This window comes from Exiguobacterium sp. SL-9, assembly GCF_004336985.1.
Lineage (GTDB): Bacteria > Bacillota > Bacilli > Exiguobacteriales > Exiguobacteriaceae > Exiguobacterium.
The window spans coordinates 168914-226584 of record NZ_SJUO01000001.1 but is presented as its reverse complement, the minus strand read 5'-3'; the positions used below and the strand labels follow the sequence as shown (position 1 = coordinate 226584).

At 52.0% G+C, this 57671-nt stretch carries 53 protein-coding genes (1 of these 53 cut by a window edge); 37 read left to right on the top strand and 16 right to left on the bottom strand.

Features of this window, described 5'->3' with window-relative positions; all coding sequences use genetic code 11:
- From EVJ34_RS01180 to nhaC, 5 genes are all read left to right on the top strand, one after another.
- A protein-coding gene (locus EVJ34_RS01180) for a fumarylacetoacetate hydrolase family protein (protein WP_131484503.1) crosses the window boundary here: on the top strand, nt 1–673 show its 3' portion. The gene continues 146 nt to the left of window position 1, outside the view; the window shows 673 of its 819 coding nt (coding positions 147–819); its start codon lies off the left edge, out of view; the stop codon is at nt 671–673.
- A gap of 121 nt (nt 674–794) precedes the next feature.
- The gene (locus tag EVJ34_RS01175) at nt 795–2057 is read left to right on the top strand and encodes a S1C family serine protease (protein WP_131434183.1); all 1263 of its coding nucleotides are present in this window, start codon (nt 795–797) and stop codon (nt 2055–2057) included.
- 55 nt (nt 2058–2112) lie between these two features.
- Entirely contained in the window at nt 2113–2457 is a 345-nt protein-coding gene (locus EVJ34_RS01170; protein ID WP_201739908.1) for a DoxX family protein, read from the top strand.
- A 20-nt stretch (nt 2458–2477) separates the two neighbouring features.
- Nucleotides 2478–3575, top strand: coding sequence for an amidohydrolase (locus tag EVJ34_RS01165; RefSeq protein WP_131484502.1), 1098 nt, complete (start codon nt 2478–2480; stop codon nt 3573–3575).
- A 164-nt stretch (nt 3576–3739) separates the two neighbouring features.
- Nucleotides 3740–5140: a Na+/H+ antiporter NhaC gene (gene nhaC, locus EVJ34_RS01160; protein WP_201739915.1), complete on the top strand. Its 1401-nt coding sequence runs from the start codon at nt 3740–3742 to the stop codon at nt 5138–5140.
- A gap of 17 nt (nt 5141–5157) precedes the next feature.
- Here nhaC and EVJ34_RS01155 read toward each other — a convergent pair whose 3' ends face one another.
- Nucleotides 5158–6348, bottom strand: coding sequence for a hypothetical protein (locus tag EVJ34_RS01155; RefSeq protein WP_131484500.1), 1191 nt, complete (start codon nt 6346–6348; stop codon nt 5158–5160).
- Nucleotides 6349–6427: 79 nt separating this feature from the next.
- Here EVJ34_RS01155 and EVJ34_RS01150 point away from each other — a divergent pair, with 79 nt between their 5' ends.
- On the top strand, nt 6428–7558 hold the full coding sequence (locus tag EVJ34_RS01150) for a mandelate racemase/muconate lactonizing enzyme family protein (RefSeq protein WP_131434191.1): 1131 nt from the start codon (nt 6428–6430) through the stop codon (nt 7556–7558).
- Nucleotides 7545–8216, top strand: a complete 672-nt coding sequence (locus EVJ34_RS01145; protein WP_131484499.1) for a hypothetical protein — start codon at nt 7545–7547, stop codon at nt 8214–8216. The genes EVJ34_RS01150 and EVJ34_RS01145 overlap by 14 nt, the downstream gene beginning before the upstream one ends.
- A gap of 35 nt (nt 8217–8251) precedes the next feature.
- On the opposite strand, the gene EVJ34_RS01140 is transcribed toward EVJ34_RS01145, so the two are convergent.
- Nucleotides 8252–9001 carry a GDSL-type esterase/lipase family protein gene (locus EVJ34_RS01140; RefSeq protein ID WP_131434195.1) on the bottom strand — a complete coding sequence of 250 codons (750 nt, stop codon included), beginning with the start codon at nt 8999–9001 and terminating at the stop codon, nt 8252–8254.
- A gap of 117 nt (nt 9002–9118) precedes the next feature.
- On the opposite strand from EVJ34_RS01140, the gene EVJ34_RS01135 reads away from it, so the two are divergent.
- The 7 genes from EVJ34_RS01135 (at nt 9119) to hfq (ending at nt 15872) form a co-directional block, all read left to right on the top strand.
- Nucleotides 9119–10039, top strand: coding sequence for an ABC transporter ATP-binding protein (locus EVJ34_RS01135; protein WP_131434318.1), 921 nt, complete (start codon nt 9119–9121; stop codon nt 10037–10039).
- Nucleotides 10032–11030 (top strand): ABC transporter permease, encoded by a 999-nt coding sequence (locus tag EVJ34_RS01130; RefSeq protein ID WP_131484498.1) that lies wholly within the window; start codon nt 10032–10034, stop codon nt 11028–11030. Before EVJ34_RS01135 ends, EVJ34_RS01130 begins: the two co-directional genes overlap by 8 nt.
- A gap of 178 nt (nt 11031–11208) precedes the next feature.
- On the top strand, nt 11209–12738 hold the full coding sequence (locus EVJ34_RS01125) for a M4 family metallopeptidase (RefSeq protein WP_131484497.1): 1530 nt from the start codon (nt 11209–11211) through the stop codon (nt 12736–12738).
- Between the two features lie 115 nt (nt 12739–12853).
- Complete coding sequence (locus tag EVJ34_RS01120) at nt 12854–13714, top strand: PPK2 family polyphosphate kinase (protein WP_131484496.1); 861 nt, start codon at nt 12854–12856, stop codon at nt 13712–13714.
- Nucleotides 13715–13827: 113 nt separating this feature from the next.
- Nucleotides 13828–14421 carry an AmiS/UreI family transporter gene (locus EVJ34_RS01115; RefSeq protein WP_131434203.1) on the top strand — a complete coding sequence of 198 codons (594 nt, stop codon included), beginning with the start codon at nt 13828–13830 and terminating at the stop codon, nt 14419–14421.
- A gap of 239 nt (nt 14422–14660) precedes the next feature.
- Nucleotides 14661–15611 carry a tRNA (adenosine(37)-N6)-dimethylallyltransferase MiaA gene (gene miaA, locus EVJ34_RS01110; RefSeq protein WP_131434205.1) on the top strand — a complete coding sequence of 317 codons (951 nt, stop codon included), beginning with the start codon at nt 14661–14663 and terminating at the stop codon, nt 15609–15611.
- 12 nt (nt 15612–15623) lie between these two features.
- Nucleotides 15624–15872: an RNA chaperone Hfq gene (gene hfq, locus EVJ34_RS01105; RefSeq protein WP_021067304.1), complete on the top strand. Its 249-nt coding sequence runs from the start codon at nt 15624–15626 to the stop codon at nt 15870–15872.
- 41 nt (nt 15873–15913) lie between these two features.
- Here hfq and EVJ34_RS01100 read toward each other — a convergent pair whose 3' ends face one another.
- Nucleotides 15914–16426, bottom strand: a complete 513-nt coding sequence (locus EVJ34_RS01100) for a hypothetical protein (protein WP_131484495.1) — start codon at nt 16424–16426, stop codon at nt 15914–15916.
- Between the two features lie 156 nt (nt 16427–16582).
- Between EVJ34_RS01100 and EVJ34_RS01095 the strand changes: the two genes are divergently transcribed.
- From EVJ34_RS01095 to EVJ34_RS01070, 6 genes are all read left to right on the top strand, one after another.
- Nucleotides 16583–17761, top strand: coding sequence for a DNA-binding protein (locus tag EVJ34_RS01095; RefSeq protein ID WP_131484494.1), 1179 nt, complete (start codon nt 16583–16585; stop codon nt 17759–17761).
- A 15-nt stretch (nt 17762–17776) separates the two neighbouring features.
- Complete coding sequence (locus EVJ34_RS01090; RefSeq protein ID WP_131434212.1) at nt 17777–18706, top strand: CobW family GTP-binding protein; 930 nt, start codon at nt 17777–17779, stop codon at nt 18704–18706.
- Nucleotides 18706–19488: a 5'-3' exonuclease gene (locus tag EVJ34_RS01085; protein ID WP_131434214.1), complete on the top strand. Its 783-nt coding sequence runs from the start codon at nt 18706–18708 to the stop codon at nt 19486–19488. Before EVJ34_RS01090 ends, EVJ34_RS01085 begins: the two co-directional genes overlap by 1 nt.
- Nucleotides 19469–19858 (top strand): reverse transcriptase-like protein, encoded by a 390-nt coding sequence (locus tag EVJ34_RS01080; protein ID WP_131434216.1) that lies wholly within the window; start codon nt 19469–19471, stop codon nt 19856–19858. The genes EVJ34_RS01085 and EVJ34_RS01080 overlap by 20 nt, the downstream gene beginning before the upstream one ends.
- A gap of 106 nt (nt 19859–19964) precedes the next feature.
- Nucleotides 19965–21365, top strand: a complete 1401-nt coding sequence (fumC, locus tag EVJ34_RS01075; RefSeq protein ID WP_131484493.1) for a class II fumarate hydratase — start codon at nt 19965–19967, stop codon at nt 21363–21365.
- Nucleotides 21366–21533: 168 nt separating this feature from the next.
- On the top strand, nt 21534–23024 hold the full coding sequence (locus EVJ34_RS01070) for a GGDEF domain-containing protein (protein WP_131434219.1): 1491 nt from the start codon (nt 21534–21536) through the stop codon (nt 23022–23024).
- A 13-nt stretch (nt 23025–23037) separates the two neighbouring features.
- Here EVJ34_RS01070 and EVJ34_RS01065 read toward each other — a convergent pair whose 3' ends face one another.
- Both EVJ34_RS01065 and EVJ34_RS01060 read right to left on the bottom strand, forming a co-directional pair.
- The gene (locus tag EVJ34_RS01065) at nt 23038–23520 is read right to left on the bottom strand and encodes a dihydrofolate reductase (RefSeq protein ID WP_131484492.1); all 483 of its coding nucleotides are present in this window, start codon (nt 23518–23520) and stop codon (nt 23038–23040) included.
- Complete coding sequence (locus tag EVJ34_RS01060) at nt 23517–24311, bottom strand: thymidylate synthase (RefSeq protein ID WP_131434223.1); 795 nt, start codon at nt 24309–24311, stop codon at nt 23517–23519. The genes EVJ34_RS01065 and EVJ34_RS01060 overlap by 4 nt, the downstream gene beginning before the upstream one ends.
- A gap of 305 nt (nt 24312–24616) precedes the next feature.
- On the opposite strand from EVJ34_RS01060, the gene EVJ34_RS01055 reads away from it, so the two are divergent.
- The 5 genes from EVJ34_RS01055 to EVJ34_RS01035 all read left to right on the top strand — a co-directional run bounded on the left by EVJ34_RS01055 (nt 24617) and on the right by EVJ34_RS01035 (nt 28505).
- A complete protein-coding gene (locus EVJ34_RS01055; protein WP_131484491.1) occupies nt 24617–24898 on the top strand; it encodes a hypothetical protein in 282 nt (93 codons plus the stop codon).
- 105 nt (nt 24899–25003) lie between these two features.
- Entirely contained in the window at nt 25004–25924 is a 921-nt protein-coding gene (locus EVJ34_RS01050) for an NAD(P)-dependent alcohol dehydrogenase (RefSeq protein ID WP_131434227.1), read from the top strand.
- 108 nt (nt 25925–26032) lie between these two features.
- Nucleotides 26033–26557, top strand: coding sequence for a type 1 glutamine amidotransferase domain-containing protein (locus EVJ34_RS01045; protein WP_114165640.1), 525 nt, complete (start codon nt 26033–26035; stop codon nt 26555–26557).
- 26 nt (nt 26558–26583) lie between these two features.
- Nucleotides 26584–27318 carry a Bax inhibitor-1/YccA family protein gene (locus EVJ34_RS01040; RefSeq protein ID WP_131434228.1) on the top strand — a complete coding sequence of 245 codons (735 nt, stop codon included), beginning with the start codon at nt 26584–26586 and terminating at the stop codon, nt 27316–27318.
- A gap of 77 nt (nt 27319–27395) precedes the next feature.
- Nucleotides 27396–28505 carry an NAD(P)/FAD-dependent oxidoreductase gene (locus tag EVJ34_RS01035; protein WP_131484490.1) on the top strand — a complete coding sequence of 370 codons (1110 nt, stop codon included), beginning with the start codon at nt 27396–27398 and terminating at the stop codon, nt 28503–28505.
- A 42-nt stretch (nt 28506–28547) separates the two neighbouring features.
- Here the strand turns inward: EVJ34_RS01035 and EVJ34_RS01030 are convergent, their stop codons facing one another.
- Nucleotides 28548–29111, bottom strand: coding sequence for a TetR/AcrR family transcriptional regulator (locus EVJ34_RS01030; protein ID WP_131434231.1), 564 nt, complete (start codon nt 29109–29111; stop codon nt 28548–28550).
- Between the two features lie 121 nt (nt 29112–29232).
- On the opposite strand from EVJ34_RS01030, the gene EVJ34_RS01025 reads away from it, so the two are divergent.
- The 6 genes from EVJ34_RS01025 to EVJ34_RS01000 all read left to right on the top strand — a co-directional run bounded on the left by EVJ34_RS01025 (nt 29233) and on the right by EVJ34_RS01000 (nt 38914).
- The gene (locus EVJ34_RS01025; RefSeq protein WP_131484489.1) at nt 29233–30105 is read left to right on the top strand and encodes an ABC transporter ATP-binding protein; all 873 of its coding nucleotides are present in this window, start codon (nt 29233–29235) and stop codon (nt 30103–30105) included.
- Nucleotides 30106–30903, top strand: a complete 798-nt coding sequence (locus tag EVJ34_RS01020) for an ABC transporter permease subunit (protein WP_131484488.1) — start codon at nt 30106–30108, stop codon at nt 30901–30903. It abuts the gene before it with no gap.
- Between the two features lie 66 nt (nt 30904–30969).
- Nucleotides 30970–31782 (top strand): aldo/keto reductase, encoded by an 813-nt coding sequence (locus tag EVJ34_RS01015; protein ID WP_131484487.1) that lies wholly within the window; start codon nt 30970–30972, stop codon nt 31780–31782.
- A 217-nt stretch (nt 31783–31999) separates the two neighbouring features.
- Nucleotides 32000–32749, top strand: a complete 750-nt coding sequence (locus EVJ34_RS01010) for a TspO/MBR family protein (RefSeq protein WP_131434239.1) — start codon at nt 32000–32002, stop codon at nt 32747–32749.
- A gap of 277 nt (nt 32750–33026) precedes the next feature.
- Nucleotides 33027–37466 carry a glutamate synthase large subunit gene (gene gltB / locus EVJ34_RS01005; protein WP_131484486.1) on the top strand — a complete coding sequence of 1480 codons (4440 nt, stop codon included), beginning with the start codon at nt 33027–33029 and terminating at the stop codon, nt 37464–37466.
- Nucleotides 37463–38914 (top strand): glutamate synthase subunit beta, encoded by a 1452-nt coding sequence (locus EVJ34_RS01000; RefSeq protein ID WP_131434243.1) that lies wholly within the window; start codon nt 37463–37465, stop codon nt 38912–38914. Before gltB ends, EVJ34_RS01000 begins: the two co-directional genes overlap by 4 nt.
- Nucleotides 38915–39064: 150 nt before the next feature.
- Here EVJ34_RS01000 and EVJ34_RS00995 read toward each other — a convergent pair whose 3' ends face one another.
- From EVJ34_RS00995 to EVJ34_RS00985, 3 genes are all read right to left on the bottom strand, one after another.
- The gene (locus EVJ34_RS00995) at nt 39065–40384 is read right to left on the bottom strand and encodes a Na+/H+ antiporter family protein (protein WP_131434245.1); all 1320 of its coding nucleotides are present in this window, start codon (nt 40382–40384) and stop codon (nt 39065–39067) included.
- Between the two features lie 145 nt (nt 40385–40529).
- A complete protein-coding gene (locus EVJ34_RS00990; protein WP_021067327.1) occupies nt 40530–41243 on the bottom strand; it encodes a YebC/PmpR family DNA-binding transcriptional regulator in 714 nt (237 codons plus the stop codon).
- 79 nt (nt 41244–41322) lie between these two features.
- Nucleotides 41323–41769, bottom strand: a complete 447-nt coding sequence (locus EVJ34_RS00985) for a MarR family winged helix-turn-helix transcriptional regulator (RefSeq protein WP_034777458.1) — start codon at nt 41767–41769, stop codon at nt 41323–41325.
- 387 nt (nt 41770–42156) lie between these two features.
- On the opposite strand from EVJ34_RS00985, the gene adhE reads away from it, so the two are divergent.
- A complete protein-coding gene (gene adhE, locus EVJ34_RS00980; RefSeq protein ID WP_131434247.1) occupies nt 42157–44748 on the top strand; it encodes a bifunctional acetaldehyde-CoA/alcohol dehydrogenase in 2592 nt (863 codons plus the stop codon).
- Between the two features lie 393 nt (nt 44749–45141).
- On the opposite strand, the gene EVJ34_RS00975 is transcribed toward adhE, so the two are convergent.
- The 6 genes from EVJ34_RS00975 to nikA are packed head-to-tail and all read right to left on the bottom strand — an operon-like array spanning nt 45142 to nt 51172.
- The gene (locus EVJ34_RS00975) at nt 45142–46455 is read right to left on the bottom strand and encodes an MATE family efflux transporter (protein ID WP_131484485.1); all 1314 of its coding nucleotides are present in this window, start codon (nt 46453–46455) and stop codon (nt 45142–45144) included.
- Nucleotides 46442–47212: an ABC transporter ATP-binding protein gene (locus tag EVJ34_RS00970; RefSeq protein WP_131434251.1), complete on the bottom strand. Its 771-nt coding sequence runs from the start codon at nt 47210–47212 to the stop codon at nt 46442–46444. The genes EVJ34_RS00975 and EVJ34_RS00970 overlap by 14 nt, the downstream gene beginning before the upstream one ends.
- Nucleotides 47196–47966, bottom strand: a complete 771-nt coding sequence (locus tag EVJ34_RS00965; RefSeq protein WP_161568878.1) for an ABC transporter ATP-binding protein — start codon at nt 47964–47966, stop codon at nt 47196–47198. The genes EVJ34_RS00970 and EVJ34_RS00965 overlap by 17 nt, the downstream gene beginning before the upstream one ends.
- A 17-nt stretch (nt 47967–47983) precedes the next feature.
- Complete coding sequence (locus EVJ34_RS00960) at nt 47984–48763, bottom strand: ABC transporter permease (protein ID WP_131434255.1); 780 nt, start codon at nt 48761–48763, stop codon at nt 47984–47986.
- The gene (locus EVJ34_RS00955) at nt 48760–49701 is read right to left on the bottom strand and encodes an ABC transporter permease (protein WP_131434257.1); all 942 of its coding nucleotides are present in this window, start codon (nt 49699–49701) and stop codon (nt 48760–48762) included. The genes EVJ34_RS00960 and EVJ34_RS00955 overlap by 4 nt, the downstream gene beginning before the upstream one ends.
- 1 nt (nt 49702) lies before the next feature.
- Entirely contained in the window at nt 49703–51172 is a 1470-nt protein-coding gene (nikA, locus tag EVJ34_RS00950; protein ID WP_236636608.1) for a nickel ABC transporter substrate-binding protein, read from the bottom strand.
- 263 nt (nt 51173–51435) lie between these two features.
- Between nikA and EVJ34_RS00945 the strand changes: the two genes are divergently transcribed.
- The 5 genes from EVJ34_RS00945 to EVJ34_RS00925 all read left to right on the top strand — a co-directional run bounded on the left by EVJ34_RS00945 (nt 51436) and on the right by EVJ34_RS00925 (nt 56727).
- On the top strand, nt 51436–52347 hold the full coding sequence (locus EVJ34_RS00945; RefSeq protein WP_131484482.1) for an alpha/beta hydrolase: 912 nt from the start codon (nt 51436–51438) through the stop codon (nt 52345–52347).
- Between the two features lie 139 nt (nt 52348–52486).
- On the top strand, nt 52487–53233 hold the full coding sequence (locus EVJ34_RS00940) for a DeoR/GlpR family DNA-binding transcription regulator (RefSeq protein ID WP_131434263.1): 747 nt from the start codon (nt 52487–52489) through the stop codon (nt 53231–53233).
- Nucleotides 53230–54159 (top strand): 1-phosphofructokinase, encoded by a 930-nt coding sequence (pfkB, locus tag EVJ34_RS00935; RefSeq protein WP_131484481.1) that lies wholly within the window; start codon nt 53230–53232, stop codon nt 54157–54159. The genes EVJ34_RS00940 and pfkB overlap by 4 nt, the downstream gene beginning before the upstream one ends.
- Nucleotides 54156–56063, top strand: coding sequence for a PTS fructose transporter subunit IIABC (locus EVJ34_RS00930; RefSeq protein WP_131484480.1), 1908 nt, complete (start codon nt 54156–54158; stop codon nt 56061–56063). The genes pfkB and EVJ34_RS00930 overlap by 4 nt, the downstream gene beginning before the upstream one ends.
- Before the next feature lie 142 nt (nt 56064–56205).
- Nucleotides 56206–56727 carry a GNAT family N-acetyltransferase gene (locus tag EVJ34_RS00925; protein WP_131434268.1) on the top strand — a complete coding sequence of 174 codons (522 nt, stop codon included), beginning with the start codon at nt 56206–56208 and terminating at the stop codon, nt 56725–56727.
- A gap of 80 nt (nt 56728–56807) precedes the next feature.
- Here the strand turns inward: EVJ34_RS00925 and EVJ34_RS00920 are convergent, their stop codons facing one another.
- Nucleotides 56808–57443 (bottom strand): peroxiredoxin-like family protein, encoded by a 636-nt coding sequence (locus tag EVJ34_RS00920; protein ID WP_131484479.1) that lies wholly within the window; start codon nt 57441–57443, stop codon nt 56808–56810.
- Nucleotides 57444–57671: the final 228 nt, after the last annotated feature.

Sequence of the window (57671 nt, the reverse complement as noted above, 5' to 3'; positions counted from 1 at the left end):
CGTCGCGCCCCGGTCAACACTGAACGACGTCACGCTCGTCGCACCATACCGACCGCTTAAAAACGTCATCTGTATCGGAAAGAACTATGAAAAACATGTGAAAGAAATGGATACGGCGGGAGCAGGGAAACTCGTCATCTTCACGAAAGCACCGACTTCGGTCGTCGGGCCAGGGGCTGTCATCGAACGTCATCCTGAATTGACCGATCAACTCGATTATGAAGGCGAACTCGCCGTCATCATCGGAAAGTCGGGCCGGGACATCGATCACGTTGACGCTCACATTTTCGGTTATACGATTCTGAACGACATCACGGCCCGGGACGTCCAAAAACAGCACGTCCAATTTTTCCGCGGTAAATCGTTCGACACGTTCTGTCCGCTCGGACCGTATATCGTCACACCGGATGAACTTGAGTTCCCACTCACGATTCAAACGGTCGTGAACGGCGAGACACGTCAATCCGGCTCGACGGCGGATATGATTCGCCCAATCGAAGAGTTGATTCGGACATTGTCAAAAGGGATGACACTTGAAGCAGGTGATATCATCGCGACCGGCACACCGGCTGGGGTCGGCCACGGCATGAAGCCGCCTGTCTATCTACAATCAGGAGACACGGTCGAGGTAAGCATCACGGGGCTCGGGACGCTAAAAAACGTCATCGTTTGACCCAATTGACGCAAATTGTGAAGAATCTTGTAATCGATGCTTCATTTCCGCAAATCGATGACTAGGCCTCTTATACTAAGGGTAGAACAAAGAGGAAACATCATATGGGAGATGATTACACATGGAACACAATGATCGTCCAACAGAATCAAATGAATCGAATCAACGCGAGGATTGGCTCGATACCGAGCTCGGCTCGTCGGAACAGCGACAACAACCGTCGCGCGCAGAGCAACCAGCCCGACCATCGTTCGTCGGGCGGATGTTCCCTGGGTTTGTCGGCGGTGTCATCGGCGCCGTGTTGACCGGCGCGATCGCTTTCCCGTTCATCGATCAAATGCCGACGAATGTGTCGGATACGAACGTGACGTCGGAAGGATCACCGGTCCAAACGACATCGACGAAGGCCGATAACTCAGTCACTGATGCCGTCGCAACTGCACAGCCGGCTGTCGTGACAGTGAATAATTTCGCGTCAAACGGTTTTTCAAGTGAAGCTGTCGAGGCCGGGGTCGGCTCGGGCGTCATCTATAAGAAAGACGGCGACTCGGCTTATATCGTTACAAACCATCACGTCGTCAACGGGGCCGATCGTTTGACCGTGACGTTCAATGACGGGTCAACGGCAGACGCCAAACTCATGGGTAGCGATGCCACGTACGACTTGGCCGTGCTCGAAGTCGACGCGGACAAAGTGTCGTCTGTTATCTCGATTGGTAAGTCTAGCGAGTTGAAACCGGGGCAGACCGTCGTCGCCATCGGTAACCCGCTCGGTCAGTTTGAGAACTCGGTCACACGCGGTGTCGTCTCGTCGACGTCACGTCTCGTACCGGTTGATACGGATGAGAATGGACAAGCCGATTTTAACGCCGAGGTCATCCAGACGGATGCTGCCATCAACCCGGGTAACTCTGGTGGCGCGTTAATCAACGAATCGGGACAGTTGATTGGAATCAACTCGATGAAGATTGCGACTGATTCGGTCGAAGGGGTCGGTTTCTCGATCCCGGTCGATATCGCCTTACCGCTCATCAATCAAATCGAACAGACTGGCGAAGTGAATCATCCATCGCTCGGCGTCTCGCTTCGAGACGTTTCGGAGTTCCCTCCGGGGTACTTGACCGAGCAAATCAAATTGCCGGAGTCGGTGACGGCGGGCACGATCATCGTCGAAGTACAGGCAAACAGTTCGGCCGCACGGGCAGGACTTGAAGCGCGCGATGTCATCGTGAAAATCAACGATCAGGCGGTCTCGTCATTCATTGATCTGCGGAGTGAACTGATTCGCGATACGGACGGAACGGTCACAATCGAATACGTTCGTGACGGCAAGACCGAGACGGTCGATGTCGAGATTCAAAACGCGAATGGAGACGCACTGTAAAGATGGGCACACAGCCCATCTTTTTTGTTATGCTTAGAAAAAAGGAGGGGTTCAGTTGATTCGTAAACTATATGGGATGTTATTTTTAGGGGCAGGTGTCATGCACTTCGTTCAGGAACGGGCGTTCATGTCGATTATTCCGAAGTCGTGGCCGTTTAAACGGTTCATGGTGCAGGCAAGTGGGGTCATCGAGGTCATCTATGGGGTGTTGTTGCTCATGAACAAAGGGACGCGCTTCGTGAAAGGGACGTTACCTGCTTTCTTAATCGCGGTATTCCCAGCCAATATCAATATGGCGCTCAAACCGTCGAAACTTGGCAAAGTGCCACTCCCGAAATGGGTCACGTGGGCTCGATTGCCACTGCAATGGGTCTTAATCAAAGGGGTCAAAAAAATATAAGTACATATGGGGGATCGATCATGACGACGAACGTATTGAACTGGTTTGAGCATTTTCATGCCCATCCGGAAGTGAGCTGGAAAGAAGTAGAGACGACGAAGACGATTGCCGACATCTTGACGTCATGGGATGTTCGGCACGAGACGTTTGTGGACGTGACCGGGGTCATCGCTGAGATTGGGAAAGGAGACGACGTCATCGCCGTTCGGGCCGATATCGATGCGCTTTGGCAACAAGTCGACGGTACGTTTCAAGCGAACCATTCGTGTGGCCATGACGCCAACATCAGCATGGTGCTCGGCGCGCTCGATGAGTTGAGACATGAGACGCTATCGAAGCGGATTCGCTTCATTTTTCAACCGGCGGAAGAGCAAGGGAACGGCTCACTCGCCATGATTCAACACGGGGCATTAAAAGACGTCAGTCAGCTGTACGGCATCCATTTGCGTCCGCTCGAGGAATTGCAGCGCGGACAATATGCCGCTGCGATTCAACACGGAGCCGCATTTTTCTTAAAAGGCAAAGTCAGTGGCGATGACGCCCATGGTGCGCGTCCGCATCAAGGTCAGAACGCGTTAGATGTCATCTTCACGATTCAACAGATGTTAAAAAGCATGTACTTGTCGCCGTTCGAGCCGTATTCGATCAAGTTGACGGGTGTCCAGGCCGGTAGCGACAATTTGAATATCATCCCCGGGAACGCGACGTTCTCACTCGATGTCCGAGCACAACAAAACAAGGAGTTGCTGGCGTTGCGTGACCGGGTCGAGACGATGTTACAACAGATCGCTGTCCTTCACGGGGTCACCATCGACTGGGAGTGGCAAGACTTCACACCAGGTGCTGAAATTGGCGAACGCTCGAGCCGACATGCCGCTGAAGCGATTATCGACCGCTTTGGGGAACATGCGCTTGTCGACCGCATCATCACCTCAGGCAGTGATGATTTTCATTTTTACACTGTCGAACAACCGAGTCTTGATGCGACGATGATTGGGATCGGTGCGAACTTGACGCCTGGGCTCCATCATCCTCACATGACGTTCGACCGTGATGTCTTACCGGAGGCGGCCGCTTTACTCGCTGACACGTTACGACGGGCCGCAAATGATAACTGAATGAATGAACTAGATGGACGTGCTGAACAAGCCCGTTCATTTTTTTATTGCCAACTCTATATGTAAGCGTTATCATCTACTTATTAGCGACAATATAACGACAATTCTGAATTTTTCGCTATCGGGGAGGAAGAGACATGGAACAACAGGGGAACAAAGTAGACATGAAGCTTCGCTGGGCGGTATTACCGCTACTAGTCATGATCGGGGTCATGCTCGTAGCCATCGTTAAATTGGAACAAGGGCCACACATCCCGCTCATCGTTGGGACGGCGGTCGCATCGCTCGTCGCGTGGCGACACGGGTACAAGTGGAAAGAAATCGAGGAGATGATGTACAAAGGGATTCGGCTCGCACTACCGGCTGTCGTCATCATCATCTTAGTCGGTTTAACGATCGGTGCCTGGATCGGGGGAGGCGTCGTCGCGACGATGATTTACTACGGATTGACGATTATTTCACCAGCCTATTTTCTCGTGACGATTTGTATCATCTGCTCGGTCGTCGCGCTCTCGATTGGCAGCTCATGGTCGACGATGGGAACGATCGGTGTCGCCGGGATGGGCATCGGGCTGAGTATGGGGATACCAGCACCGATGGTCGCCGGAGCGGTCATCTCAGGGGCATACTTCGGGGATAAGATGTCCCCGTTGTCGGATACGACGAACCTCGCGGCGGGTTTGACGCACACGAACTTGTTCGAACATATCCGACATATGCTGTACACGACGATTCCAGGACTCGTCATCGCGCTCGGCGCCTATTGGTGGCTCGGAAGACGATTCAGCGAGACGTCGACGGATTCCTCTGAAATCGTCCAGACACTGGGTATCTTACAGGACAGCTTCGTCATCTCGCCGTGGCTACTGTTGATCCCGCTCGCTGTCATCGTTCTCGTCGCGCGAAAAGTACCGGCCATTCCGGCACTCGTCGTTGGAATCACACTCGGCTTTCTCGCGCAAGTCATCGTCCAAGGGGGTTCGCTTGCGGACAGCGTCGGGGCGCTCCAGAGCGGCTATGTAATTAATACTGGTAACGAACTCGTCGACAACTTGTTCAGCCGGGGCGGGCTCGACGCGATGATGTACACCGTCTCAATGACAATCGTCGCCATGACGTTCGGGGGTATTCTAGAGTACTCGGGGATGCTGCAATCGATTATGAATCAAATCGTCAAACTCGCGAAGACGGCCGGTTCGATGATTGCATCAACGATTCTCGCTGGTGTGGCAACGAATGCGACGTGTTCGGAACAATATATCTCAATTGTCGTCCCGTCTCGCATGTTTGCCGGTGCCTACGAAAAGATGGGGCTTCACTCGAAAAACCTATCCCGAGCGCTCGAGGACGGCGGGACGCTGACATCTGTGTTCATCCCGTGGAACACGTGCGGGGTGTTCATTCTCGGGACACTCGGAGTCGGGGCATTCGAATATGCGCCTTACGCGATCTTGAACTTCATCGTTCCGGTCATCTCGATCATCTATGCGTTCACAGGCTTCACGATTGCGCGGATTGCTGTGCAAAGTGTGGAAACACCGCTCGAACAACAAGCGGCACAATGAAAAATTTCCCGGCCTATTCAGGTCGGGAAATTGAATTTATAGACGGCACGCGGTCGTCCTTGGTTGTAACTCATCTCTTCACCAATCACTTCAATCAGTTGCGCATCGTGCAGTTTTTTGATGAGACGTTCCGTCGTTCGTCTCGAGACGGCGAGGTGGTCGGTCAACTCTTTCGCCGTGAATTCGAGACGGCGCTTTGAGAACTGCATAATTTTACCGATGTTGACCGGGCTGATCCCGGCTTGTTTGATCACGTCAAACACCGACGCTTCAGTCACGCGATAAGGGATGTGATCTTCGCGATTGGGGAATGACAACCGTTTTGAATCGTCAACAATTCGAATGCGTTCTTTGCTCGCGGCTGACCGGGCAATTTCAGCATGTTCGTATGCTTGTTGATACTGAGTGCCATAGCCGATGCCGATTCGATATTCTCCTGGTGGGGCGAGCGTACTCGCCTCGAGGGCGTTGTTGACCTCGCCTCGTGTCGTGAGCAACGTGACGCGACCGTCTTCGGTCGATTCGATATGTCCTCCAAGATAGCGGACCACTTTCAAATGGTCGAGTAATGATTTGGCTCCGGTCTCGAAGCGAATGATGGCGAACTGGGCGTCGTCCGCAAGCTGACGTCGAATTCGCTGAATCAACATATCAAGATGGCGCTCGACCGTGGTGCGTGGTTCGATCATCAGTAGACTATGATACCCATCGCGGACGAGTTGACGATGAACTTGTTCGATGCTCGTCACGGCCAGTTTCGCCTCTTTGGCCCGGTGCCCCGCATGAAAAGTGATCACGTCTTCGAAAGCGATATGCGGTTCGATTTTCATCACGGCAGGAGTCGAGGCACGATCCGGGAACGAATCAAGGATTGACGTCAAGCGCTCCGGCTCGACTAAATCGATGGATAAATGATCAAGAGAAATTGAGTGGGTGAGCGTCGCATACAGAAGTGTCGTCAACAGGACCGTCTCATCTTGGACCACGTGATGGGTCGCCACGTCCTGAAGGTAGGGGGCCGCGTAGGTGAACGGAAACGAACCGGAAAAAAAGACACCGTCGAACGAGCCAAGTGTTCGGGCGATCGTCGCCGCTTCGTGCGGATGTTCATACGGATGGTAAACAAACCGGACGTCTTCTGGTGAACCGAGCGAGCGAATCGTCTCCACGAATTCGTACGATCCGACGATGGCGATATGGATGGACATCAAAAACTCCTCCTTGCAATTTAGCGACTATTTAACGACAATATAACTAATGACACGTATGAAGTAAAGGAGAATAAATATGAGAATAGAGAAGATAGAACTATTTGCGATTCGATTGCCGTTAAAAGTACCGTTCATTGTCAGTTATCATCGTTATGACGATATGCCTTCCGTTATCGTGAAACTGACGACCGAATGTGGTCACGTCGGTTACGGCGAGGCCGTTGCTGACGAGCACGTCACAGGTGAGTCGCTCGATAGTACGATTAGCGTCATCCGACATGTGCTCGGACCGCTTTTAATCGGACAAAACCCGATGCATATGGAGCGGCTTCATGACATGATGGATCGTGCCATCCGAGACGTTCCAGCGGCGAAGGCAGCGCTTGATATCGCCTGTCATGACGTCGTCGGGAAAAAACTCGGTCTGCCTGTGTATGAACTGCTCGGTGGTCGATATCATGACGCGTTCCCGGTCACACATGTCTTGAGTATCGGGGAACCTGAAGCGATGGCGGCCGAGGCACGCGAACAAATCGAACAAGGCTATACAGCCGTCAAGATGAAAGTCGGCGTCGATGTCACTTCAGACGTGCGTCGTGTCGAGGCGGTTCGTCGGGCTATCGGAAAGGACATCCCGATTCGGGTCGACGTCAATCAAGGCTGGGTGAATGCCGCCAAGACGCTCCAGGCGATGAAGCAACTCGAGCCATTCCAGATTGACTGGGTCGAGCAACCGGTCAAAGCCGACGATTTCGAAGGGATGGTCGAGGTGAAAGGGAAAATATCGGTCCCGCTCATGATTGACGAAGGCGTAAGAGGCGTACCAGAGATGCGTCGACTGACGATGATGCAAGCCGCCCATAAAGTGAACGTTAAGCTGATGAAATGCGGCGGCATTTATCCGGCGAAAAAACTGGTTCATATGGCCGAAATGTCGGGGATCGAGTGCCAAATTGGATCGATGGTCGAATCGTCGGTCGCCTCGAGTGCAGGCTTCCACGTCGCTTTTTCGAGTAAAATCGTCCAGTCGGTCGAATTGACAGGACCGCTCCGCTTCGCCGAAGATATCGGCAACTTGGCGTACGAACTACCATTCATTCGACTGTCAGAACGAGCAGGACTCGGTATCGACGTTGATGAATCTGTCTTAGCGCGTCTGACGACTGCGACGTATGTCGTCGGAGGGTCCGACCATGTGGCGCGGTGATTGTAACGGCCTCGACATCGAGGTCATGTATTTGGCGCCGACAGATTTACAAGAAATCGAAGCAGTACAACAGGCGGTGATGGACGAGATGAGTGAAGGGAGCCACTATCAGTCTCTGTCGACTGAGGAGTTCGTGAAGCTGTTGACCGACCGGACGCTCATCGGCGCATATTACAAAGGCGCGTTAATCGCGTTCCGCGCGCTTCTGATCCCGCCGCTCGATGACGAGCATCTCGGATATGACATCGGTTATCCGTTTGATGCACTCGACCGCATCTTGTATCAAGAAGTGACGAACGTCCATCCGGACTACCGCGGCTACGGTCTTCAACAGCATCTCGGCAAGATCCTTATGAAAGAACTTGAACATGGTAGCCGATTCGACCTCATCTGTGCGACCGTGGCGCCATTCAACATCCCGAGTCTGAAGGACAAGTTCGCCCTCGGGCTTCGCGTCGGTGCCCTCAAACAAAAGTATGGAGGAAAGTTGCGTTACATCTTTATGAAAGAATTGCACGACGACTGGCGGCCAACCGGTGAAACGACATGGCTCGATATGGGCGATACAGAGCAACAGATCGCCTTGTTGAAGGCGGGTTGGTACGGAACGTCCATGACGCGCGACGGGGAGAACTGGCTCGTCAAATATGAACGATGAAAAATGGCCTGATCGCGACGATCAGGCCATGTTGCTTATTCGAGGATGAACAATACGTCCTCGGCTAACTTCTCATATGTCCGGTCGCTCGGATGGAACTGGTCGGTCGCAAGGTCACGTGAGACGTCAGAGACGTAAGCGAACGGATCGATCACATCGATGCGTTGCGCGTTTCCGAACGTCGCGGCCGAGGCGTTCCAATCGAGAATCAATTGATTGAACGCCTCACCGTTCTCGTTCTCTTGGAACGGGTTATAGAGGGCGATATAAACGATTTGCGCCGTATCGTTCAATCCGCGAACTTGTTCGAAGATGTCATTCAAGTTCGTCTTCGCATCGGTTACAACTTGTTCGATATCGACCGATTCGAAGTTGTCGACGTTTTCCCCACGGTTGAACAAGTCGTTGCCACCGATCGTGAGCGTGATGTAGCGGGCGTTCTCAATCGTGCGTCGTACTTCCGGCTGTTCGAGTTGCGCCAATAAGTCTTCCGTCCGGGCGCCGGAGACGGCCAAATTCTGCGTCCGGATGTCATTCTCTTCGAGCGCTTCGCCGACCGGTTGAACGTAGCCTGCGCCTGACGTCGATCCGACCCCACGCGTCAACGAATCTCCGAGTGCGACGTACACGTCACCAACCGGTTCAGGTCTCGTGTCTTCACTAATCGAGAGTGTCCGTTCCGGTGGATTGACGATATCTTGATAACCGATCCATAAGCCGTACAAGGCGATGCCTGTCAAGAAGACAGAACCGATTAAAAACGAGTACCATTTCCCATTCTTCATGTAATTCCCTCACTTTCTATGAGACTATCATATCAAATAAGTACGAACCTGCCCTATGTGAATGTTCGAATAGGACAGATGCGGTTGAGTCCGATAGAATGTAGGAGAGGTGAGATGATGCAACCAACATTGAAAATAGACCATTTGACAAAAGTAATCGGTAAGAAAACAATCATCGATGACATCTCGTTCGATGTGTTCCCTGGTGAAGTATTCGGATTTTTAGGTCCGAACGGGGCCGGCAAGACAACGACGATCCGAATGATTGTCGGTTTGATCAAGCCAACGAATGGGACCGTCTCGATTTGTGGGTTCAGTGTCGAACGACAATTCGTTCAGGCGATGAATCAAATCGGGGCTATCGTGGAGAACCCGGAGTTGTATAAATTCATGAGCGGGCGTGAGAACTTGAACGCCTTTGCCCGAATGTTGCCTGGAGTTGATGAGGCTCGGATTCAAGAAGTGATTGATCTCGTCGATTTGACGGCGCGGATCGATGATAAAGTGAAGACGTACTCACTCGGGATGCGGCAACGGCTCGGTATCGCCCAGGCCATGTTGAATAATCCTCGCGTGTTGATTCTCGATGAACCGACGAACGGGCTCGACCCGATGGGAATTCGTGACTTACGACTCTTCATCCGACGTCTCGTCGAAGAGACCGGCTTGAGCGTGCTAGTATCGAGTCATATCTTGGCTGAGATTGAATTGTTGGCGGACCGTGTCGCCATCATGTCACGCGGGAAAATCGTCAAGGTCGGAACGGTCGACGAATTGATTCATGAGTTGGCATCGACCGTCGATGTCCATGTAGCCGACAGTTTTGAGGTCTTGCCGATCGTTCGCGGATTCGAATCGATTGACCATGCCGACGTCGTCGATGAACGGACGATAAGGGTCTCGATGAACCTTGACGATACGGCCCGTTTGAACCGCTACTTGCTCGATCGTGGTGTCGACGTGTTCGGGCTCGAACGACGCGTCCAGACACTCGAAGAATTATTTATCTCATTGACTGGGGGTGACCATATTGTCTAATCCGTCAATCCTTGGCCTTATACGAAATGAAGTCTTGAAGATCCATAAGAAGCGACGGCTCCTCGTCGTCTCCATCATCTTGATCGTGCTCGTCTCGATGTTCACGTATGCGAACTATCGTCAAATCGAGAAACAACGCGAAGAACAAGGGACGATCGATTGGCGCGTCGACTTACAGCAAGAAATCGTTGATACGCAAAACCGGCTCGCTTCGGCGAACGTGCAGGACGAGTTCCGCCAAATCTTGGAGTTCCAGGTCCAACAGAATCAATATTACTTAGATAACGATATCAACCCGAACTATCCCGGAGCCCCGACGTTCATGCGTGTCTTCTTCTCGCAAGGGACGACGCTCGTGCTACCGCTCTTCATCATCGTCCTGATGGCGGATATCGTCTCCGGTGAACACAATGACGGAACAATTAAGACGTTGCTGTCCCGTCCGGTAAGGCGCTTCAAGATTTTGCTCGCCAAATGGATGACGACGCTCCTTTACACGTCGATTCTCATCTTTATCACAGCGTTCGTCAGTTATGCCATCTCTGGTATCGTGCTCGGTTGGGACGGATGGACTGCGCCAATCCTGACGGGATTCCAGGCCTCATCGACCGGGACATTCTCGACCGACTTCGTTCATACGCTCCCGATGTGGCAATACTTGCTCATGTCGATCGGGTTATCCTGGTTCGTCGTCGCTGCCGTTGGGACAATCGCACTCATGATCTCGGTCATCGTCAAAAACACGGCGACCGGCATTGGGATCATGATGGCCGTCCTTATTTCAGGACCGCTCCTCACGTCGCTCGGGTCAAATTGGGACAGCTCGAAATATTTGGTCAACGTCAACTTCGGTCTTCATACCTACCTTGAAGGGCAGGCCCCACCGATTGAAGGGATGACGTTGCCGTTCTCGCTCATCGTCATATTCATGTGGTCGCTAGCGGCTCTAGCGTATGCGTTCTACCATTTCACACAAAAAGATGTCTATTGATGACTGGCGTCACCTTCCACGGTGACGCTTTTTTGTTACGGCTGATACGACTAGAGAAAATGATGGGTTAGTGCAAATGCCTTAATAATTTGAATTGTCAAAATAATTAAAAAGTTGGATACCTTCATTGTGGGAAACTATGTAAAGTAGGAGACACCACATAAGGAGGGAAACACATATGAAAAAAGTTTTATCGACATCACTCATCGCAGGCGTCTTGCTCGTGCCACAACTTGTCGGCGCGGCGGAACTCAAGTCGGGCACGCTGACGAAACCATCGAACGAGGCCCCGACGACAATCGTCAAAGAATACGCGAAGGCGAAAGGCGAATTCAAAACGCTCGAATCGAAACGTGACAAAGTCGGACAAGTCGTCAAATTACAACAGACGGTTGACGGCGTGCCGGTCTTCGGCGGAATCGTCGTCGGTGTCGTCGATAACAATGGGCAGTTGAAAACAGTCGTCGATGACACGAAACAACTCAAAGGATTACATAAATCGATCAAACTGAATGAACAAAAAGCGGTCGCTCGTTATAAAGCGTTGGTCGGCCATAAAGGTGCATACGAGCTTGAGCCAGCAGCTGAACTCATCGTCTATCCGAACGGGGAAGAAGCAGCCTACGCGTATGAAGTGACCGGGACGATTCTTGAAGCGGATGAGCCGTCACGCTGGACGTACTTCATCGATGCGGCAAGCGGGAAAGTGTTGAACAAATACAACCAATTGGCGCACGCCAAACCGACGAACGGTGTCACCGGGACGACATTCACGGGAACGGGAATCGACGTTCTCGGACAGAGCCAAACGTTCAAGACGACGAAGAGTGGCTCATATTACTACCTTCAAGACTCGACACGTGGCAAAGGCATCTATACGTATGACGCGAAAAACCGGACGACGCTTCCAGGATCGCTCTGGGCCGATGTCGATAACGTATTGAACACGACGTACGACCGGGCCGCGGTAAGCGCACATGTCAACGCGACGAAAACGTACGACTTCTTCAAAAACACATATGGACGCAACAGTTACGATAACAACGGCGCGGCCCTCAACTCGACGGTCCACTATAGCCGCAGCTACAACAACGCGTTCTGGGACGGCAGCAAGATGGTGTACGGTGACGGGGACGGACAAACGTTCACATACCTCTCTGGTGCACTTGACGTCGTCGCTCACGAATTATCACACGCCGTCACAGAATATACGGCAGGTTTGATCTATCAGAACGAATCGGGCGCCATCAACGAGGCGGTATCCGATATCTTCGGTACGGTCGCGGAGTATAGCGTCGGCTCGAACTTCGACTGGTTGGTCGGGGAAGACATCTACACACCAGGCGTGGCCGGGGATGGTCTTCGTTCGATGTCGAATCCGGCAGCATACGGTGACCCAGATCACTACTCGGTCCGCTACACGGGGACGCAGGACAACGGCGGCGTCCATATCAACTCAGGAATCGTCAACAAGGCGGCGTATCTCCTAGCGAGCGGCGGTTCACATTACGGCGTTTCGGTTCAAGGCATCGGCGTCATGGAGATGGGGGACATCTACTACCGTGCTCTCACCGTCTACTTGACACCGACTTCGAACTTCTCGAGCCTGCGCCAAGCAGTCGTCCAATCGGCTAAAGACTTGCACGGTGCGACGAGCACGCAAGCGGTCGCTGCGGCCAAGTCATTCGACGCGGTCGGTATCAACTAAGTGTGATTTAATCCTTTTCGCTTCGGCGGAAAGGATTTTTTGTGTGCCGCTATTTTTAATCGAAACAGGGTAAATATGAGATGTGCTTAGAATTTAATTGAGTCAAGGAGGATATATGGACATTCAATCTTTTCGCATTGACCATAACAACGGGATTCGCCTGAGCGATTTCCCCACCACGATACAAGATCGTCCGTCCGATGAGACATTACAGAATGAATTGATCCCAAAGAGCGTCGAACGATTGAAAGAGTTGCATTGGAAGCTTTACGCGGAGTCGAAGAAAGGAGTCGTCGTCGTCTTGCAGGCACTCGATGCCGGGGGCAAAGATGAGGCAATCAGTTATATTTTTTCGAACTTGAACGCGCAAGGGCTGAAGACGAACGCGTTCCAAAAACCATCGGACACGGAAAAGAAACACGATTACTTATGGCGGATGCATGACCTCATGCCGGAACGAGGCCAAGTCGGTATCTTGAACCGGTCTCACTATGAAGAAGTGATCGCCCCGCGCGTCCATGACCTGCTCGGAGAAGAGGTCATCCCGGATGAGGAGGACAAAGTGTCGGTATGGAAGGTCCGCTATCGCCAAATCAATGACTTTGAACAATATTTAGATGAAAACGGATTTAAAGTCATCAAATTTTTCTTTAACGTCTCAAAAGAAGTCCAGCGTGACCGCCTGCTCGAACGACTGAAAGATCCGACCAAGAATTGGGAGTTTTCGTTCAATGATGTCGAAGAGCGAAAGCATTGGGACGATTATCAAGATATTTTTGAGGATATGTTATCGAATACGGCGTCGAAACATGCACCTTGGTTTGTGCTCCCGGCGGATGATGACTGGTACGCCCGTTATGTTGTCTCCACGATTATGATTGACGTTCTAGAGGACATCGATCCGCAATTCCCGACTTTTACAGAAGACGAGCAGGACCGAATCGATGAAGCGATTCAAACACTCGAAAACGAGTGACGTTTGTCGAGTCCGTGAACGTCCATTTCTCCACTTGCACTGAAAGCGAATTCACGATACAGTGGACGTAGATAAAATTAGACGTCAGACATCTGTACGAAGGAGCAATGAGTGTGGGGAATATTAGTTTATTATTTGGTGGCGTGGCACTGTTCATTAACAGCCTCGTCTTATTTGGGAAAGTGGACGTCAAGAGTGCGGGTGTATTCAGTCTTTTCACAGGACTATTGCAGACGTTCATCGCGACATGGCTCGTCATTGGGGCGAGTTCGGCGGAAGTGTTCGGTTATGCGAGTATTTATTTGTTTGCCTTCACCTATTTATACGTCGGTGTGACATTTTTGTTCGACTTAGACGGGCGTGGCGTCGGTTGGTTCTCGCTATTTGTTTCGATTTCAGCGCTTTTTTATGCCACGATCTCGTTCACGACGGGTGACTCGATGGGTGCCGTCACTTGGTTGTTCTGGTCGTTCCTGTGGGGACTGTTCTTTATGGGCATGGGTCTTGGGCGCCAAATTGATGGGTTGACGGCCCGGGTCGCATTCGTGCTCGCTTGGCTGACATTGATCATTCCGGCAATGTTCGGTCTCGCTAACTTGATGACGCCGCTCTATAGCGTCATGTGGTGGGCCGCTAGTGGCACGTCGATCCTTTATTTTGGATTCACCATCTGGCGAGCGCGCCGTTTTCTCGAAGTGACACAATGAACGATGCTCCTATGGGAGTGTCGTTTTTTTTGCGCATTCAATTGTGTCTAAAATGTGAAAAGTGGGAATGGGGTACGTAAAGGAGGCGACCATGGATGAGTGACGGCTTAATTTTATTGATGGGATTATTATTATGCGGATGGATGCTGTTTGCGGTCGTGTTTGATGATACAATTAAAAGAAGAATTTAACGGACCGTTTCCTTTTTGGAACGGTCTTTCGTTTGAGGAGTGACAAGGATGGAACAAACACCAGTCATCGTCCTCGTCGGACCGACGGCTGTCGGGAAGACGAAGACAGGGATTGAGCTCGCAAAAGCGTTCAATGGTGAAATCGTATCGGGTGACTCGGTCCAAGTGTACCGAGGAATGGATATCGGTTCGGCGAAAGTAACAGTCGAGGAAGCGGAAGGGATTCCGCATCATTTGATCGATCTATGTGACCCGGACGAGGCGATGAGCGTCGCCAAATTTCAAACGCTGGCCCGGGCGGCAATCGATGACATCTATGCGCGCGGAAAATTGCCGATTTTAGTCGGCGGGACCGGTCTGTATATCCGAGCCATTCTTTATGACTACGAGTTCACAGAGCGACCGGTCGATCACGCCTTGCGCGAGTCGCTTGAAAAAGAGGCAGAATCAAATGGACCCGAGGCGCTACATGCCCGACTGCAGTCACTCGATCCGCGACGGGCCGAGAGCATTCATCCGAATAACGTGCGTCGGGTCATCCGGGCCCTTGAAGTCGCTTTGCAAGGGGACGAGCAGGCGATGGATAGCCTTCCTTCCCAGCATTACGCATACAGGTTGTTCGTGCTTCACGCCGATCGAGACGTACTGTATGAGCGGATCAATAATCGAGTCGACTTGATGCTCGAAGCGGGTCTCGTTGAGGAAGTCGAGCGCTTGCTCGCGGCTGGTTACCGGGAGACGCAAGCGATGCGGGCCATCGGTTATAAAGAAGTCATCCCGTATCTTGAGGGAATGATCACGTACGAACGGATGAACGAGACCCTCAAGCAGCACACCCGTAAGTTTGCGAAGCGTCAATTGACATGGTTCCGTCATCAATTTGATGGGATTTGGGTTGATATGGGAAGAAAATCATTTGAACTATCGTATCAAAATATTTATGATGAAGTTGAGGAGTTTTTTCGAAAATTCCGATTATTTGAAAGAGACATAGACTAGGGGGAATGCAACATGAAGGCTAGTTATAACATCCAAGACCATTTTTTGAATCAACTACGTAAAGAAATGGTGCCGACGACCGTCTTTTTAGTCAGCGGATTTCAAATTCGGGGAGTCATCAAATCGTTTGACAACTTCACGGTCATCGTCGAATCAGAAGGGCGCCAACAGTTGATCTATAAACATGCGATTTCAACGTTCTCACCAGCGCGTAACGTCACGTTGTTCGAACCGGAAGCGGTCGAAGTGACAGAAGGATAATTCAAGGCATAAAAAAGAGCGGCCCGGGGACCGCTCTTTTTTTATGCCGTTTTGATGTTCGGGTCAAGATCGAGTGCTTCAATCACACGATGGACGGCGCAACCGCCGAGCAGTGAGTCGAGCTGGTCACAGAGCTGCGTCGGTGCCGACCGATACAAGTGGGTATATGTCCGCTTCCAAGATCGTTCTGCCGATTGAATCCGCACGAGCAAGTCGGCATGACCGAGTTCTTTCAGTTTCTCGATGTTCATCCGGTTCGTGCGTGCGAACGCCGATAAGACGACGGCTTTGGCGAGCGGTGTTTGGATCGGGTAACCGACGACGAGCAGGACAGCCATCGCCCCTTTCATCTCATGTTCGATGACCGAGTCGACGAGTTGGTCTGGCGTATATGGGTTGCCGGCATGCCCTGAGACCGCTGTGACGAGCTCTTGATGCGAGACCGGGCAAGTCGATGCCTGTAAAATGCTTGCGATTGTCGAATGCGTAGTGGCGTAACGTGTCGCTTCCCCTGTTGCGATCAACCGTTCATACGTATCTACCAATGAAATCATGTGAGTTCCCCCTTTATCTAACTGCCTTTATCGTAACAATTCTAGTAAGCGCTTTCAATATAATTCAGGAAACTTCTGGACCTATAACGAAAGTATGTTCGCCTCGAAGCGGAAAACACGATACAATGGGCAAAGAGAAGAAGGAGGGCAATGTACATGAACTATTACCAACAGATTGATCCAATTGCAGGGGGCGGATTTGACCGAACACGGTTCCAACTTCCGGCCGTAGAGAAGTCGGCGACACGGCTATCGGACCTGACAGACGGAACACCGGTTCAGACGAAAGCGCTCGTCAGTTCGGTCGAAGTTCGAGAAGGCAAATCCGGGTCGAAATGGCTACAATTGAACTTGACGACATCGAGCGGACTCATTCGTGCCAAGCAGTGGTTGCGCGGTAACGAAGAGCAGCTGTTACCGATTTATGAATCAGGCGTGATCGAGCTTGAAGGAAAAATCGACGTCTACCCGAAACCGGACGGCGCCAAATCAATCACCATCGACCGGGCCAAACCGATTGCGCGAGACGAAGCGGTCTCGTTGCTACCAGGTCTTCCTGGAGACGAGACGATGGAACAATACGCCGACGAGCTGTTCGCGATTCTGTCGACGCTCTCGCCGGACTATGAAGCGATCGCGATGTCACTGCTCGACCGCTACTGGGACGATTTCGTCCTAGCACCGGCCGCACTGTATCATCATCACAACTATGTCGGTGGCCTCTTGAAGCACACGGTCTGTATGCTTCGACTCGGTTATCGCTTCCAAGAACAAGACGACCATTTGGCGATGGCGTTCCGGGTCATCAAAGAAGCTGAGCAGTTGCACAAAGTAGACGTATGGAATACGATGAACGGTGTAAAAGTTGAACAGGCATTCCGAGGCACGTTCGAGTCGCTCTATGCGGCCTGTGAGGCCATCGCCGAGTTGAAAGAGCCGCTCCGTTGGGACGAGCTCGCGCTCGGGATCTTGTTCCATGATATCGGTAAGTTATTCGAGTACAGTCACTTGCTGTCGTCCACGAACCGGTTCGAGCAACTGTTCTCGGTCAGTGGAACGAGTGAGACGACCGGGATCTCCATCAACCCGATGGGAAGCTTGATTGGACATATGCCGTACGGCGGACTGTTGTTCGAGAAGAGTCAACATGCTGCCGGCGTCACACTTCCGCTCGACGTCCATCACCGGATTTGGCATATGATTTTGTCCCACCACGGCAAGCGCGAATGGGGTTCGAGCGTGTTACCGGTCCCGACGGAAGCGTGGATGCTTCATTTGATCGACTTGTTGGATGCTCGTTACGAGAAATGGGCGCGGGTCCACGAAAATTTATAAGGTGAGGTGCAGTACATGATTCCCGTACAATTGGTGACCGGTTTTTTAGGCGCCGGAAAAACGACTTATATGAATCGCTTGCTAGAAGCGACAGACGAGCGATTGCTCGTCATCGTCAACGAACTCGGCTCGGTCAATATCGACGAACAGTTGATCGTCAAAATGGATCAAGAGCAGATCGAGCTGTCGAACGGTTGCATCTGTTGCTCGATTCAAAGTGATTTGAGCAAGACGTTCTATCAGCTCGCATCGAAAAACACGTTCGACCGCATCGTCATCGAGACGACCGGTGTGGCCGACCCGGCACCAATCATTCAGACGATTTATTACGATGATTACTTACGGACACGGTTCAAGCTGACGGCGATTTTGACGGTCGTCGATGCCAGTCAAATGGACCGTGAATTGTTTATAGAAGGAATCCATCAAATCGCCTATGCGGATGTGATTCTGATGAATAAAGTCGACCTCGTCGATGACGCTACGCTCGAACAAGCGCATGAGCGGATTAAAGCGCTGAATCCGACGGTACGGGTCATCGAAACGGTCCAGACGGCCGGGGACTATGACTTGACGGAAAACACGTTCCAACTCTCACGAGTCGACGAACAGCTTCTCGGTCAACTGACAGACGGACACACGTCCGTCTCTTCACTACGGGCCATCACGCTCACGACGGATGTGCCGCTTAAACGGGAACGCGTCACGCAATACGTGCGTGAAGTGCTCATGCACTATGAGGACGACGTCTATCGCTTGAAGGCGATTGTCCGTTTAGACGGAGAAACATCAAAATTCGTCGTTCAAGCGACGAATCAACTGATGGGTGCGACGTTCGCGAACGAACCGAGCGACGACTCGCGTTCCGTCTTCGTCTGGATCGGGAAGAATCTCGACCGAGACGCGCTCGCGCGCGGATTACAAGCTTGTGAGGTGGATGCATGATGAAATTGATGTTGGTCGACGGGTTTAATCTCCTGTCGCGTTATTATTTTGCCACAGAGCGTCGTCGGGCGCTCGACCCCGATGTGACGTTGAAAGGACTGCTCCGTAAAGTTGACGGGTGGACGAACGACTTCACGCATATCGCCTTCTTTTGGGATGGACCACGTGAGACGACACATCGTTATGCTTTGTTTCCGGACTATAAAGCGACTCGCACCGGCTTACCGGAACCGTTGTTCCACGATTACGTCAAGTTGCGCGCGGCGTTGAGCGAACGAGGGATTTTTCAATCGGAGCTCGCCGGTTACGAGGCCGATGACTTGATTGGGGCCGTCGCGACCGCGTTCCCCGGTCAATCGTATATGTATTCATCCGACCGTGACTTGCATCAGTTGCTTTCCGGGAACGTGTTTCAAATCGTCCCGAAAAAAGGGGAAGAGATGATGATGAACCAGGACGTATTCGAGACGACTTATGGAATACGGCCCGAGCAGTTCGTCGATGTGAAGGCGCTACAAGGTGATGCCTCGGATAACATACCAGGCGTCCGTGGCATCGGACCGAAGTCGGCGACGATTCTCGTCCAGTCGTATGACACGGTCGAAGCGCTATATGACATCGTGAGACAAGAAGCACTTCAAGAGGCGCACCGGAAATTTGCGAAGAAACTCGAGGGGCAAGAAGAAGTGGCGCTCCTATCGAAACGTCTCTCGCTCATCGATATTCATGCACCGATCGAAACGGATTGGGAGGCGTATCGCTTTGGTTCACATTTATTTTGATGCGGCGACGAACCAAGAGCTTGGTGAGAACGGTCTTGGTGTCTGGATCAAGACGACGGACGGCACGGTGTCCACGTACATTGCCAAACGTGAAGGGCTGACGAGCGTTCAGGCCGAACTCGCCGCGCTCGCGTTCGCCCTCGAACAAGCGCACGAGCTCACGGACGAATCGACGTTCATGTTCTATTCAGACGCCGAGACGGTCGTGCGGGCGCTCGAACAGCGTTTCCTAAAAGATCAATCGATGCGTCCGTTGTTCGTCAAAGCGTTGACGCTGTATGACGAATTGCCGAATAAGTTCATCAAATGGATTCCGCGTGCAGAGAACCGGGCCCATGACGTGGCGAAACGGGCATTGATGACAGGATAAAAGTCGGGCGCGGGCCCGACTTTTTGTCAATTGCAGGGGAATGATTTCTTTTTTGCAAAAGTTTCGCTAAAATGAAAGCGTAGTCAAATAAAGAGGGGGAATTTTCATGGAATATCGGATCGAACGGGACACGATGGGGGAAATCAACGTTCCGGCTTCAGCCAAATGGGGAGCCCAAACACAGCGCAGTCTAGAGAACTTTAAAATCGGGACGGAAAAAATGCCGCTCGAGGTCGTACACGCCTTCGCGATTTTGAAAAAAGGTGCCGCACTTGCCAATGCCGAGCTCGGTGTATTGGAGCAAGCGAAAGCTGACGTCATCGCCGAAGTCGCCGATGAGATTGTCGCTGGACAACATGACGCCGAGTTCCCACTCGTCGTCTGGCAGACAGGTTCAGGGACACAATCGAACATGAACGTCAACGAAGTCATTGCCCACTTGGCGAACGATAAGTTGAAAGAGCGTGGTCAGACGCTCACAATCCATCCGAACGACGACGTCAACAAGTCGCAAAGCTCGAACGACACGTATCCGACGGCGATGCATATCGCAGCCATCCTTGCGGTCGAGGACCATGTGTTGCCGTCGATTGAGGCGCTCCACACGACGCTTGCGAAGAAAGCCGAGTCATTCATGGACATCGTCAAAATTGGTCGGACGCACTTGCAGGACGCGACGCCGGTTACACTTGGCCAAGAAATCAGCGGTTGGGTCCGCATGCTCGAGCTGTCGAAGCAGATGATTGAGCGCACGCTCGAACCGTTGACAGAGCTCGCCCTCGGCGGGACAGCGGTCGGTACGGGCATCAACGCTCATCCCCAGTTTGGCGAAGTCGTCGCTGAAAAGATTTCGCAAGAGACAGGCAAACGCTTCGTTACAGCCGTCAACAAGTTCCATGCGCTCACGAGCCACGATCAGCTCGTGTTTACACACGGTGCCCTGAAGGCACTCGCCATGGATGCGATGAAGATTGCCAACGATGTCCGTTGGCTCGCTTCTGGCCCGCGTGCCGGTATCGGCGAGATTTTGATTCCGGAAAACGAACCGGGTAGCTCGATCATGCCAGGAAAAGTGAACCCGACGCAAAGCGAGGCATTGACGATGGTCGCGGCGCAAGTGCTCGGCAATGACGCAACCATCGGATTCGGGGCGAGCCAAGGCAACTTCGAGCTGAACGTCTTTAAACCGGTCATCATGTACAACTTCTTGCAGACGTGCCGCCTGTTGACGGACAGCCTGCATTCATTTGACGTACATTGTGCCGTCGGCATCGAACCCGACTTGAACGTCATCGCGCACAACGTGGATCGTTCGCTCATGCTCGTGACAGCGCTCAACCCGCATATCGGTTACGAGAATGCGGCTAAGATTGCGAAACTGGCGCATAAGACCGGGACGTCGTTGAAGGAAGCGGCTCTAGAGACGGGCTTATTGACAGAGGATCAGTTTGACGAGTGGATTCGTCCAGAAGAGATGACATCTCCTAACCTAAAAGTTGGAAAATAAGGAAAGAGCGGTTTTAGACCGCTCTTTTTCATCGTTTAATGAGTCGTAAGGACTATCTTTCTGTCAAACAATAGGTAAAAAATGAGGAAATAGTTGTATTTTCGTGGATAAAGTCGCATAATCATAGACATAGTATATATCGGGGAGAACGAAACTGGGGGGTCAGGAATGAAGCAGCAGCAACTCACAGATCGTATACATAGCATCTTGGCGCAAATCACGAGCGCGAGACAAATTCAGACAACAGAAATCGAGTTTTTATTAGATTGGATGAAGCAAGAAGTAAGACGTCGTCGATTGATGCACTTGCTTGAGATTTTCAGTCGTGCCGAGTCTGATGTCCGTGAATTGCCACCGGTCTTGACACAAGCGGAGGCTATGGCTTTGATTGCCCCAGTAAAACGTTATATCCATACCGTGTTAGGCATCGAGCAAGAAGACGAAGATCTCGTGCTCGTTTTATCGAACAGTTTTTCGACATTTAGTCGCTATAAACCGCGAGTCGAGAAACTTGGAGCACGTCCGGTCTTTTTGCAGACATTAGAAGAGGCCGTTGAATATGATTATGAAGACGTCCCAAAAGCCATTATCATGGACGTCGAATTGTGGGCCCGTTTTCCGGAGCGGGTGATTCAATCGTTCGTCAGTAAGATGAAGAAGCTGTACGTTCCACTCATCGTGATTGGCACGAATGAACATTATCGTTTGGCTGCCTACTCCTACGGTTTTGATGATTATTGGGAAGAGTGGGTCCCGATGGAAGAGCGGGTCATTCGACTCGGACACCATATCGAGAAGGCTCGTCTCGTCTCGAATGCGCTCCTCGTCGATGAATTGACAGGTGCCTTCAACCGAAAATATTTAAAAGCGACGTTTAGCCGCTTTATGTCACGACTTGAGCGTTCCGGTGAGAGTTTCACGCTCGCCCTGCTTGACATCGACCACTTTAAACAACTGAACGATACGTTCGGTCATGCGTACGGGGACGAAGTCTTGCATCGCGTTGCCGAGGAGATTCGTCTTGCCATCCGCTCGAGTGACGAGTTGATCCGTTACGGTGGGGAAGAGTTTCTCATCATCCTGAACGTATCTGAACGTCACGTTGTCGATGCAGTGCTCGAACGGGTCCGCCGACGGATTGAGGAGATGACGTTTACATATGAACACCACGTCACAGTGTCGATCGGCTATACCCGTGTTTGTCAGACCGGAATGACTCTCGGGGAATGGTGTGCTTATGCTGATGAGGCGCTTTACAAAGCGAAGCGTGATGGGCGCAATCGAATCATCCGCTATTCATCAGCTGTCCGTGAGGAGAAGCGTCTTGCGTACGTGACGATGAGTCCTGAGAAGTATGCCATGCTCGCCGAACAGCTGCCCAAACAGCATCGCCGCTATGAGGTCATCTATCGTCCATACGACCGTTACGCCTGTAACGACCATATGGAGATGTTTATTTTAGACGAATCGACTACGATGGAGACGAGAGGGACGCTCTCGGCTGTCAAAGAACAGCGTGGTAAATACAGTCATGTGTTGGCGTTGTCAAAACGAACGGCATTCGAACTCGGGACGCTGTACGACGACTTGGCCGAGCAGGACCATCATGACGCCATCGCTGAAAAAATCGAGCAATGGCTCGAGAAATTGCCAGATTAAAAGGGACGTCGACTCAGTCGATGTCCCTTTTGTCGTATTGTCGGAAAGTGAAGCTGTAAGCATGTCGTTCGTCGACCGGATGGAATTGTTCGTTCGTCACGATGAGCCCGTCCGGCAAGGGCGAATAAAACGTATCGGCCTCAAACGCGCCATCGACTTCAGTGACGTAAAACCGGTCCGTCATCGGAAGCGTCTGTTCATAGAGCGTCGCACCGCCAATGATATAGAAATCTGTCGTCTTTTCTGTTTTCAATGACTCGAGGCCATGCCACACGTCGACCCCTTCAGCCGAGAAGGTGCGGTCCGACGTGACGACGATATTGCGACGATTCGGCAGCGGGCGACCAATCGATTCAAACGTCTTTCGTCCCATGACGACCGTTTGACCCGTCGTAATCACTTTGAACTGTTTCAAGTCATCGGGCAGACGCCACAACAAGGCGTTATCTTTTCCAATCTCACGATTCGTTCCGATGGCGACGACGTGGATAATCATACGCTCACTTCTCCTTTAATGTGCGGATGCGGGTCATAGCCGACGATTTCGAAGTCTTCGAAGCGGAAGTCCTCGATGGAGGCCACGTCGCGCAAAATGTTCAATGTCGGGAGCGGGCGGATGTCACGCGTCAATTGAAGGTTCACTTGTTCGAGGTGGTTATGATAAATGTGGGCGTCGCCGAGTGTATGAACGAAGTCTCCGACTTCAAGACCGGTCACATGGGCGACCATATGCGTGAGCAAGGCGTAAGATGCGATATTGAATGGGACACCGAGGAACGTGTCGGCGCTCCGTTGATAGAGTTGGCACGATAGTTTGCCGTCCGCGACGTAAAATTGGAACAACAGGTGACAAGGCGGCAGCGCCATGTCCTCGAGTTGGCCCGGGTTCCATGCCGAGACGATGAGGCGACGCGAATCAGGGTTCGTCTTAATTTGCTCGATCACTTGAGCAAGCTGGTCGACAGTCGTGCCGTCTGGTTTCGGGAACGAGCGCCACTGCGCCCCATAGACCGGTCCGAGATTGCCATCCTCGTCGGCCCATTCGTTCCAAATGCGGACTCCGTTGTCTTGGAGGTACTTGACGTTCGTATCGCCAGTGATGAACCAGAGCAATTCATGGATGATGGAGCGGGTATGTAGTTTTTTCGTCGTAATCAGGGGGAAGCCTTCCTGAAGATTGAAACGCATCTGGTAGCCGAACACGCTCGTCGTCCCGGTCCCGGTCCGGTCCTCTTTGACGACACCGTGCTCAAGGATATGGGCACATAAATCGTGATATTGTTTCATTGGGAAATCCCCTTTCTCGTTTAAAAAATTAACAAAAAGTCGCACTTATTATAACACAATATATTGACGACATAACGCTTCGATTTCTATATACAGATTTTGTAACCGGTATAAGCGCGATTTTGCACGCAAAACAACGTCATTGTAGGAAGTGACTAGTCTGTATAGAAAACCATGGGTCAAGATCATGATAATCGAACTAATTGAAATATTTTCCATAAATAATGTGGGATAGCTTATAATGTAGAAGAGAAAAGATTCTACCTTGTCATACATATCGTAATACGTTCAAAAGGAGGAGTATCGTGAGAAAGCACGCACTCATATTTTCACTATCCCTATGCTTATTCATGCTTGGTTTAATCGGAAATCTCGTTTTTGAAACAATGGATTTTTTCCCAAATCCGACCGTTCATGTGATCAGTGTCCCTATCGCATCGAATGCGGGGTATTTTATACCGGGATTGCTTGTGCTTGCTATCATTCTTCTTGGGTTATGCCTACTTCCTTTCGCGTTGAATCGAAACAAAGTAAAGACCACTGCCATTTTTCTTTTGGCGGTCATTCTCATTCCTCAGCTTATTTAATGAAAAGATACATTCCTTGAACCAGATGACTTTTCCATCTGGTTTTATTTTTTTGAAAGGGTGAATTCATTAATAACAACTTCATATCCTAAGAGGAGGAATAAGATGAGAGCAGTGATTTGTACCGCATATGGGCCACCGGATGTGTTACAGCTTCAAGAGATTGACAACCCTGTACCGAAAGCGTTTGATCTGTTGATTAAAGTCCACACCTCTGCGGTCCATTCAGGTGACCGTCGATTACGGGCACTTGATGTACCGGCCCTAGGCAAGCTACCGATGCGAATCGTTGTAGGTTTCAAGGCACCTCGCCAGCCGATTCTTGGTGTCGTTTTGGCGGGGGAGGTCGTCGAGACGGGTAGTCACGTTGAAGACTTCAAGGTCGGTGATCGCGTCTATGCGCTGACTGGGATGCGGTTCGGCGGGTATGCCGAATATGCGTGTGTCAAAGCGAGTAAATGTGTCGAACACATGCCTCAAAACGCTAGCTATATCGAAGCAGCTAGCCTACCGTTCGGCGGGACGACCGCCCTTCATTTTTTGCGTAAAGTGAACATCGAACAAGCGAAGACCGTATTGATTTATGGGGCTTCCGGGGCAGTCGGTTCGATGGCCGTTCAAATCGCCAACTATTATGGGGCTCACGTGACGGCAGTCTGTCGAGAGCGGAACTTCGAACTTGTGAGAAGCTTAGGCGCGGACGTTGTAGTCGACTACGCGAAAGCAGGATTTGACGAAAAACTGACCACATACGACGCCGTGTTCGATGCGGCCGGAAACATCGATAAGCGGATGGCCCGGAAGCATGTGACCGCTCACGGGAAATTCAGTTCCGTCGCCGGACAAGGACCTGCGAGTGAACGGAAAGAGGATTTGACTTTCCTGAACGATCTGTTTGAAGCCGGCCGAGTAAAGGCCGTCATCGATTCGGTTTATCCGCTCGAGGAGATCGTCGCGGCGCACCGCCACGTGGACACAGGACGAAAAGTAGGAAATGTCATCGTGACAGTGACAGGAACGGACTAATCAAACAAATCGCTCAAGTTGAGAGGCGTGCGTTTCGTCAATCGTCCCTGTTTTCGCCACGTCGCTTATAGGGTATACTTGTGAAAGAAAAATAAAGGGAGGGATTCGATGCAATTACAAGGTAAAAATATTTTGCAAATCGTCAGCGACGACTTCGAAGACTTAGAACTATGGTATCCGGTCCATCGATTACGTGAGGAAGGTGCAAACGTCATCCTGGCCGGTGAGAAGGCAGATCATGCTTACATCGGTAAATACGGTGTTCCGGCCAAGTCAGACATCGCGTTTGATGACGTCGACATCTCATCATACGACGCTCTGCTCGTCCCGGGTGGCTGGTCACCTGACTTGTTGCGCCGCTTTGATTCGGTGAAAGGGTTCGTCCGTTATATGCATGACGAGAAACGGCCGATCGGTCAAATCTGTCACGCCGGCTGGGTATTGATTTCAGCCAATATTCTCGATGGCGTCAATGTCACGAGTACTCCTGGCATTAAAGATGATATGGAAAACGCAGGTGCGATTTGGCATGATGAGCCGGTCGTCGTCGACGGCCATATCGTCTCAAGCCGCCGTCCGCCTGACCTGCCTGACTACATGCGAGAATTCATCAAAGTCATGGCTAAAAACTAAAAACAAAATAAAGGAGCTAGTCCCAGTTGAACTTAAAATCTAACCCAGTTCTCCGTAAATCAATGGAGTCAACATCTTATAGCGCCACGCCGATGACGAAAGCCGGTACGTGGTCGAAAGTGTTCACGTTACTCTTGCTCGTCACGGCAGCCGCCGGGACGACGTGGATGCTCGTGCCGACAATCGGGGAAGCGTTATTGTTCCCGCTCATGATCGGCTCGCTCATCCTCGGCTTGGTCTTAGCGCTCGTCATCACGTTCAAACCGAGAACGGCACCGGTCGTCGCGCCATTGTATGGCATCGTCGAAGGGGTGTTCGTCGGGTTGATCTCGTACTTCTTCGAAGCGATGCTTCCAGGCATCGTCGGACGTGCCGTCTTGACGACGTTCATCGTCGCGTTCGCAATGTGGTTCGTCTACTCGACGGGTCTCGTCAAAGTGACGCAAAAGTTCCGCGCCGGTGTCACGGCCGCGATCTTTACGGTCATGTTGCTTTATCTCGTTCAAATCGGGATGAGTTTCTTTGGTTCAGGACTCCCGTTCATGACGGGCTCGTCACCGCTTGCCATCGGCGTGCAATTTGTGATTGTCATCATCGCCTCACTCGCGCTCGTGCTTGATTTCGACTATATCGCTCGTCAAGTCGAGAGCCGGGCTCCGAAAGAGCTCGAATGGGTCGCGGCGTTCGGATTGATTGTGACGCTCATCTGGCTCTATATTGAAATTCTTGATTTACTGTATCGCCTCGCCATGCGCGACTGATCATCGGCCTTCGGGTCGATGATTTTTTTAAAGAAAGGATGTGAAGCCGTCATCGAACCGATGAGGGCGCGAATGTTATGAAAAAAGTGATTGTGATTGGATCAGGAATCGTCGGCATCTCGACCGCGTATCATCTGGCTGGGAAAGCCGACGTCACCGTCATCGACCGGAAAGAAAAGGGTCGAGCGACCGACGCGGCGGCGGGCATCGTCTGCCCATGGATCGCCCAGCGTCGGAACAAGGCGTGGTACGCGCTCGCCAAAGGTGGCGCGCATTACTATGCGACCGTCGTCGACGATTTGAAGCGAGAAGGGGAGACGGAGACCGGCTATAAACGTGTCGGGACGCTCGCCTTGCACGAAGATAAAAAGTTGAACGAGATGCAAGAACGGACGGCGCTGCGCCGGGAAGAAGCCCCGGAAATCGGCGACTTGAGTCGACTGACGGCGGAAGAAGCGATGTCGCTGTTCCCGCCGCTCTCGGACGAATATGACGCCCTCCTCGTCGCAGGCGGAGCCCGCGTCGATGGGGAGAAGTTAAGAGCGGCGCTCGAGCGGGTCGCCGTGAAACGTGGCGTGACCTTGATCGACGGTTCGGCCGTCCTCGTTGAAGAAAACGGTTATCATGTCGAATGCGACGGGGTCCGCTACGAAGCGGATGAAATCGTCCTCGCCTGCGGTGCGTGGTTGCCCGAGTTGATGGAACCGATCGGGTACACGGCCCGTGTCGCTGGGGAGAAGGCACAAATCGTGCACGTGCAGCTCCCGGAAACGGACGCGTCCGACTGGCCGGTCGTCATGCCGCCACGTCGTCGCTATTTGCTCGGGTTCGAAGAAGGGCGCATCGTCATCGGCTCGACGCATGAGCGGGACAAAGCGTTCGACGCACGCCCAACGGCGATTGGGATTCATGAAGTGCTCTCAAAAGGGCTAGAATCGGCCCCGGGACTCGCTGAGGCCGAACTGATTGAGACGCGTGTCGGCTTCCGCCCGGTCACGCCGAACTCGATTCCAATTCTAGGTCGCGTACCGGGAGCGGAGCAGTTGCTCGTCGCGAACGGTCTCGGTTCGTCCGGTTTGACGGTCGGCCCGTTCATCGGGAAAGTGCTCGCCGATCTCGTTCTGACAGGGGACTGCGAGCTCGATATGTCGCTTTATCCGATTGAAGATTTCATCTATCTGACATGAAAAAACAAGCGACCATCCTCTTCGGTGGTCGCTTGTTTGTCGTCAACGGCTCATGATGCCGTTCAAGAAGAAATGAAAATAGTCTTGCATCAACGAGCTCATGTCACCTGACGGGAATGACGGATCGGACAAAATCGCCTGCTGTACGAGTTGGACATAGCGAAGATACGAATCGGTCGATAAGTCCGGGTCAATGGCCCCGCTCGTCTTCCCATACTCAATCAGTTGCCGGAACGCGGCGTAGCCTCGTCCTGCCAACTGTTGCCATGATGGGTCCGCTTGAATCATCGAAGTGATCGTCTCATCGAACAGCGCTGCCGTCTCGATTTTACGAGACAAAATCTCGATCAGCAATTGATCGAACGGGACATGGTCAGCGATTTGTGACTCAATCCATCCCATCTGTTCTTCCGTCATCTCGGTCAAGACGACGATGATCACTTGTTCTTTGGAGCCAAAATAATTATAAATCGATACCGGTGAGACCGAGGCGGCGCGTGCCAGCTCACTCACCGTGAAACGGGACTGTTTCGTGGCCATCAGTCGAACGGCCGCGTCTAAGATTGCTCGTCGTTTCGTTTCAGTTCGTTTTGTGAATCCATCCATGATGACCCTCGCTTCTCTGATGTTTTGTAATCAATATACCATTTCCATTTCAAAAAATAACGTGATATACTAGTTTTGTAATCATATATATAATAAATTTCAAAACTAAGGAGTGAGAGCGATGATTCAAATTAAAGGACTGACGAAGCGTTTCGATGCGTCACACGGTATCTTCGATGTGTCGTTCACGGTCGAGCCGGGAACCGTGTTCGGATTTATCGGACCGAACGGGGCGGGGAAATCGACGACGATTCGTCACTTGATGGGATTGCTCCATGCCGATTCCGGTAGTGCCACTGTCATGGGTCACGACTGTTGGAACGAGAGTGAGACGGTGAAGGCGCTTGTCGGCTATTTGCCTGGCGAGATCAATTATCCACAGGACATGACCGGGGAGGATGTCATCCGGCTGACTCGGAAACTACATGTGACGAGCGCGGAGCGCGAACGGACGTTGCGTGACGTGTTCGCCTTCGATACGTCACTCAAAGTGCGCAAGATGTCGAAAGGAATGAAACAAAAACTTGCCATCGTCACGTGTTTCATGAAAGATGTGCCGGTTTATATTCTTGATGAACCGACGAGCGGACTCGACCCGCTCATGCAGGAACGGCTCGTCGATTGGGTCATCGCTGAGAAAACAGCGGGCAAGGCGGTCTTGATGAGTTCCCACCACTTCCCGGAGATGGAGAAGACGTGTGACCGGGCCGCACTCATCCGTGATGGTCGGATGATTATCGAAGCGGAGATGTCAGAGTTAAAACGGCATAGTCAGAAGACGTATCGGATCGAATTGAAGGACGAGGCGGCAGCAATGCGGTTGAGCGAAGAAATCGGTTCGCGTGACGGTGTGGTCGTCACCGTCACTTTGTCGACGGTCGAAGAGTTGAACGACTTGATTCATCGACTCGCCCGTCACGAAGTCCAATCGTTGTCGAGCGGCACGGACGAACTCGAGCATCTGTTCATGCAATATTATGGGGAGGCGAAATAAATGGAACTCATCTCGGCACTGTTTAAACAAAATCGTAGCTGGATTCTTGGGTACTCGCTCGGGACGAGCCTCTACTTGTTCTTTTTGGCGGCGGTGTTCCCGTCCATCCAAGAGACGGGGCTGATTGAAGGAAAGTTGGATTCGTTGCCACCCGAGTTGCTAGAAGTGTTTAAAATCGACCCGAACTTGGCGATGGACAACGTCATCAATCTGCTCGCGGGCAATTACTATGGGCTCATCTTTTACGTATTGGCCATCCTGTTCGCGCTCACGTTCGCCTCACGACTCATGGCTAAACCGGTCGATTCGGGTGAGGTCATGCTTTATTTGGCCGCACCGATTTCACGTGGCGGTTACGTGACGGCTAGTATGGTGTTGCTTGTGATCGCGAGTGGTATGCTCGTCGGATTGAACGGGCTCAGTCTCATGCTCGCCAACATCCTATTTGATTTACAGATCGACATCGGCTTACTGTGGACGCTTCAGTTGAACGCAGGACTGATTCTAGTCGTCCTCGGGGCGCTCGCCTATGTGCTCGCAAGCCTGTTCGACGACAGCACACGGTCCTATATGGTCACGGGTGGGATTTTCGCACTCTTCTTGATGGCGAACGTCTTCTCAGGATTTAGTGACCAGCTCGATTGGCTAAATACGCTATCCATCTTCTCGCTGTTTGACGCCAATGCTCAAATCCAAGGGGAATCAGCGTTTCGTTCTTTCTTCTGGTTGGGGGGACTTCTCATCGTCGCCATGCTGTTGTCTTATGGACGTTTCACTCGAAAAGATTTGACGATTTAGTTTTTCGAAATAGGAAGACGGGTATGATACAATCAGCTCGAACAGTTTGGAAAGGGGAATGATTGTATGCAACTCGCAACGTTACGCAACGGAGTCAAAATTCCGATGATCGGATTTGGGGTATGGCAAGTCGACAATGAGACCGAGGCTCCAAAAGCTGTCACCGAGGCACTCAAAGTCGGATATCGCCATATCGATACGGCAGCCGTCTATAAGAATGAAGAAGGTGTCGCTAAAGGGATTCAGGAATCAGGCGTCGCTCGCGGCGACATCTTTTTGACATCGAAGATTTGGAATGAGGACATCCGTCAGCGCCGGACGAAAGAGGCATTTGACGAATCACTCGCGCGTCTCGAGACAGACTATTTGGACCTCTGCCTCCTCCACTGGCCAGTCGACGGGTTCGTCGAGGCATGGAAAGATTTGATCGACCTTTACGAAGCGGGGAAAATCAAAGTCATCGGTGTCTCGAACTTTAAAGAACACCATCTCGAAACGTTGAAAGATGCGGGTCTCATGACGCCGTTCATCAACCAAATTGAGTTGCACCCACAACTCCCGCAACCGGATCTCGTCGAATACTGCCAAGACGAGGGCATTCAAGTCGAGGCATGGAGTCCGCTCATGCAAGGCAAGTTCCTCGACATCCCGACTTTCGCTGAAATCGCGGAGAAACATGGCAAGACGCCGGCACAAGTTGTGCTTCGCTGGCATTTAGACACGGGGAACGTGGCGCTTCCGAAATCGGTCACGCCGCATCGGATTCAAGAGAACTTCGATGTGTTCGACTTCGCCCTCGATGCGGACGACTTGGCGAAAATCGACGCCGTGGCGACGCATGACCGCCTCGGTCCGGACCCGGATGAAATCGACTTCTAAACAATTGATGCTATTGTCCATGAACTCAGGTGGGCGATCCCGAATGCGGTGACATTACCGCTTTTTCAAGACGACTCAGGCTAACGCCGGGGTCGTTTTGTTATATGTCTAGAGATTCGCCTATAAGCTAGTCCAGATGTGTATGAGCGTTGGCACATGGGTATAGAAAACTATGCTAAAAAAGGAGGTGTCAGGTCTTCTTCGGAGGATCCTACTTATGGACTTATCAAAATGGCCTTTAATCAACTGGCTGGCGTTTTTGGCGACGGTCGTCATCAACTACTTTGCGAGTGGTGAAAATGCGGCAGTGTCGGACCGAATCGACATTTACTTCAAACCGGCCGGCTACGCGTTCTCGATTTGGGGCGTGATTTATATCGCAATCGCCGTCTGGCTCGTCTTACAACTAAAAAAAGGATCGGTTGCGAACCGACAGGCGAATCGGATGAAAGCGGGTTTTCTCGTCTCGTGTATCTTGAACGGTCTCTGGTTGCTCACGTTCACGAACGAGTGGTTCATCGCCTCGCTCGTCGTCATGGTCGCATTTCTCGCGACGCTCGCCTGGCTCTATTACATCGCCTTCCGGACGTCGACAAGTTGGCTCGACCGGTTCCCGTTCTCGATTTATATCGGCTGGGTGTCCGTCGCGACGATCGTCAACGTGTTCGTCGTCATGAACCGAGAACAAGTCACCACGTTGCTCGGGCTCGACGAACTGGCTTGGACGTCGCTCATGCTCATGGTCGGGGTTGTCCTCGCACTCGTCTTCATGTGGTGGCATCGTGACTTCATCTATCCGCTCGTCTTTGTCTGGGCGTACATCGCCATCTTCGCGCGAATCGACAACGCGACTCTCTACGTCGTCCTCGTCAGTGCTCTGATTTTGCTCACCCTCGGTTATGTCGGATTAATCATTTGGAAAAAGCCGCGGGCGTTCTTGCATCACTCACGAAAAACGGTTGAATAATATCGAAAGCAGAAACGGTAGCCCTCTAGGACTACCGTTTTTTTTGATTATTTTTATGTTCGTATGAACCTATATATTAATATATTTTATGGATAAATATTCTTTATGCATTATAACATGTTTTTAAAAATAGCTTGGTAAAGCTAATGTATACGCTTACAAATATAAACTATGCTAATTGAATTATGCATAATAGTATACAACCCTCTTGATTTATCAGAATATTTAGAACAAAATAAAATTTACGAAACAAGATCGAGAGAGAGGGGTTGATTCGATGAAGCGAACAGGCTTGTACGATTCACGATTCGAAAAAGATGCATGTGGCATTGGGCTATATGTCAACCTAAACGGAGAGAAGAAACACGACATTGTCAGTAAATCGCTCTCGATGCTCTGTAAACTTGAGCACCGGGGTGGACAAGGCGTCATCGATGCGGGAGACGGTGCGGGGATTATGACCGAGCTACCCCACGAGCTGTTCCTTGAGACGATGAACTTGCCGACGCCAGGTCGCTACGCGGTCGGGATGGTCTTTTTCCAGCCTGACGAAACAAAGCTGCAAGAAAAGCAACGGCAGATGGAAGCGATTGCCGATGAGTTTGACTTTGCGACCATCGCCTGGCGTGAGGTCCCGGTCGACAGTTTGGCTATTGGGGAACACGCCCGGGTGACACAGCCGACGATTTATCAATGGTTCGTTTCTTGTCCATTCGCAGACTACGACTCGAACGAGCGGACACTTTACCAACTCAGACGTACGATCGAGAAGACCGAGGACTTGAATCTATACATGCCAAGCCTATCGACGAAGACGATCGTCTATAAAGGGATGCTGACGCCTGAACAGATCGAGCGGTTTTATCTCGACTTACAGGCGCCGGCCTATAAGAGCACGTTCGGTATCGTCCATTCTCGCTTCTCGACGAACACGTTCCCATCATGGGAGCGGGCCCATCCGAACCGCATGATTGTGCACAACGGAGAAATTAACACACTCCGCGGCAATATCGACGCGATGCGAGCGCGCGAAGGCGTGACATCGACCGATTTGTTCGAGGACGTGAATCAACTGTTCCCAGTCCTTCAAGAGACGGGCAGCGACTCATCGATGCTCGACAACGCCTTCGAATTCTTCACACGGACCGGACGTTCCATCGCTCATACGGCGATGATGCTGATTCCAGAACCGTTTGCCGAGGTATCGATGGACCCGTTCAAAAAAGACTTCTACCAATATCATTCGTCCATCATGGAACCATGGGACGGACCGACGGGCGTCGTCTTCACGGACGGACGTCAAATCGGCGCCATCTTGGATCGGAACGGACTGCGACCGATGCGTTACATCGAAACGCTTGATGGCGAGCTCATTCTTTCGTCAGAGAGCGGCGTCATTCCCGTGCAAGCCGAGAATGTGAAGTCGAAACAGCGACTTCGCCCAGGCCAGCTCCTATTAATCGACTTGGAGTCGAAACGCCTCATTCCGGATGCGGAAATCAAACAGACGATCGCGCGCGCCGAGCCGTATGGGAAATGGCTGAAACAGATGACTAAGCTTGAAGAGTCTCCTGTCGAAGAGCCGCTCGTCGCCGAACTTCATCAAAAACAGCGGGCGTTCGGTTACACGAAAGAAGATATCGAGCAATATCTCGTCCCACTCATCCTTGAGAAGAAAGACCCGATTGGTTCGATGGGCCATGACCAACCGGTCGCGGTCTTGTCTGAACGGCCACGCTCATTGTTCCATTACTTCAAACAGCACTTCGCCCAAGTCACGAACCCGCCAATCGATGCATTGCGTGAGAAAATCGTCACGGCCACGTTCACGTGGCTCGGACCACTCGCGAACCCGGTCCACACCGGTCGCGGTCATGCGCGTCGCGTTTGGCTCAAACATCCGTTCCTTGATGCGGCCGCGGTCGAACAAGTGAACGAGACGCTTCGCGTCGAACGGGTCGAGACGACATACGAACACGACCTCGAGGCTGCCCTTGAGACGTTGTTCGAACGTGTCGAAGGGCTCGTCCGCGATGGGGCTGAAGTCATCATCTTGTCAGACCGAAGCATGAACGAAAACCTGCTGGCGATGCCGTCGCTCCTCGTCTTGAGCGCCGTCCACCAACATTTGATTCGCGTCAACCTTCGCGCGTCGTGCAGTCTCGTCGCTGAGAGTGGCGAAGTGCGTGAAGTCCACCAAGCGGCCGCCTTGATTGGGTACGGCGCTGACGCCGTCTATCCGTATCTCGCCTATGCGACGATTGCCGAGGCGGTCGAGGCCGGTCAACTGCCATACTCGTTCACAGAAGCCGTTCGCCGCTATCAGACGGCATCGGTTGATGGCATCGTCAAGATCATGTCGAAGATGGGGATCTCGACCGTACAAAGTTACCGTGGGGCCCAAATCTTTGAGGCGGTCGGCATTGACCGTGACTTGATTGAACGCCATTTCCGCGGGACGACATCACAGTTGTCCGGTGTCGGTTTCACAGAACTCGAAGAAGAGTCGCGCCGCCAGCATGAAGCTGCCTATGAGCGGGAACGACCGCTCGAGGCCGGAGCCGATTTCCAGTGGCGAGCTGATGGGGAAGAGCATGCCTTTAACCCGAAGACGATTCATTTGCTCCAGCGGGCCTGCCGCGAGAACGAGCGCCGGTATTATGACGCTTACGTCAAACTCCACGAGTCGTCAGGCCAATTCTTACGTCAATTGTTCGCGTTCAAACAACAAGATGCGATTTCGATTGATGAAGTCGAGTCGGTCACTTCGATCGTCAGCCGCTTCAAAACGGGAGCAATGTCGTTCGGATCCTTGTCGAAAGAGGCGCACGAGACGCTCGCCATCGCCATGAACCAAATCGGCGGCAAGAGCAACTCAGGAGAAGGCGGGGAGGACAGGAATCGGTTCACCCCTGATGAGGACGGCAGTGAACGCGTCAGTCGCATCAAGCAAGTCGCAAGTGGACGTTTCGGTGTGACGGCCGAATATTTGTATCATGCTGATGAAATTCAAATCAAGATGGCGCAAGGTGCGAAGCCGGGTGAGGGTGGACAATTGCCAGGGAACAAAGTATATCCATGGGTCGCCGAAGTGCGCGGCTCAGTCCCAGGTGTCGGACTCATCTCGCCACCGCCGCACCACGACATCTATTCGATTGAAGATTTGGCTCAGCTGATCTTTGATTTGAAGCACGTCAATCCGAACGCGAAAATCAGCGTCAAACTCGTCTCGAAATCAGGCGTCGGGACGATTGCGGCCGGTGTCGCCAAGGCGAACGCCGACACGATTGTCATCAGTGGCTATGACGGAGGAACCGGGGCGTCACCTCGGACATCGATCAAGCATACGGGACTGCCGTGGGAGCTCGGTCTGCTCGAGACGCACCAGACGCTCGCATTGAACGGGCTCCGAGGCCGCGTCACGCTCGAGACCGACGGTAAGCTCATGACCGGGCGTGATATCGTCCTCGCCGCCATCTTCGGGGCCGAAGAATACGCGTTCGCGACGGCGCCGCTCGTCGTGCTCGGTTGTATCATGATGCGGGCGTGTCACCTCGACACGTGTCCGGTCGGTGTCGCCACACAAGACCCGGCCTTGCGCGCGAAGTTCATGGGCAAACCCGAACACGTCGTCAACTTGATGACGTTCCTCGCCGAAGACGTGCGAGAGATTTTAGCCTCGCTCGGCGCGAAATCGCTCCGTGACGTCATCGGCCGGACGGACTTGTTAGAGGAAAGCGTATGGAAACAAGAACATCCGAAAGCGAGAACACTTGATTTGGCCCCGATGTTATCGATTCCGACAGCGTTGCCAGAAAAAGAAGAGCTGCCGCATCCGGCCTATCAGTCGTACGACCACCGGAAGTTGATCCCAGCTGTGTCGCGATCGATCAAGTCTCTCCAACCGACGTTCTTCGTCGGTCGCGTCCGCAACACGGATCGTGCCGTCGGGACAATGCTCGGGCATGAAGTGACGAAAGTGCATGGCAACGTCGGTCTTGCCGAGGATACGATTTCACTTCGTCTCAGCGGGTCGGCCGGTCAAAGTTTAGGGGCGTTCCTGCCGAGCGGGATCACCATCTCGGTCATCGGCGACGCGAACGATTACGTCGGAAAAGGCTTGAGCGGCGGGAAACTCGCCGTTATCGCTGAGAAACACGCCCCGTTCGAAGAGAGTGAACAAGTCATCGCCGGTAACGTCTGTCTTTACGGCGCGACGTCTGGGATGGCGTTCTTCAACGGTCATGTCGGGGAACGATTTGCCGTCCGGAACTCCGGTGCCGTTGCGGTGACTGAAGGGGTCGGCGATCACGGCTGTGAGTACATGACCGGTGGGACGGTCGTCGTGCTCGGAACGGTCGGTCGTAACTTCGGGGCCGGGATGTCGGGCGGAGTCGCCTACCTTTACGGGGACCAGGCGTACGAACAACTTGTCAACGAAGAGCTCGTCTCGATTGATCGAGAGTTGACCGATGAAGATGCCGAACAGATTTACGCGTTGCTCGAGATGCACCAGTTTCATACGGACAGTGTGAAAGCGAGAGCTGTACTTGAGGCGTTTGAGCAAGAACGAAAACGCTTCGTCAAAGTCGTACCGCGTGACTATGCAAACGTACTTGACGTCATGCGTCACATCGAGGCGACGCGTCCGGAGTTGAGTGACGCGGACCGCGCCCTCGAACTATTCCGCGTCGTGACTGAAGGAGGGGGAGCATGAGACATAAATTTATCGATATCCCACGGGAGACATTGCCAGAACGTTCCGTCCTCGAACGGATTCATGATTACAGTGAATATGCTTCACGGATGGAAGACGGACCAATCGTCAAACAAGCCGAGCGTTGCATGGATTGCGGCACCCCGTTCTGTCACGTCGGGGACATGATCGGTCAAGAGACGATCGGCTGTCCAATCCACAACTTGATTCCCGAATGGAATAAGCTCGTCTCGGATCAAGATTGGTATCGGGCCTACGAACGATTGATGGAGACGAACAACTTCCCAGAGTTTACGGGGCGTGTCTGTCCGGCCCCGTGTGAAGGGTCGTGTACGCTCGGCATCAGCGAGGATCCGGTCGCGATCAAATCGATCGAACGGACGATCATCGACCGCGCGTTCGAGGAAGGGTGGGTCAAGCCACGCCATGTCAAGAAACGGACCGGACACCGTGTTGCCATCATCGGCAGCGGGCCGGCCGGACTCGCGGCAGCCGATCAATTGAACCAGCTCGGCCATGCGGTCACAATTTATGAGAAAGCGGATGAGGCGGGCGGCCTGTTGTTCTATGGCATCCCGAACATGAAGCTTGAGAAGGATGTCGTCCGGCGTCGCGTACGGCTACTCGAGGCAGAAGGGATTCGCTTCAAGACGGGCGTCAACGTCGGGACCGATGTGACGATCGAGTCACTCCGTCACACGTACGATGCCGTCATTCTCGCGACGGGCGCACAGAAACAACGGACGCTCGGCATCGATGGGGATGATGCCACAGGCGTCGAGCCGGCGATGGATTATTTGACGGAATCGACGCGAGTGCTCGGAGGGAAATCGCTCGACGCTCGATACGACGCGAACGGGAAAGACGTCATCGTCATCGGTGGCGGGGACACGGGAGCGGACTGCGTGGCGACAGCGATTCGTCAAGGAGCCAAGTCGGTGACCCAATTCGGGAAGCATCCGGAGAAAGGTATGTTCCGGGCGCCAGAGCGGCCATGGCCACTTCAGCCGGATACGTTGTCGACCGATTACGCCTATGCGGAAGCCATCGAGCATTTCGACCACGATCCTCGCACGTATTTGATTCGGTCGAACCGGGTCATTAAAGAAGGGGACCGTGTCGTCGGGATTGAGACGGAGCGGATGGAGAAAATCGTCAAACCGGACGGACAGGCGACGTTCTTCGTCGTCGACGGTTCGGTCAAGACGTATCCAGCCGATCTTGTGCTCGTCGCCATTGGATTCGAACGACCGGAGCGAGAGCTCCGGAAAGTCGGTATCGAGGCGAACCATGACTATACGTCGAACGTCGAGGGTGTGTTTGTCGCAGGGGATGCGAGACGGGGACAAAGTTTGATTGTTTGGGCGATCCGAGAAGGCCGAGAAGTCGCGGATACCGTCGACGGATACTTGAATACTTGTCAACACCAGCTAAAAACTTCATCATGAAAAGGAGCGACGAAATCGTCGCTCCTTTTTTACATGGATATTTAGGAGGAATCAGAGATGATTATAGAAATCCTCATGTATACCGGGATTTGGTTTTTATTCGTACTCGTCTTGCTCGGCACGATTTACGCACGGCGCAATCGGAAGTGATTACAACACCATGGCGGCGATCAAGCCGAAGACGATGAGCGGGATGTTGTAGTGGAGGAACGTCGGCCACACCGTCTCACGCAAGTGGTCGTGTTGACCGTCTGCATTCAACCCGCTCGTCGGTCCGAGCGTCGAGTCACTCGCCGGGCTACCAGCGTCACCGAGTGCACCGGCCGTCCCGATAATGGCGATTGTCGCCTCGACCGAGAATCCGTACTGGATGCAAAGCGGGACGAAGATGGCCGCGATGATTGGAATCGTCGAGAAACTCGAACCGATACCTAGCGTGATCACGAGTCCGACGAGGAGCATGACGAGTGCGGCGACAAATTGTGAGTCGCCCATGATACCGCTAGCGCCACTGACGAGCGGGTCGATGGCACCGGTCGCGCGAATGACGGCGGCGAAACCGCTCGCTGCAATCATGACGAAGCCGATGAAAGCCATCATGCGCATCCCGCTCGTGAAGATGTCGTCTGCCTCTGACCAAGGGATGAGGCGAAGCAGCGTCAACAAGATGAGTCCTGTGACGGCCGATGCGATCATCGATTCGGTCTGAAGTTGAACGACGAGCACGACGAGGACGACGGCAGCTGTGAGCCAGATTTTGAGCGGGCTCAACGTCCGAATCTCGTAATCGGTTGGCCCGAGTTGAATCGTATCGTACGTCCGTGGCTTCCGGTAGTGGAAGAAGGCGGTGACGAGACCGACGAGCATCCCGAGGGCTGGGATGGCCATGATGCTGACAATATTGACATCACCGACGGCCATGCCGTTCGTTTCCACGTTTGGTAGCAAAATCTCATTCAAGTAAATGCCGCCGAATCCGACCGGAAGTAACATATACGGCGTGACGAGACCGAACGTAAGGATCGTCGCCACGAGACGACGGTCGAGCTTCAACTCGTTAAAGAGCACGAGGAGCGGCGGGATGACAATCGGGATGAACGCGATGTGAATCGGTAAAGCGTTCTGCGAACTGATGGCAAGCAATAATAAGAACGATAGCAATAACGCCTTGACGCGCGCCACGCTCTTCCCGGTGACGTCGCGACCGGACATGCCGATCAACTTCTCGGCGAGGACATCGGGTAGCCCGGTTTTTGACAAACCGACGGCGAACGCGCCGAGTAGCGCGTAACTGAGGGCGATGGTTGCCCCTCCGCCAAGTCCGTCACTAAAGGCGGTCAACGTGTCGTTGAAACCGAGTCCTCCGACGAGACCGCCGACGATTGCGGCGAGGATGAGCGACAAGACGATGTGAACCCGACTGATCGCGAGAGCGAATAATACGATAACAGCTAATAAGACAGCATTCATCATTTCCAACACCTTTCTTTCAAAACTCTTTCTCTTGTTATCACTTTAATACGATAAAGACTTTTGAAATTTAACATACGTTTTTCGGGTTGTCAAATCGATTGTTCAAAAAAAGCGATAACTCCGAAAAGTTATCGCTCGTTCGTCATCCTTCAACGTTATGGTATACCTGGCGTACGTCTTCGAGATCTTCGAGAACGTCGAGCAGTTTTTCAAACTGTTCTTTCGACTCGTCGTCGAGGGCAATCTCGTTTTGTGGTAGCATCGTCAACTCGGCGACTTCAAACGTCTCGATGCCTGCTGCTTTGAAGGCAGTCTGGACGGCATGGAACGCTTCTGGTTCAGCATAGACGATCACCGTCTCATCTTCTTCGATGACATCACGGACGTCGAGGTCATGCTCCATCATGAGTTCGAGTACGTCGTCAGCAGACATGCCGTTGACACCGATGACGGCCGTCGCGTCGAACATGTAAGCGACCGACCCGCTGACACCCATGTTGCCGCCGTTTTTACCGAAAGCGGCGCGGACTTCAGACGCCGTCCGGTTGACGTTGTTCGTGAGCGTGTCCACGATGAGCATCGAGCCGTTCGGTCCGAACCCTTCATAGCGGAGCTCGTCGAAGTTCTCTTCGTCGCCGCCCTTCGCTTTGTCGATGGCGCGGTCGATGATGGCGCGCGGGACGTTGTACGTCTTCGCTCGTTCGACGACGAACTTGAGCGCTTGGTTTGATTCTGGATCTGGTTCCCCTTGACGGGCGACTACGTAGATTTCACGGCCGAACTTCGCATAGATGCGACTCGTATTGGCGTCTTTTGACGCTTTTTTCTCTTTAATGTTGTTCCATTTACGACCCATTACATGTCATCTCTCTTTCCATTGTTCGATTGATTCATCCTCGATTATATAAGAAGATGTGGATGTTGACGAGCAAAAATCATCCCTCGCTCTTGTCCATCTTCTCGACGATCTCCGTCAATGTCTTCAAGCTGTCAATCAATCGATCCGTCTCTTCCTCGTCTAAAAAAGCGAGGCGGTCCTCGAACAAGCGTCGAAACGAGTCGCGACGCTCGCGAAGAACAAGCTCACCTTTGTCTGTCAACTGGTTCCAGATGACACGACGGTCGCGTTCGTCCGGCACGCGGGTGATGTACCCCTCATCGACGAGCTTCGTGATGAGCGGCGTCACGTTCGGCGGGGCGATCGAAAGCGTCTCGCTGATGTGTCCGTTCGTCACGGCGCCTTCATCTTCAATCAACATGAGCAGATGAAAGTGGGAAAAGTTCAAGTTTGGGATTTGCGGGAGGTCGGAACGGCGTAACAACTTCCTGCGGATTAATGGAATCAGTTTTACGAACTGATCGGCTGCGTCTTGTCTCGGCATAGTCAGTCACTTCCTAATTAGGTTCTTTCCTCATTATACACGACCGAGGGCCGGGTGGACGACCAATCCATTTCGAGTGACAAATTGCACAAGAGAAACGACATTGGCTCGTCATATATAATGTAAGCGTTTACATAGAGAGGGCGACATATTTTCATGAAAACGCATACGATTTTACTGAGCGTCTAATCAAAAAGCAAGACCTATCCTCATTCTTCAAAAAAATATTGTGAAAGAGTTCACATTGTTGTCACGCACAAATGACCGAAAACGTTGTATTCTATGAATGTGAAGGAAAGCACAAACTCTTATCAAACGAACGGCTCGTACCCAGTGCTTCCCATCAAGTCAGCAGTATAAGCTCTCATTCATGAGGAGGAACCTAACATGGCAGTTAAAGAGAAAGCAGTAGTGGAAACATCAGCAGAACAGATGGTCGACACGCTCGTCACACGAGCACACACGGCGCTCGAGACATTAATGACGTTTGATCAAGAGAAAATCGATGCAATCGTTCAAGCGATGGCGCTCGCAGGACTCGAGCAGCACGTTGCACTTGCAAAACATGCATATGAAGAAACAGGTCGTGGTGTATTTGAAGATAAGATGATCAAAAACATCTTCGCGACAGAATATATTTATAACTCACTTCGTGGTGAGAAGACGGTCGGTGTCATCGAAGATGATGAGCAGAACGGTATCACATACATCGCCGAGCCGGTCGGTGTCGTCGCCGGGGTCACACCGGTCACAAACCCGACATCAACGACGATGTTCAAAGCGATCATCGCCATCAAAACACGTAACCCGATCATCTTCGGTTTCCACCCGTCGGCACAACAGTGTTCAAGTGAAGCGGCCCGCATCCTTCGTGACGCAGCCATCGAAGCCGGTGCACCGGAACATTTAATCCAATGGGTTGAAAAACCGTCACTCGACGCAACGAAAGCACTGATGAACCACCCAGGAGTCGCTATGGTCCTCGCAACAGGCGGTGCGGCGATGGTTAAATCAGCCTATTCGACTGGTAAACCGGCCCTCGGTGTCGGTCCTGGTAACGTTCCAGCCTACATCGACAAGACAGCAAAAGTAAAACGTGCCATCTCGGACGTCATCTTGTCGAAAACGTTCGATAACGGGATGATCTGTGCATCTGAACAAGCGATCATCGTCGACCAAGAAGTTTACGAAGAAGTGAAAGCCGAAATGACGGCGCTCGGTTGCTACTTCTGCTCACCAGAAGAGAAAGCAAAACTCGAGACACTCGTCATTAAAACAGACACGTGTGCGGTCAACCCTGAAATCGTCGGGAAGCCGGCAGCCTGGATCGCTGAGAAAGCTGGACTTACAGTTCCAGCCGATACGAAAATCTTGATTGCCGAACTCGAGACGGTCGGTGCGACGGAGTTGCTCTCACATGAGAAACTCAGCCCGGTGCTCGGAGCTTATAAAGTTCAATCACGTGAAGAAGGATTCGCCATCGCTGAGAAGATGCTTGAAATCGGCGGTCTCGGACATACAGCTGCGATTCACTCGACAGATGACGACGCGATTCTCGCATTCGGACTCCGGATGAAAGCTTGCCGGATCATCGTCAACTCGCCAACGGCACACGGCGGAATCGGTGACCTCTATAACGAAATGACTCCATCACTCACACTCGGTTGTGGGTCGTACGGTAAAAACTCCGTCTCTGAGAACGTGACGGCGAAACATCTACTCAACGTGAAAAAGGTGGCGAGACGTCGCGTGAACATGCAATGGTTTAAAGTCCCTGAAAAGATTTACTTTGAGAAAAACTCGGTCCAATACCTTCAATCGCTCACATCGAAAAAACGGGCGATGATCGTCACGGACGAAATGATGGTCAAACTCGGATTTGCCGATAAAGTCGTCAAAAACTTGCCGGCTGGTGTCGAGTACCGCATCTTCGACCAAGTCGAGCCAGACCCATCGGTTGAGACGGTCATGCGTGGTGCCGAAGCGATGCGTCACTTCCAACCAGACATGATTATCGCACTCGGTGGTGGATCACCGATGGATGCCGCGAAAGGCATGTGGCTCTTCTACGAACGCCCAGAAGAGAAGTTCTCGAACCTTCGCCAAAAATTCATGGATATCCGCAAGCGGACGTACAAGTTCCCGACACTCGGCAACAAGTCGATGTTCGTCGCGATCCCGACAACATCAGGTACGGGTTCTGAAGTGACACCGTTCACGGTCATCACGGATAAGAAACGCAACGTCAAATACCCGATCGCTGACTATGCGATCACACCGGACGTCGCCATCGTCGACCCTGAGTTCGTCATGACGGTCCCAGCTTCAATCACGGCCGATACAGGTATGGACGTATTGACACACGCCATCGAAGCGTACGTTTCGGTCATGGCAAACGACTATACAGACGGACTCGCGCTTCGTTCGATGAAGATGATCTTCGATTACCTCCCAAAAGCGTATGAGAACGGCAGTGACGCCGAAGCGCGTCAGAAAGTCCACAACGCATCGACAATGGCTGGTATGGCGTTCGCGAACGCGTTCCTCGGTATCAACCACTCGATCGCACACAAAATCGGTGGCGAGTTCCACGTCCCACACGGACGGACGAACGCGATCCTCATGCCGCACGTCATCCGCTATAATGCGACACGCCCATCGAAACTCGCGGCGTTCCCGAAATATGAGTCATTCATCGCCGACGAGCGTTACGCTGAAATCGCGCGCTACCTCGGACTTCCAGCCAGCACGACGGAAGAAGGCGTCGAGTCGCTCATCCAAGCGGTCATCGAGCTCGGTCAGCGCTTGAACATCAAGCTCTCGTTCAAAGCACAAGGCATCAAGAAAGCGGACCTCGACGCGAAAGTCGACAAAATGGCAGTCGACGCGTTCGAAGACCAATGTACGACGGCCAACCCGAAAATGCCGCTCGTCGAAGAATTGAAAGAAATCATGTACGCTGCATACGAAGGCGTATAAAGAACGAAAGGCGACCACTCAAACGAGTGGCCGCCTTTTTTATGCAATCAGGGAGAGTCCCATGAACAGGAGAATAACGGATAAAGCGATGACATTGATCCAAACGACGATTGCGATGGCAATCTCGGCCCACTTTTTTCCCCGTAAGCCGAAATAAATTAGGAACGCATAAAAAATGAGACCGCCGACCAATCGATACACGGAGGTCATGTCTGAACTCATATCGTATACATGTTGCACTGTATTGAGTAGAGCCAGGAGGAGGAAAGCGTATAGGTAGCGTTTTTTCTTTCGTTGTTGATTCGGATAAATCGAATTCAAAGGCTGCACCAACCATCTCTTGATTTTCATATTTCTGTCTTTCCAATGTAGAATACCTTGTCACTATACCATTTAAGAGCGGTGAGATGGTGAGAACAAACGGTTTCGCCTTCTACGTTCATTAATCCCTAAGGAGAGCGAGCGAGTAAGACTGAAGCAAAGGAATGCTATCCAAATCCCGTGGTTCCCGACGGTTGGGAAGAGCATGATGACTAGGCTTGTAAAGACAACGAACGCATAAATGATTGAGTTACGGACGGGCCGTGCGTCCCCGATTCCAGCAAAGACACCTTCATATAACATGGCCAAACCACCGACGAGCGGATAAATCAGAATCCACATATAGTATGTTTCAATCGTTGAGCGGAGCGTTATATCTTCCGTGAAGAGGCGAATGATTCCTTGTTGTGCCACCGACAACAATAAAGTGATCCCAATTGTTGACCATACGATAAACCGTGAGGCGATTTGAACGGTAAGTCGATAGGATTCTATCGATTTTTGCCCGATCGCGCGACCAATCAAGACGGTAGCAGCTTGTCCAATCCCACTGAACCAATAGGCGATTAAGTACTGCAATTGAAACAAGATGGCGTTCGCACTTAACGTCTCGACGCCTTGTCTCGCACCGAGCGACGTGAACCAGGCCGTCATGAGAAGTAAAAAGACAGTCCGGATGAACAAGTCACGGTTGACGGTCAAATAAGTAAAATAGGCACCGACGTTCATCAAATCGCGGGCCCTTTGAGCGGAGTAAGTAATACGGCCATGAATGAACAACCAACCGAACCCGAACGTCATCACTTCTGACAAACTCGTCGCGACAGCGATTCCGGCGACCGGGTCATCAAACATACGGATGAACCAAACGTCTAAGAGGATGTTGAGTACATTCCCCCCGATTTGAATCACTAGAGCAGTCCGCACACGCCCGTGTCCGATTAGCCAGCCGAGTATAACATACGTGCCGAGTGCGAAAGGAGCAGCGTAAAGTCGCGTCGTGATGTACGTCCGAACTGAATCGGCCATCGACGCATCGGTCACGAGTAGATGGATGGCCGATTCCCGAATCGGAATCAAGAACAAGACAAAACTGGTTCCGACGAAAAACGCGATGACGAGTGGCCGGAACAAACTCATTTGAGCAAGGTTCAAGTCGTTTTGACCGAGCGCTTGCGCCGTGAAACCGCTCGTGCTGATTTTTAAAAACCCGAATAGCCAATAGAGCGTGTTGAACACGACCGCACCGATGGCGACCGCACCGATCGCGGTCAATTGGCCCGTGTTCGCAATGACGATTGTATCGACGACGCCGAGCAGCGGTGTCGAGAAGCCGGCGAGCACAAGCGGATAGGCGATGAGCCAGAATGATTTAGCCGAGACCATTCAAGGACCGACCTTTCTCGACAAAGGCGTCACGCAACGCGGTCGTGTATGGATGGCGCGCATCGTCAAACAATTCATCGGTACAGAATGCGTCGACAATCGTCCCTTCAGACAAGACGAGAATCCGATTGCACAGTTTCGATACGACCGATAAATCATGAGAGATAATTAAAAACGCCGTGGATTGGTCGCGATGATAGGACTGTAGCATCTCGACGATATGATGTTGGGTGAGCGTGTCGAGCGCTGTGGTCGCTTCGTCTAACAGGACGAGTTGGGGATTGAGGCTAAGTGACCTGGCGATGGCGGCCCGTTGCTTCTGTCCTCCGCTCAACTCTCGAGGATACGAGGTCATACATGTGTACGGAAGTTCCACGATATCACACAAATGGGCCAACTTGGTCGCTTCTTCACTCGGTTCAATCATTCGAAAATGACGAAGCGGCTCCAAAATTGAGTCTGTTAGCGTCCATCGCGGATTGAATGACTCGGAGCTATCTTGAAACACGGCTTGAACGCGTTGCCTCATTGACTTGATTTCTTTACGTGAAGCGGTGTGCCAAGACAGATCACATAAGCGAATCTCGCCCGCATCGATTGACTCCAGGCCGAGAATACAACGGGACAACGTGCTCTTCCCACTTCCGCTCGTCCCAATCAAACCGACCGATTCGCCAGCCTGAACCGTGAACGTCACATCACGTAGAACGGGCTGGTCATTATAGTTCTTCGAGACGTTTTCAACGTGTAATAACATGTTCGAGTCGATCCTTCCGTTTTAAAACTGGTGCCGCCTGAAGTAAGGATTGGGTGTACGGGTCCGTCGAGGTGAGTAGGTGCTCGCGGTCTCCTGCGTCGACGATGCGTCCGTCTTTCATGACGAGAATGTGGTCGGCATAGGTCATCGCCTCGGCCAAGTCATGGGAGACCCACAGCATGCTCGACGTTTGCCCGATCATCGCCTTCAACCATTCGGTGACCTGCCGAGCCGTCAATACGTCGAGCGCGTTCGTGATTTCGTCTGCGATGATGAGCTTCGGCTGAAGAATACTCGCGAGCAACAGGCAAAACCGCTGCAACTGACCACCGCTCAGCTCGCCCGGATAGCGATACAAAAGTTCTTCCGATAAATGAACTTCGGCCATGATGGCACGGATTCGGTCTTCGTCGTACGCCTGGTCATGACTGGCGAACAAATCTCGAATATGCGCATCCATCGTCAAGAACGGGGCGAACGAAGTCGTATACTGTTGTGGGATATAGCCAATCTCGCATCCGTAAATTGAACACGTGTTACTAGCCGCTTCGATTTCTTGGTCGTTCCAAAAAATCGACCCGGTCGACTGAAGAGTGGCCGGAAGCATCTGCAGAATCGATTTGACGAGAAGCGATTTGCCGCTCCCGCTTGCGCCAACGAGGCAGACCCATTCGTTTCGTTCGATGGCGAGGGAGACGTCTTGTAGAAGTAAACGCTCGCCTTGCTTGATGGAAAGGTGATCGATGAGTAACATACGTTTCCTCCTCCTTCTCAAATTTGAAAATGACGTGTCAACTTTGCCGAGAGTCTCGTCGACCCGATAATGGTTAACACGATGCATAATGCCGGCCAAAAAACGAGCATCGGGTTCGTTACAAGATAATGTCGTCCTTCACTGATCATTCCGCCCCACTCAGGGAAAGGCAATTGGACACCCAATCCGATGAAGGAGAAGGCGGAGATGAGCAAGATGACCTTTCCGAGGTCGAGACTCATGACGACGAGAACATGCGGACAGACGGCAGGCAGCACGTGCCGGAGGGCGATCTTCGGTTTCGTAAGACCGTTCACGCGCGCAGCGAGAACGTGTCCTTTCGTGCTCTCTTGCAAGACGAGCGTATGCACGAGCCTCGTATAGGACGTCCACTTAATCAAACTAATGGCGAGCACAAGGCTTTGAATGCTTGGACCTAAGACTCCGGCGAGCACGATGGCGAGTACGGTATCGGGAAAGATGATGGTCGCATCTGTCACTTTTGTGACGATTGGTTCCAATCTGCGATAGACGAATCCGCTCATCGTGCCTAATAGAACGCCAATTGTCGCTGTGACGAGGACAATGGCAGTACTCAATCCGACCGTGATCCCGCCTGCGAGAAGAAGTCGCGAAAAAATGTCTCGACCTAAATGATCGGTGCCGAGTAGGTTCTGTTGCGACGGTTCGGCGAGTCGATTTGTCACATCCGTCACGAACGGGTCAGCCATCGAGGTGATCGCATACAGCACGGCAAAAAATAAGCACCCGCAAATGATGAAAAAGTGCTTTTTCATCGCGACACATCCTTTCGGTAAAGGTGAGGTTGGAGCAGACGTAACATGCCATTGGTCACAAGGTTGATGCTCGCGACTAAACAAGTCGTGAAGACGAGATAGCCCTGTAAGACCGGGAAATCGCGGCGCAACACAGAATCCACCATCAATTTGCCTACCCCGGGATAAGCGAACAACACTTCGAGTACGACGACACCACCCATAAGACTTGCCACGCTTACGCCGAACATTGAGATGACAGGCGGTAACGCTGCGCGGGTGATATAGCGAATCAATACCGTTCTGGAACGGATTCCGCGAACTCTTGCCATCGCGACGTAATCCGATGCCATCACATCGAGTAATGTTGAGCGGATGAGCCGGATGTAGACACATCCGACGGCAATGCCTAACGTCAGAGACGGTAAGACGAGACTGTCCCAACCATTTCGACCCATTACGGGAAACCACTGAAGGGAAACGGCGAACACATACATTAGGATCAACCCGATTAAAAAGCTCGGGACCGATGATCCGACGACTGACAGTCCCGTCGCGAGCTTGGCAGAGACAGACTTTGGTCGGAACGCACTGATGGTGCCGAACGGCACGGCAAGCGCAATCGCCACAAAGATCCCTCCGGCGGCAAGTTCAAACGTCGCAGCATAGTTGTCCATAAACAATTGAGTTACCGGTTGTCCCGTGATGAGTGAGTTCCCTAAATTCAATTGCAATACTTGCGTGAGCCAGTTCACGTATTGGACCCAAACCGGAGCAGTGAACCCTAGCTCCTCGCGGAGGCGGTCAATCTCGGCGACATCGACGTTCAATTCATCGACTTTTAGTAAATAGAGGACGGGGTCCCCCGGAACGAGACGTAGAAGCAGGAAACTGAAAAAAGTGAAGACTAGAAAGGCTAGTCCCCACTCAAGTGATTTACGTGCCACGAATCGCTTCATCTCACAACACTTCCAAGTCTTTTGTGATCATATAATATTCACTCTTTTCAGTGACCCACCCACGGACGTTGTCTTTCAAAGCGACATTTGTTGAAGGGTGGACCAAGAAGGAATTGATGACGCGCTCATCGACATATTGTGCGATCTCTTCGGTCGTTTGGTCGCGTTGATCACGGTCGACCGTCTGATTCAAGCGGTCAATCATCTGTGTCAGCGCCGTATCTTCTACACCGCTGAAATTCAATGCACCGTCGGGATGGAACGTGGCGTTCAAATAATAGCCGCCATCGCCGCGAGGTGCGGTCAAGTTGCTATATGTCGCCAAGTCCCAATCTCGCTCGGATGCCATATATTCCTCGGGTGTGTCAATCATTTGAATATCGATGGTAATCCCGACTTGTTTTGCATCAGATTGAATCAACTGTGCGATAAGTGGTAAATCAGGACGGGCGCTATACGTCAACAGTTTCAATTGGACCGGGTTACCGTCTTTAGTCAATAACCCATCAACCTGCTCGTAACCGTCTTGTTCGAGCAAGTCGGCAAGGTCTTCCTCCTCATCAGAAGGATAGGCAGGGGCAAACGGGAACGATGGTAAGAACGGCCCGACAGCAGGTGAAGCGTAGCCGTTCAAGATGCCGTCAACGATTTGTTCTCGGTTGATGAGCGAGTCGATGAGTCGACGCATGGCAAGTGACTGCATGTGTTCCCGTTCCAGGTTCATCGTCAGCTGATGAACACGAAACGTTTCGGCCTTATCGACGACGAGCCCGTCCTGTTCTAATGTGTCGATCATCTCGATTTCGGGACGATAGACGATGTCTGCTTCGCCGGACCGGAGCGCCATCGTCCGCGAGCCCGGATCTTCATTGAACGTGAACGTGACCGTATCGAGTTTCGGTTGCCCATCCCAATATGCGCCATGGCGTTCCAGTTGAATGTTCGAGCCAGGTTGGAACGACGTCACTTGATAAGGGCCAGTCCCGACAGGCTTTTGATCGATGGCATCATCCGCAGTGACGTCAATGATCGATGTGTTCGGATGGACCAGTTCATTGACGAGTTCTGGATATGGTATGGTCGTCTCAATGAGGAGGCTAGATGCTTCCGGCGTGATTGATTTGATGCGCAACGCGCTACGTAACCCGACATTCTCTTCGATGGAGCGGTCGAGTGATTGTTTGACCGCCTGTGCGTCGAGCAGTTTTCCATTGTGGAACGACACGTTTTCTCGTATGTAAATGCGCCACGTCGTTTCGTTCACTTGTTCGAACGATTGGGCGAGCCATGGGTCGACGGATAACGTCTCATCGTTCAGTTTGAACAGTGTTTCGGTAACGCCGGCTCGAAGCGGCACGTAGCTAGTGTCACGATGCGGGTCGAGTGATTGCGTCGAGAAATTATAGACGAAATGTAAATGCTGATTGCTTTGGCTTGAGTCGTTGCAGGCGGATAGAAATAGGAAAGGCATTACACATATAACCGCAAGGAAATATTTCATGGAGTCTACATCCTTCTTTCAAATTGTAATGATTACGCATTACATCATAGCGTAATGATTACGATGTATCAACGACTATTTTTCTGATGGATTATAGAAGGTCGTACGAATATGAAGTTGACTTGATATGTGTTAAATGATGACATCGGTCGTCACATGAATCGAGTGATGGATTACTTGTTTTACTCGAAACACGTTTGATTGTCCGTTATGATGAAAGGGGAGGCGATATGATGGAACGACAACTGAACGTGACAACGAATTATGGACAACTGGCCGGTACATGGCTGACCCACGGCGAACCGCGAAAGACGGTCATCCTCTTGAGCGGGAGCGGGCCGAGCGACCGAGACGGCAATCTCGGTCCATCCCAATTCGGCACGTATAAAAAACTGGCCGAGGCGCTCTTCGAGATGGGCGTCAACGTCTATCGGTATGACAAACAAGGCATCGGAGAATCAGACGGTGATTTCAATAAAGTCGGGCTGCACGACCTGGTGACAGACGCGATCACCGTCGTCAACGCCATCAAACAGGAGCCGGACGCAGGTGACATGTACGTGCTCGGCCATAGCGAAGGGGCCGTCATCGCCCCGGCGGTCCAGCTCGAGACGAACGCGGCCGGGCTGATTCTTCTCGCCGGATTCAACGATTCCTCGAAGAAGATGTTTTTGCTGCAAGCCGACGCACTCGCAACTGAAGTCGGTTCGGTGAAAGGACTTAAGGGCGTGTTCTATCGATTGACCGGCGTCCCGAAGAAGATTCGCCAGCGCCAAGACGACCTGCTCGAACGATCGCTTCGGACGAACGTCGCTGCCTTCAAGTACCGCGGCCAAGTCGTCAACGCCAAATGGATTCGCGAGCATGCATCATACGACGTCCGGGAGCGGCTCGAACATGTGCGTGTTCCCGTACTCGCTCTCACCGGCGACCGTGACGTTCAAGTGCCGCCGGAGCATGTCCATTCGATTCGGACGAAAGGGGACGTCGACAGCCACATCATCCACGACATGAATCACTTGCTCGTCGAACGCACGAACCCGCACTCGCTCCTCACGTTGCATAAAGAATACCGGGAAGCGATCGAAGCACCACTCCATCCCGAACTCATCCAAAAATTGAACGATTGGTTGATAAAACAATGACGAACTACCAAAAACGGTCACTAAGTGACCGTTTTTTATGTTATAATTGTGACAGATTTAAAAATAGTGAATGATTTTGAATGTTTATGATTGTTTTTTAAATGAAAACGCTTTATATTAGAGCTACGGAGGGAATACGATGTTAACGAAGCAACGACATCAACTGATTTTGCAACGTCTGTCGGAGCAAAAAATTGTCAAATTGAAAGAATTGGTCGAGTTGACGGCATCGTCGGAGTCGACGATTCGCCGGGATTTGACCGACCTCGAAGCCGAAGGCTATCTCGCACGTGTTCATGGCGGCGCAACGCTCGTGGCACGCAACGAAGAAGAGCCGACGTTCGAGGAAAAACGAGATCAACACGTCGATGAAAAAGTTGCGATTGCACGGAAGGCCGCAACGTTCATCAAAGACGGGATGTCCGTTTATCTTGACGCCGGGACGACGACGCAAGCGATGGTTCCTTTCTTAGATGGAAAAGACGTGATCGTCGTGACGAACAGCTTACCGATCGCCAACGACTTGTTCGATCTCGACATTAAAACATTCGTGATCGGCGGCGAGTTGAAGCGTTCGACGCAAGCGCTCGTCGGCTATAACGCTCGCGAGAGCATGATGAACTATCGGGTCGACCTCGCCTTTCTCGGCATTAACGGCGTCGACTTAGAAGCCGGGTACACGACCCCGGACCCGGAAGAGGCACTCGTCAAAAAAACTGCGATCGACTTGGCACGTGAAGCGTACATCTTGGCGGACGATTCAAAATTCGGGAAACGTTCGTTCAGCCGGGTGGCTCCGCTCGAAGCGGCCACGCTCGTCACGTTTGGCGACATGCCATATGTCAGCTCGATCCAATCAATTACAAAGGTGGTGAACGCCCAATGATTTACACATTAACACTCAATCCCTCAATCGATTATTACGTCACCCTCCCTGAAGTCGTCCTCGGTGAAGTCAATCGGATTCAAGAGACGACACAACGAGCCGGTGGAAAAGGGATCAACGTCGCGTTCGTCTTACGTGAATACGACGTCGACACGGTCGCCCTCGGATTCGTCGGCGGCACGACTGGAGACTTCATCAAGAAGGCGTTGACAGACAAAGGCGTCCAAACCGATTTCGTCGAAGTCGATGGACAGACACGAATCAACATCAAGATCCGGGCGCAAGAAGAGACGGAATTGAATGCGAGCGGTCCTGTCATCTCGGATACGGAACTTGAACGGTTGACGCGACAATTCGATCACATCCAACGTGGCGATATCGTCGTGCTCGCCGGAAGCATTCCTGGCAACCTGCCGGACACGCTCTATCGAACGCTCGCTGAGACGGTTCGGGCGAACGGTGCCGAGTTCGTCGTCGATACGACGAAGGAAGCGATGCTTGAAGTGCTCGCACTCAAACCGCTTATGATCAAACCGAACCACCATGAACTCGGTGAACTGTTCGATACAGACATCGAGACGTTTGAACAGGCGCTCCCGTACGCGGAGCAGTTGGTCGAACGCGGTGCTCAAAACGTGATCGTCTCGTTCGCCGGTGATGGTGCCATGCTCGTCAACGCTTCAGGCGCCTATACGGCGAATACACCGAGCGGTAAACTTGTCAACTCGGTCGGCGCAGGTGATTCACTCGTCGCCGGATTCGTCGCCAACATTCTAGACCACGACGCAACCGAGGCGTTCCGCTATGCGGTCACGACCGGCAGCGCGTCTGCATATACGTTCGGGCTGTGCACAAAACAAGACGTGGACCGCTTGGTCGGCGAAGTCAGCGTCACCCCACTATCTCGATTGGAGGAAACAACATGAACATCACGGACCTTCTTAAAAAAGACACGATTCAACTGAATCTCCGCAGCCGTTCGAAAGCCGAAGTCATCGAAGAACTCGTCGACGTGCTCGACCGCGCCGGCAAACTATCGGACCGCAACGGCTATCGCGACGCAATCCTCGCACGTGAGGCACAAAGCACGACTGGACTCGGTGAAGGGATTGCCATCCCACACGCGAAGACGAAAGCCGTCAAACAACCGGCCATCGCTTTCGGACGCTCGGAAGGCATCGATTACGAGGCACTCGACGGCCAAGACAGCCGCTTGTTCTTCATGATTGCAGCCGGAGAGCACGCCAATAACGAACACTTGGAAACACTTTCGAAATTATCTGTCTTCCTTATGGATCCAGCGTTCCAAGAACGTCTCTATGCAGCCACATCAGAAGATGACGTCATCCGGGCCATCGAAGAAAAAGAAGCAGCTGAGGCGGCTCCTGTCGCTTCGAAACCGGTTCAAGCAGACGCGCCTTACATCCTTGCCGTAACGGCTTGTCCAACGGGTATCGCCCACACGTACATGGCCGCTGACAGCTTGAAGCAAAAAGCGGAAGCGATGGGTGTTGACATTAAAGTCGAGACGAACGGATCGACGGGCGTCAAAAATGAATTGACAGCGGCTGATATCTCGAAAGCGACTGCCATTATCGTCGCAGCCGATAAAGCCGTCGAGATGGACCGTTTCGCAGGTAAACACGTCATCGAAGTGCCGGTCGCCCAAGGCATCCGGAAGCCGGAAGAGTTGATCAACCGGGCCATGAAACAAGACGGACCTGTCTATCAAGCGACTGGTAAATCAGGTCAGCCAAAAGAACAGCGTACAGGCATCTATAAGCATTTGATGAGCGGGGTATCCGCGATGCTTCCTCTCGTCGTCGCTGGTGGTCTCTTGATCGCGCTCAGCTTCTTCTGGGGCATCAACTCGGCCAACCCGGATGACCCGTCGTACAACGAATTCGCCGCCCAACTCATGACCATTGGTGGCGCAGCGTTCGGCTTCCTCGTCCCGATTCTCGCTGGTTTCATCGCGATGTCGATTGCCGATCGTCCAGGTCTCGCACCAGGTCTCGTCGCCGGGGCACTCGCAAGCCAAGGGAACGCAGGATTCCTCGGTGGACTCATCGCCGGTTTCTTGGCAGGTTATGTCGTCCTCTTCTTGAAGAAAGCGCTCGCGAAATTGCCGGCTACACTTGAAGGAATCAAGCCAGTTCTATTGTATCCGCTACTCGGCTCATTCATCTCTGGGATGATCATGTTACTCGTCGTCAACGAACCGATTGCCGCGCTTATGACGTGGTTGATGGAAACACTGAATAGCATGAGCGGCGCGAACGCCATCTTGCTCGGTGTCATCGTCGGTGGAATGATGGCCGTCGATATGGGCGGTCCGATCAACAAGACAGCATACGTCTTTGGTACAGCGGCCCTTACTGCCGGTAACCAAGAAGTCATGGCAGCCGTCATGGCTGGTGGGATGGTGCCACCACTTCTCGTTGCACTCGCGTCTACAGTGTTCGCTCGTCAGAAATTCTCGAAACAAGAACGTGAAGCCGGAAAGACCGCGTATATCATGGGTGCCTCATTCATTACGGAAGCAGCCATCCCGTTCGCAGCGGCTGACCCGGTCCGTGTATTGCCGTCAGCGATTCTTGGATCTGCCATCGCCGGTGGATTGTCAGCATTCTTCGCCATCCAATTGCCAGCGCCACACGGTGGGATCTTCGTCTTCCCACTCCTTGAAGGAGCAGGTAACGTCGCGATGAGTATGGGTCTTTACGCCCTTGCGATTCTCGCCGGAGCATTGATTGGAGCACTTCTCCTCTCATTCTTGAAAAAACCGTTAACATCGTCTACACAGGTTCAATCAAAAGAAGTCGCATAATCAACGAGAGACGTTGCCTCAGTGCAGGTGGCGTCTCTTTTTTTTGTGATGGAAGAACGCCCAAAAATCATGTAATCTTGGATTGTGAGTTGGGGATTTGTGGTAAACTATTTGTAAAGCTTCGGGTTAGGAGGGGGTCACATTGGACATTCGGGTCGCCAAACCAGATGATGTGTATGGGATTGCGAGAGTGCGTGTGAACGGATGGCGTACGACCTATCGAGGGATTGTACCGTCGGAGTATTTATTAAAAGTTTCGTCCGGTTCCATCGAATGGGCCAAGCGGTTGCGGACAGCGCTCCATCGGCAGGAAGTAGCCGGTTTTGTGGCGATTGTGGATGATGAGATTGTGGGCTTCGTCCTTTACGGTAAAGAACGAACAGGGGAGTATCCGAACCATACGAACGAAGTATATGCCATCTATATTTTGGAGAATCATCAAGGGAACGGAATCGGGTCCGCTCTCCTTGAACATGCCGTCCAATCGATGTGTGAGGCAGGACTCTTGATCTGGGCGCTTGAGATGAATCCATTCCGTACATTTTATGAGCGGAAACAAGGACAAGTCATCGACCAAAAAGATCGGGAGTTTGGCGAATTGTTACTCCGCGAAGTGGCATATGGTTGGGAAACGACCCGTCATGATTCAATTATGGGGGCTTAAGCTTAGTGACCGTAGAACCCTCTACGGTCTTCTTTTTTTATAACAGAGGAGGAGATGACGCTTGTCATCTCCTCCGCTTTTTATAATGTTCCGATGACTGTTTTCGGGTCGACACGTTCCGTATAATCAGTAGGCACATCACTGAATGAGATCGTGCCATCTGGTTGAATGATGAATGTCGCTGGCTTCGGAAGCTGCCAGTCCTCATTCCCATTATGTGCATCGACGTGAAGTCCGGATGCTTCGTAAATCTCAATTAAGTAATCAGGCATATCAAAGACGAGATCGAATTGTCGCGCGACTTGGTTGTCCACGTCGCTCAACACGTAAAAGTCGAGCTCGTTCTTTTCTTTTGTCGATAGCGAATAATCTGGCGTTTCCGGGCTGATGGCCACGAGTGTCGCGCCTTTTTCCTCGATTTGTGCCAGTTCTCGCTGATACGCTCGGAGTTCGAGGTTACAGTAGGGGCACCATCCACCTCGATAAAACGTGACGATGACAGGTCCTTTTTGAAGAAGTGCCTTCAAATCGATTTGAGTTCCGTCCGCATGAGGCAATTCAAACATCGGTGCTTGATCGCCTACTGCTAGACCGGACGCCATCCCCGAATCTTTCAATTCTTGCGTCGCCTGTGCCATCAATCGTTGCTTTTCGGCTGGTGCTTTTTGTTTGAATTGTTCTTTATACGCTTTGATTTCTTGCAATAATGTATTCATCGTTTTACCCCCTTTTCCGATATGGTAACTTAACGCATCTGGGATTACAAATATGAAGATTTTCTTATACACGTTTAAAGGATGAAACTCCACTTCAATTCTTGAAAAATAATTTCCGAATAATTCAATCAACTATAAAGAACTATATTTCCTAACCGATATTGTGAATAACCCAAGGACCGTGCTTCATCATATTGATGGTTCTTGAACATTTTATTCGGGGTAAGG

Excerpts from the sequence above, each read along its gene's own strand:
- fumC (WP_131484493.1), top strand. The coding sequence starts at position 19,965 with ATGGAATATCGGATCGAACGGGACACGATGGGGGAAATCAACGTTCCG.
- EVJ34_RS00945 (WP_131484482.1), top strand. The coding sequence starts at position 51,436 with ATGGAACGACAACTGAACGTGACAACGAATTATGGACAACTGGCCGGT.
- gltB (WP_131484486.1), top strand. The coding sequence starts at position 33,027 with ATGAAGCGAACAGGCTTGTACGATTCACGATTCGAAAAAGATGCATGT.
- EVJ34_RS01050 (WP_131434227.1), top strand. The coding sequence starts at position 25,004 with ATGAGAGCAGTGATTTGTACCGCATATGGGCCACCGGATGTGTTACAG.
- adhE (WP_131434247.1), top strand. The coding sequence starts at position 42,157 with ATGGCAGTTAAAGAGAAAGCAGTAGTGGAAACATCAGCAGAACAGATG.
- pfkB (WP_131484481.1), top strand. The coding sequence starts at position 53,230 with ATGATTTACACATTAACACTCAATCCCTCAATCGATTATTACGTCACC.
- EVJ34_RS01025 (WP_131484489.1), top strand. The coding sequence starts at position 29,233 with ATGATTCAAATTAAAGGACTGACGAAGCGTTTCGATGCGTCACACGGT.
- EVJ34_RS00920 (WP_131484479.1), bottom strand. The coding sequence starts at position 57,443 with ATGAATACATTATTGCAAGAAATCAAAGCGTATAAAGAACAATTCAAA.
- EVJ34_RS01090 (WP_131434212.1), top strand. The coding sequence starts at position 17,777 with ATGATTCCCGTACAATTGGTGACCGGTTTTTTAGGCGCCGGAAAAACG.
- EVJ34_RS01015 (WP_131484487.1), top strand. The coding sequence starts at position 30,970 with ATGCAACTCGCAACGTTACGCAACGGAGTCAAAATTCCGATGATCGGA.
- EVJ34_RS01140 (WP_131434195.1), bottom strand. The coding sequence starts at position 9,001 with ATGAAGAATGGGAAATGGTACTCGTTTTTAATCGGTTCTGTCTTCTTG.
- EVJ34_RS00960 (WP_131434255.1), bottom strand. The coding sequence starts at position 48,763 with ATGAAAAAGCACTTTTTCATCATTTGCGGGTGCTTATTTTTTGCCGTG.
- EVJ34_RS00975 (WP_131484485.1), bottom strand. The coding sequence starts at position 46,455 with ATGGTCTCGGCTAAATCATTCTGGCTCATCGCCTATCCGCTTGTGCTC.
- EVJ34_RS01070 (WP_131434219.1), top strand. The coding sequence starts at position 21,534 with ATGAAGCAGCAGCAACTCACAGATCGTATACATAGCATCTTGGCGCAA.
- EVJ34_RS00955 (WP_131434257.1), bottom strand. The coding sequence starts at position 49,701 with ATGAAGCGATTCGTGGCACGTAAATCACTTGAGTGGGGACTAGCCTTT.
- EVJ34_RS01045 (WP_114165640.1), top strand. The coding sequence starts at position 26,033 with ATGCAATTACAAGGTAAAAATATTTTGCAAATCGTCAGCGACGACTTC.
- EVJ34_RS01020 (WP_131484488.1), top strand. The coding sequence starts at position 30,106 with ATGGAACTCATCTCGGCACTGTTTAAACAAAATCGTAGCTGGATTCTT.
- EVJ34_RS01135 (WP_131434318.1), top strand. The coding sequence starts at position 9,119 with ATGCAACCAACATTGAAAATAGACCATTTGACAAAAGTAATCGGTAAG.
- EVJ34_RS00940 (WP_131434263.1), top strand. The coding sequence starts at position 52,487 with ATGTTAACGAAGCAACGACATCAACTGATTTTGCAACGTCTGTCGGAG.
- EVJ34_RS00990 (WP_021067327.1), bottom strand. The coding sequence starts at position 41,243 with ATGGGTCGTAAATGGAACAACATTAAAGAGAAAAAAGCGTCAAAAGAC.
- EVJ34_RS01120 (WP_131484496.1), top strand. The coding sequence starts at position 12,854 with ATGGACATTCAATCTTTTCGCATTGACCATAACAACGGGATTCGCCTG.
- hfq (WP_021067304.1), top strand. The coding sequence starts at position 15,624 with ATGAAGGCTAGTTATAACATCCAAGACCATTTTTTGAATCAACTACGT.
- EVJ34_RS01150 (WP_131434191.1), top strand. The coding sequence starts at position 6,428 with ATGAGAATAGAGAAGATAGAACTATTTGCGATTCGATTGCCGTTAAAA.
- EVJ34_RS01030 (WP_131434231.1), bottom strand. The coding sequence starts at position 29,111 with ATGGATGGATTCACAAAACGAACTGAAACGAAACGACGAGCAATCTTA.
- EVJ34_RS01085 (WP_131434214.1), top strand. The coding sequence starts at position 18,706 with ATGAAATTGATGTTGGTCGACGGGTTTAATCTCCTGTCGCGTTATTAT.
- EVJ34_RS00965 (WP_161568878.1), bottom strand. The coding sequence starts at position 47,966 with ATGTTACTCATCGATCACCTTTCCATCAAGCAAGGCGAGCGTTTACTT.
- EVJ34_RS01155 (WP_131484500.1), bottom strand. The coding sequence starts at position 6,348 with ATGTCCATCCATATCGCCATCGTCGGATCGTACGAATTCGTGGAGACG.
- EVJ34_RS01165 (WP_131484502.1), top strand. The coding sequence starts at position 2,478 with ATGACGACGAACGTATTGAACTGGTTTGAGCATTTTCATGCCCATCCG.
- EVJ34_RS01175 (WP_131434183.1), top strand. The coding sequence starts at position 795 with ATGGAACACAATGATCGTCCAACAGAATCAAATGAATCGAATCAACGC.
- EVJ34_RS01065 (WP_131484492.1), bottom strand. The coding sequence starts at position 23,520 with ATGATTATCCACGTCGTCGCCATCGGAACGAATCGTGAGATTGGAAAA.
- EVJ34_RS00970 (WP_131434251.1), bottom strand. The coding sequence starts at position 47,212 with ATGTTATTACACGTTGAAAACGTCTCGAAGAACTATAATGACCAGCCC.
- EVJ34_RS01000 (WP_131434243.1), top strand. The coding sequence starts at position 37,463 with ATGAGACATAAATTTATCGATATCCCACGGGAGACATTGCCAGAACGT.
- nikA (WP_236636608.1), bottom strand. The coding sequence starts at position 51,172 with ATGCCTTTCCTATTTCTATCCGCCTGCAACGACTCAAGCCAAAGCAAT.
- miaA (WP_131434205.1), top strand. The coding sequence starts at position 14,661 with ATGGAACAAACACCAGTCATCGTCCTCGTCGGACCGACGGCTGTCGGG.
- EVJ34_RS00995 (WP_131434245.1), bottom strand. The coding sequence starts at position 40,384 with ATGAATGCTGTCTTATTAGCTGTTATCGTATTATTCGCTCTCGCGATC.
- EVJ34_RS01095 (WP_131484494.1), top strand. The coding sequence starts at position 16,583 with ATGAACTATTACCAACAGATTGATCCAATTGCAGGGGGCGGATTTGAC.
- EVJ34_RS01035 (WP_131484490.1), top strand. The coding sequence starts at position 27,396 with ATGAAAAAAGTGATTGTGATTGGATCAGGAATCGTCGGCATCTCGACC.
- EVJ34_RS01145 (WP_131484499.1), top strand. The coding sequence starts at position 7,545 with ATGTGGCGCGGTGATTGTAACGGCCTCGACATCGAGGTCATGTATTTG.
- nhaC (WP_201739915.1), top strand. The coding sequence starts at position 3,740 with ATGAAGCTTCGCTGGGCGGTATTACCGCTACTAGTCATGATCGGGGTC.
- EVJ34_RS01125 (WP_131484497.1), top strand. The coding sequence starts at position 11,209 with ATGAAAAAAGTTTTATCGACATCACTCATCGCAGGCGTCTTGCTCGTG.
- EVJ34_RS00985 (WP_034777458.1), bottom strand. The coding sequence starts at position 41,769 with ATGCCGAGACAAGACGCAGCCGATCAGTTCGTAAAACTGATTCCATTA.
- EVJ34_RS01100 (WP_131484495.1), bottom strand. The coding sequence starts at position 16,426 with ATGATTTCATTGGTAGATACGTATGAACGGTTGATCGCAACAGGGGAA.
- EVJ34_RS00930 (WP_131484480.1), top strand. The coding sequence starts at position 54,156 with ATGAACATCACGGACCTTCTTAAAAAAGACACGATTCAACTGAATCTC.
- EVJ34_RS01010 (WP_131434239.1), top strand. The coding sequence starts at position 32,000 with ATGGACTTATCAAAATGGCCTTTAATCAACTGGCTGGCGTTTTTGGCG.
- EVJ34_RS01060 (WP_131434223.1), bottom strand. The coding sequence starts at position 24,311 with ATGAAACAATATCACGATTTATGTGCCCATATCCTTGAGCACGGTGTC.